The sequence below is a fragment of the Novosphingobium sp. genome (genome assembly GCF_036820275.1).
GTDB lineage: Bacteria > Pseudomonadota > Alphaproteobacteria > Sphingomonadales > Sphingomonadaceae > Novosphingobium.
Window position 1 is genome coordinate 64,681 of sequence record NZ_DAISLT010000008.1, and the last position, 57,143, is coordinate 121,823.

General features: G+C 65.5%; 52 protein-coding genes and 1 tRNA gene (1 of these 53 running past the window's edge). 20 read left to right on the plus strand and 33 right to left on the minus strand.

Features of this window, described 5'->3' with window-relative positions; translation table 11 throughout:
• Positions 1-111 precede the first annotated feature (111 nt).
• A tRNA-Arg gene (locus tag V7066_RS08635) sits at positions 112-188 on the minus strand.
• A gap of 44 nt (positions 189-232) precedes the next feature.
• Positions 233-769, minus strand: coding sequence for a (deoxy)nucleoside triphosphate pyrophosphohydrolase (locus V7066_RS08640; RefSeq protein ID WP_334182651.1), 537 nt, complete (start codon positions 767-769; stop codon positions 233-235).
• Positions 770-1,099: 330 nt separating this feature from the next.
• Here V7066_RS08640 and V7066_RS08650 point away from each other — a divergent pair, with 330 nt between their 5' ends.
• Positions 1,100-1,288 carry a Flp family type IVb pilin gene (locus tag V7066_RS08650; protein ID WP_334182653.1) on the plus strand — a complete coding sequence of 63 codons (189 nt, stop codon included), beginning with the start codon at positions 1,100-1,102 and terminating at the stop codon, positions 1,286-1,288.
• 274 nt (positions 1,289-1,562) lie between these two features.
• Here V7066_RS08650 and V7066_RS08655 read toward each other — a convergent pair whose 3' ends face one another.
• The 4 genes from V7066_RS08655 to V7066_RS08670 all read right to left on the minus strand — a co-directional run bounded on the left by V7066_RS08655 (position 1,563) and on the right by V7066_RS08670 (position 6,042).
• Positions 1,563-3,038: a M48 family metalloprotease gene (locus V7066_RS08655; RefSeq protein WP_442947317.1), complete on the minus strand. Its 1,476-nt coding sequence runs from the start codon at positions 3,036-3,038 to the stop codon at positions 1,563-1,565.
• Positions 3,039-3,122: 84 nt separating this feature from the next.
• Positions 3,123-3,995 (minus strand): tyrosine recombinase, encoded by an 873-nt coding sequence (locus tag V7066_RS08660; protein ID WP_334182654.1) that lies wholly within the window; start codon positions 3,993-3,995, stop codon positions 3,123-3,125.
• A 5-nt stretch (positions 3,996-4,000) separates the two neighbouring features.
• Entirely contained in the window at positions 4,001-5,887 is a 1,887-nt protein-coding gene (locus tag V7066_RS08665) for a hypothetical protein (protein WP_334182655.1), read from the minus strand.
• Positions 5,884-6,042, minus strand: a complete 159-nt coding sequence (locus V7066_RS08670; protein WP_334182656.1) for a hypothetical protein — start codon at positions 6,040-6,042, stop codon at positions 5,884-5,886. Before V7066_RS08670 ends, V7066_RS08665 begins: the two co-directional genes overlap by 4 nt.
• Before the next feature lie 58 nt (positions 6,043-6,100).
• Between V7066_RS08670 and V7066_RS08675 the strand changes: the two genes are divergently transcribed.
• The 3 genes from V7066_RS08675 (at position 6,101) to V7066_RS08685 (ending at position 9,584) form a co-directional block, all read left to right on the plus strand.
• Complete coding sequence (locus tag V7066_RS08675; protein WP_334182657.1) at positions 6,101-6,688, plus strand: shikimate kinase; 588 nt, start codon at positions 6,101-6,103, stop codon at positions 6,686-6,688.
• Positions 6,679-7,788, plus strand: coding sequence for a 3-dehydroquinate synthase (gene aroB / locus V7066_RS08680; RefSeq protein WP_334182658.1), 1,110 nt, complete (start codon positions 6,679-6,681; stop codon positions 7,786-7,788). Before V7066_RS08675 ends, aroB begins: the two co-directional genes overlap by 10 nt.
• 401 nt (positions 7,789-8,189) lie before the next feature.
• Positions 8,190-9,584: a peptide MFS transporter gene (locus tag V7066_RS08685; protein ID WP_334182659.1), complete on the plus strand. Its 1,395-nt coding sequence runs from the start codon at positions 8,190-8,192 to the stop codon at positions 9,582-9,584.
• Positions 9,585-9,692: 108 nt separating this feature from the next.
• Here V7066_RS08685 and V7066_RS08690 read toward each other — a convergent pair whose 3' ends face one another.
• The 8 genes from V7066_RS08690 to gor form a co-directional block, all read right to left on the minus strand.
• The gene (locus V7066_RS08690; RefSeq protein ID WP_334182660.1) at positions 9,693-10,475 is read right to left on the minus strand and encodes a thioesterase family protein; all 783 of its coding nucleotides are present in this window, start codon (positions 10,473-10,475) and stop codon (positions 9,693-9,695) included.
• 59 nt (positions 10,476-10,534) lie between these two features.
• Entirely contained in the window at positions 10,535-12,559 is a 2,025-nt protein-coding gene (locus tag V7066_RS08695; protein WP_334182661.1) for an acetyl/propionyl/methylcrotonyl-CoA carboxylase subunit alpha, read from the minus strand.
• 189 nt (positions 12,560-12,748) lie between these two features.
• Entirely contained in the window at positions 12,749-13,813 is a 1,065-nt protein-coding gene (gene bioB, locus V7066_RS08700) for a biotin synthase BioB (protein WP_334182662.1), read from the minus strand.
• An 89-nt stretch (positions 13,814-13,902) separates the two neighbouring features.
• Positions 13,903-16,053 carry a methylmalonyl-CoA mutase gene (scpA, locus tag V7066_RS08705; protein ID WP_334182663.1) on the minus strand — a complete coding sequence of 717 codons (2,151 nt, stop codon included), beginning with the start codon at positions 16,051-16,053 and terminating at the stop codon, positions 13,903-13,905.
• Between the two features lie 50 nt (positions 16,054-16,103).
• Positions 16,104-16,541 (minus strand): methylmalonyl-CoA epimerase, encoded by a 438-nt coding sequence (gene mce / locus V7066_RS08710; protein WP_334182664.1) that lies wholly within the window; start codon positions 16,539-16,541, stop codon positions 16,104-16,106.
• A complete protein-coding gene (bktB, locus tag V7066_RS08715; protein ID WP_334182665.1) occupies positions 16,538-17,719 on the minus strand; it encodes a beta-ketothiolase BktB in 1,182 nt (393 codons plus the stop codon). The genes mce and bktB overlap by 4 nt, the downstream gene beginning before the upstream one ends.
• A gap of 102 nt (positions 17,720-17,821) precedes the next feature.
• Positions 17,822-19,348, minus strand: coding sequence for an acyl-CoA carboxylase subunit beta (locus V7066_RS08720; RefSeq protein WP_334182666.1), 1,527 nt, complete (start codon positions 19,346-19,348; stop codon positions 17,822-17,824).
• 246 nt (positions 19,349-19,594) lie between these two features.
• Positions 19,595-20,941 (minus strand): glutathione-disulfide reductase, encoded by a 1,347-nt coding sequence (gor, locus tag V7066_RS08725; protein WP_334182667.1) that lies wholly within the window; start codon positions 20,939-20,941, stop codon positions 19,595-19,597.
• A gap of 308 nt (positions 20,942-21,249) precedes the next feature.
• On the opposite strand from gor, the gene V7066_RS08730 reads away from it, so the two are divergent.
• Complete coding sequence (locus V7066_RS08730) at positions 21,250-21,897, plus strand: RBBP9/YdeN family alpha/beta hydrolase (RefSeq protein WP_334182668.1); 648 nt, start codon at positions 21,250-21,252, stop codon at positions 21,895-21,897.
• A gap of 72 nt (positions 21,898-21,969) precedes the next feature.
• Here V7066_RS08730 and pgi read toward each other — a convergent pair whose 3' ends face one another.
• On the minus strand, positions 21,970-23,490 hold the full coding sequence (gene pgi, locus V7066_RS08735; RefSeq protein ID WP_334182669.1) for a glucose-6-phosphate isomerase: 1,521 nt from the start codon (positions 23,488-23,490) through the stop codon (positions 21,970-21,972).
• Between the two features lie 189 nt (positions 23,491-23,679).
• Here pgi and lepB point away from each other — a divergent pair, with 189 nt between their 5' ends.
• Genes lepB through V7066_RS08755 form a run of 4 tightly spaced genes read left to right on the plus strand, consistent with a single transcriptional unit; the run spans position 23,680 to position 27,190 of the window.
• On the plus strand, positions 23,680-24,552 hold the full coding sequence (gene lepB / locus V7066_RS08740) for a signal peptidase I (protein WP_334182670.1): 873 nt from the start codon (positions 23,680-23,682) through the stop codon (positions 24,550-24,552).
• On the plus strand, positions 24,553-25,221 hold the full coding sequence (rnc, locus tag V7066_RS08745; RefSeq protein WP_334182671.1) for a ribonuclease III: 669 nt from the start codon (positions 24,553-24,555) through the stop codon (positions 25,219-25,221).
• The gene (era, locus tag V7066_RS08750; RefSeq protein WP_334182672.1) at positions 25,218-26,111 is read left to right on the plus strand and encodes a GTPase Era; all 894 of its coding nucleotides are present in this window, start codon (positions 25,218-25,220) and stop codon (positions 26,109-26,111) included. Before rnc ends, era begins: the two co-directional genes overlap by 4 nt.
• On the plus strand, positions 26,111-27,190 hold the full coding sequence (locus V7066_RS08755) for an SGNH/GDSL hydrolase family protein (protein ID WP_334182673.1): 1,080 nt from the start codon (positions 26,111-26,113) through the stop codon (positions 27,188-27,190). The genes era and V7066_RS08755 overlap by 1 nt, the downstream gene beginning before the upstream one ends.
• Here V7066_RS08755 and V7066_RS08760 read toward each other — a convergent pair.
• Positions 27,187-28,590, minus strand: a complete 1,404-nt coding sequence (locus tag V7066_RS08760; protein WP_334182674.1) for an MFS transporter — start codon at positions 28,588-28,590, stop codon at positions 27,187-27,189. The two genes, V7066_RS08755 and V7066_RS08760, sit on opposite strands and share 4 nt — an antisense overlap.
• Positions 28,591-28,772: 182 nt before the next feature.
• Between V7066_RS08760 and V7066_RS08765 the strand changes: the two genes are divergently transcribed.
• Positions 28,773-30,254, plus strand: coding sequence for a hypothetical protein (locus tag V7066_RS08765; RefSeq protein ID WP_334182675.1), 1,482 nt, complete (start codon positions 28,773-28,775; stop codon positions 30,252-30,254).
• A 3-nt stretch (positions 30,255-30,257) separates the two neighbouring features.
• Here the strand turns inward: V7066_RS08765 and V7066_RS08770 are convergent, their stop codons facing one another.
• The 4 genes from V7066_RS08770 to plsY all read right to left on the minus strand — a co-directional run bounded on the left by V7066_RS08770 (position 30,258) and on the right by plsY (position 34,943).
• Positions 30,258-30,437 (minus strand): hypothetical protein, encoded by a 180-nt coding sequence (locus V7066_RS08770; RefSeq protein WP_313440627.1) that lies wholly within the window; start codon positions 30,435-30,437, stop codon positions 30,258-30,260.
• Positions 30,434-33,064: a type I DNA topoisomerase gene (gene topA, locus V7066_RS08775; RefSeq protein ID WP_334182676.1), complete on the minus strand. Its 2,631-nt coding sequence runs from the start codon at positions 33,062-33,064 to the stop codon at positions 30,434-30,436. The genes V7066_RS08770 and topA overlap by 4 nt, the downstream gene beginning before the upstream one ends.
• A gap of 161 nt (positions 33,065-33,225) precedes the next feature.
• The gene (gene dprA, locus V7066_RS08780; protein WP_334182677.1) at positions 33,226-34,356 is read right to left on the minus strand and encodes a DNA-processing protein DprA; all 1,131 of its coding nucleotides are present in this window, start codon (positions 34,354-34,356) and stop codon (positions 33,226-33,228) included.
• Positions 34,356-34,943: a glycerol-3-phosphate 1-O-acyltransferase PlsY gene (plsY, locus tag V7066_RS08785; RefSeq protein WP_334182678.1), complete on the minus strand. Its 588-nt coding sequence runs from the start codon at positions 34,941-34,943 to the stop codon at positions 34,356-34,358. The genes dprA and plsY overlap by 1 nt, the downstream gene beginning before the upstream one ends.
• A 109-nt stretch (positions 34,944-35,052) precedes the next feature.
• Here plsY and murI point away from each other — a divergent pair, with 109 nt between their 5' ends.
• The 4 genes from murI (at position 35,053) to V7066_RS08805 (ending at position 39,328) form a co-directional block, all read left to right on the plus strand.
• Positions 35,053-35,910, plus strand: coding sequence for a glutamate racemase (gene murI, locus V7066_RS08790; RefSeq protein ID WP_334182679.1), 858 nt, complete (start codon positions 35,053-35,055; stop codon positions 35,908-35,910).
• Positions 35,907-36,821, plus strand: coding sequence for a hypothetical protein (locus tag V7066_RS08795; protein WP_334182680.1), 915 nt, complete (start codon positions 35,907-35,909; stop codon positions 36,819-36,821). The genes murI and V7066_RS08795 overlap by 4 nt, the downstream gene beginning before the upstream one ends.
• 33 nt (positions 36,822-36,854) lie before the next feature.
• Positions 36,855-38,069, plus strand: coding sequence for a 5-aminolevulinate synthase (gene hemA, locus V7066_RS08800; RefSeq protein WP_334182681.1), 1,215 nt, complete (start codon positions 36,855-36,857; stop codon positions 38,067-38,069).
• A 158-nt stretch (positions 38,070-38,227) separates the two neighbouring features.
• Positions 38,228-39,328 (plus strand): NADH:flavin oxidoreductase/NADH oxidase, encoded by a 1,101-nt coding sequence (locus tag V7066_RS08805; RefSeq protein WP_334182682.1) that lies wholly within the window; start codon positions 38,228-38,230, stop codon positions 39,326-39,328.
• Positions 39,329-39,404: 76 nt separating this feature from the next.
• Here V7066_RS08805 and V7066_RS08810 read toward each other — a convergent pair whose 3' ends face one another.
• From V7066_RS08810 to V7066_RS08830, 5 genes are all read right to left on the minus strand, one after another.
• On the minus strand, positions 39,405-40,628 hold the full coding sequence (locus V7066_RS08810) for a type III PLP-dependent enzyme (protein WP_334182683.1): 1,224 nt from the start codon (positions 40,626-40,628) through the stop codon (positions 39,405-39,407).
• A 372-nt stretch (positions 40,629-41,000) separates the two neighbouring features.
• A complete protein-coding gene (locus V7066_RS08815) occupies positions 41,001-42,179 on the minus strand; it encodes a carboxynorspermidine decarboxylase (protein ID WP_334182684.1) in 1,179 nt (392 codons plus the stop codon).
• Between the two features lie 113 nt (positions 42,180-42,292).
• Positions 42,293-42,643, minus strand: a complete 351-nt coding sequence (locus tag V7066_RS08820) for a DMT family protein (protein WP_334182685.1) — start codon at positions 42,641-42,643, stop codon at positions 42,293-42,295.
• A 7-nt stretch (positions 42,644-42,650) separates the two neighbouring features.
• Positions 42,651-43,061 (minus strand): hypothetical protein, encoded by a 411-nt coding sequence (locus tag V7066_RS08825; RefSeq protein WP_334182686.1) that lies wholly within the window; start codon positions 43,059-43,061, stop codon positions 42,651-42,653.
• Positions 43,061-44,272: a saccharopine dehydrogenase family protein gene (locus V7066_RS08830; RefSeq protein ID WP_334182687.1), complete on the minus strand. Its 1,212-nt coding sequence runs from the start codon at positions 44,270-44,272 to the stop codon at positions 43,061-43,063. The genes V7066_RS08825 and V7066_RS08830 overlap by 1 nt, the downstream gene beginning before the upstream one ends.
• A gap of 267 nt (positions 44,273-44,539) precedes the next feature.
• Between V7066_RS08830 and V7066_RS08835 the strand changes: the two genes are divergently transcribed.
• The 5 genes from V7066_RS08835 to V7066_RS08855 all read left to right on the plus strand — a co-directional run bounded on the left by V7066_RS08835 (position 44,540) and on the right by V7066_RS08855 (position 48,078).
• On the plus strand, positions 44,540-45,760 hold the full coding sequence (locus V7066_RS08835) for a DUF3419 family protein (protein WP_334182688.1): 1,221 nt from the start codon (positions 44,540-44,542) through the stop codon (positions 45,758-45,760).
• 10 nt (positions 45,761-45,770) lie between these two features.
• Complete coding sequence (locus V7066_RS08840) at positions 45,771-46,415, plus strand: class I SAM-dependent methyltransferase (protein WP_334182689.1); 645 nt, start codon at positions 45,771-45,773, stop codon at positions 46,413-46,415.
• A 16-nt stretch (positions 46,416-46,431) separates the two neighbouring features.
• A complete protein-coding gene (locus V7066_RS08845) occupies positions 46,432-47,409 on the plus strand; it encodes a threonine ammonia-lyase (protein ID WP_334182690.1) in 978 nt (325 codons plus the stop codon).
• A gap of 134 nt (positions 47,410-47,543) precedes the next feature.
• Positions 47,544-47,774, plus strand: coding sequence for a hypothetical protein (locus tag V7066_RS08850; RefSeq protein WP_334182691.1), 231 nt, complete (start codon positions 47,544-47,546; stop codon positions 47,772-47,774).
• Positions 47,775-47,814: 40 nt separating this feature from the next.
• Complete coding sequence (locus V7066_RS08855) at positions 47,815-48,078, plus strand: hypothetical protein (protein ID WP_334182692.1); 264 nt, start codon at positions 47,815-47,817, stop codon at positions 48,076-48,078.
• Positions 48,079-48,114: 36 nt separating this feature from the next.
• On the opposite strand, the gene V7066_RS08860 is transcribed toward V7066_RS08855, so the two are convergent.
• Genes V7066_RS08860 through V7066_RS08870 form a run of 3 tightly spaced genes read right to left on the minus strand, consistent with a single transcriptional unit; the run spans position 48,115 to position 51,144 of the window.
• On the minus strand, positions 48,115-49,386 hold the full coding sequence (locus tag V7066_RS08860) for a class I SAM-dependent RNA methyltransferase (RefSeq protein ID WP_334182693.1): 1,272 nt from the start codon (positions 49,384-49,386) through the stop codon (positions 48,115-48,117).
• On the minus strand, positions 49,383-50,795 hold the full coding sequence (locus tag V7066_RS08865; protein ID WP_334182694.1) for an NAD(P)H-hydrate epimerase: 1,413 nt from the start codon (positions 50,793-50,795) through the stop codon (positions 49,383-49,385). The genes V7066_RS08860 and V7066_RS08865 overlap by 4 nt, the downstream gene beginning before the upstream one ends.
• Positions 50,785-51,144, minus strand: a complete 360-nt coding sequence (locus V7066_RS08870; protein ID WP_334182695.1) for a hypothetical protein — start codon at positions 51,142-51,144, stop codon at positions 50,785-50,787. The genes V7066_RS08865 and V7066_RS08870 overlap by 11 nt, the downstream gene beginning before the upstream one ends.
• A 129-nt stretch (positions 51,145-51,273) precedes the next feature.
• On the opposite strand from V7066_RS08870, the gene V7066_RS08875 reads away from it, so the two are divergent.
• Positions 51,274-51,549 carry a hypothetical protein gene (locus tag V7066_RS08875; protein WP_147215545.1) on the plus strand — a complete coding sequence of 92 codons (276 nt, stop codon included), beginning with the start codon at positions 51,274-51,276 and terminating at the stop codon, positions 51,547-51,549.
• A 95-nt stretch (positions 51,550-51,644) separates the two neighbouring features.
• Here V7066_RS08875 and ilvD read toward each other — a convergent pair whose 3' ends face one another.
• From ilvD to V7066_RS08900, 5 genes are all read right to left on the minus strand, one after another.
• Positions 51,645-53,501 (minus strand): dihydroxy-acid dehydratase, encoded by a 1,857-nt coding sequence (gene ilvD / locus V7066_RS08880; RefSeq protein ID WP_334182696.1) that lies wholly within the window; start codon positions 53,499-53,501, stop codon positions 51,645-51,647.
• Positions 53,502-53,649: 148 nt separating this feature from the next.
• Entirely contained in the window at positions 53,650-54,216 is a 567-nt protein-coding gene (locus V7066_RS08885) for a DUF805 domain-containing protein (RefSeq protein WP_334182697.1), read from the minus strand.
• A gap of 65 nt (positions 54,217-54,281) precedes the next feature.
• Complete coding sequence (locus V7066_RS08890; RefSeq protein ID WP_334182698.1) at positions 54,282-55,004, minus strand: N-formylglutamate amidohydrolase; 723 nt, start codon at positions 55,002-55,004, stop codon at positions 54,282-54,284.
• Complete coding sequence (locus V7066_RS08895) at positions 55,001-55,813, minus strand: 4-(cytidine 5'-diphospho)-2-C-methyl-D-erythritol kinase (RefSeq protein ID WP_334182699.1); 813 nt, start codon at positions 55,811-55,813, stop codon at positions 55,001-55,003. Before V7066_RS08895 ends, V7066_RS08890 begins: the two co-directional genes overlap by 4 nt.
• Before the next feature lie 278 nt (positions 55,814-56,091).
• Positions 56,092-57,143 carry the 3' portion of an electron transfer flavoprotein-ubiquinone oxidoreductase gene (locus V7066_RS08900; protein WP_334182744.1) on the minus strand. The gene runs 598 nt beyond the window's last position, so the window shows 1,052 of its 1,650 coding nt (coding positions 599-1,650); its start codon lies off the right edge, out of view; its stop codon occupies positions 56,092-56,094.

Below are 57,143 nucleotides of genomic sequence, written 5' to 3' on the forward strand. Positions count from 1 at the left end.
CGTCCGACCCTCAGATTCGTAGTCTGATGCTCTATCCAGCTGAGCTACGGGCGCACAATTTGCCCTATGTGGTGCCATTCCCTCCAGAGGCCGAAGCCCGTGAGGAAGAAATGGTGCGCCCGGAACGATTCGAACGTCCGACCCTCAGATTCGTAGTCTGATGCTCTATCCAGCTGAGCTACGGGCGCGTTGGAGAGGCGCCAATAGGAGTCGTTCGCTCTGCCGTCAACGCCTATATCGCATTCCCGAGCAAGAATGTGGATAAGTTGGCAGCGAGCGGATAATCGAGCGGCGGCATCGCCAGATCCGGGATCGCCTCCAGACTGCACCAGTTCAGTGCCTGCGCCTCGTGCGCCTGCGGTTCGCCGCACCATTCGCGACATATATAAAGAAGAATGACGACCGCCCGCCCTGGCTGCCCTTCCGAGGGCGCCAGGCTGCCGCTGCTGGCGAAGCCGACTGGCAGGAGGGCATCCGGCGCAAGATCGACGCCCAGTTCTTCGTGCAATTCACGCGCGGCGGCGTGCTCCGGCGTCTCGCCCGGCTCGACCTTGCCGCCCGGAAATTCCCAGAGGTCTCCGTGGATCGATGCGGAAGGCCGCTGCTGCATCAGGATTCGCTCATCGGGACGCACCAGCGCCACGGCCACGACCAACAGCGGGGGCAACAGGGGTGTAAGAGAATTTTCCAGCTTCGCGCCCTCCTTTAGGAACTCTTTAACGATGAAATGGTATTTCAGGAATATATCGGGGGTATTGCAAGCAATCATGACTATAAAGTCGATTCTCCAGCACGTATCTCAAGATAAACGTGGCGCTACCGCAGTAGAGTACGCCCTTATCCTTGCCATGATCGTACTTGTCATGCTCGTCGCCCTGAACGGCGTCGCGTCGGAGACGATCCGGCTATGGACCGGCGTATCCCAGAAGTCGGCGGATGCGATCTCGGGGAAGTAACAAGGTTTCGCGCTTAAGTTTTCTTCAACACTTGTGGCGTAGTTCCAAGCCTGTCCAAAGCGCCGAAGCGAGTGCCTCATAGGGTAAGCCGGGGGGCGGGGCGGACCGGGTACACCAGATTGCTTTCATTCAGGAGACATCAGATGAAGTTTCTCGCCAAGCTGCGCCGCAACGAACAGGGCGCCACCGCTATCGAATACGGCCTGATCGCCGCCCTCATCGCCGTTGCAGCGATCGCTGCCATGCAGGGTCTGGGCACCGATCTCAAGGCGACGTTTGAGAAGACCAGCACCAACCTTCAGACGGCGAACAAGGCTACTGACGCTAAGTAATCTTATCGCACTTAGAATAAAGGGCGGCGGGGAAACCTGCTGCCCTTTTCATTTGTGCAGACGATGGCTGCATCAACAAACCTATCGCAAATACTCCACGTCATCCTGAACTTGTTTCAGGATCCATCTCGCCGAACAACCCGCCGTCGATGGTCAGAAATGGATCCTGAGCCGAACGCCAGCGAAGCTAAACAAGTTCAGGATGACGAGTGCGAGGTTGATAGGAACGCGCAAGATTTCAGAACTGCGCGTCAGCAACCGCCCGGCCATCCTCTCAATAGATAACCAGCTTCACCTTCTGTCCCGGCACTAGCCGCGCATCGCTCTCCAACCCGTTGAGCACCAGAAACCGCTCCAGAGCCGCATCCGTATAGGCCATGCGCCCGGCCAGCGACTGCACGGTGTCGCCAGCCTTTACAGTCACGACCGCCAAGCGGCGCGGCCGCACCTGCCCGGCATCGGCAGCGGAGATGCGGCGCAGGCTCTTGAACATCGGGTTGAACACCCCTGCCCCGCCGACGCGCGTGATCGTCAGGAAGTGATAGGCCTTGCCGCCCCCGAAATCGTAAGCGAACACCGCCACGTCCACCGGTCCGCTCGAAGCCTGTACCCGCGCCACGCCGTAAGCGGCGGGAAGCCCGTTCACCGTGGTCCGCTCGATGCTGGACGGTTCGATTTGCGCCTGCCCCGATTCGGTCAAGCTGGAGAACACCGTCTGGATATAGGCATCCAGCCCGGTTCCCATTGCACCGCCGGAAAACTGCGCCTTGCCCGAATCCCCGTTGATCGAGACCGCCTGCGTCCCGTTCACCAGATAAAAGCCCTCCGGCGCCTGGAATGCCAGACGCAGTTCCGGATGGGTGAACTTGCCGCCGTCTATGATCCCCTGCTTAGGATCGTCGCCATAGACGAGGCCGTCGATGCGGGTGAGAAACACGTCGCGATTCGTCGTCCCGGTCGCAGCACTGCCCGCCAGCGAAAGAGCATCGCGCACGCGAGAGGCGGGATCGGGGTGAGTCGAAGCCCATTGCGGCACCTGGCTCGAACTTCCGCGTAGTTGCGCCTCCAGCGCGTTCTGCCGCGCAAGGCTGTTCAGCACCGTCGCCATCGCCCGCGGATCGTAACCGGCGCGTTTCAGATAAGTGATCCCCAGCCGGTCCGCTTCCAGTTCCTGCGTGCGCGAATATTTCAGCGTCAGCATCTGCGACCCCTGCGAGGCCAGTTGCTGCCCAAGCCGCCCGAAAGCGCTGTCCCCCAGCAGCACGCCTGAGAGAATCGAGCCCAGCGCGCCGAGCAACTGGTTACGCGAGGCCGCCTGCTGCCGCTTGGCCGAGTGGCGCGCCGCAACATGCCCCACCTCGTGCCCGAGCACGCCTGCGAGTTCCGCCTCGTTGTTCATCAAGGCCGTCAACTGGCGCGTCACATAGATATAGCCGCCGGGAATCGCGAAAGCGTTGTTCACCGGCGAGTTCAACAGGGTGACGGTGAAATCGCCCTTCGCGTTGGAAAGGCCGGACTGCACGGCGATGTTCTTGCCCACCTGCTCGACATAGGCGGCCTGAGGTCCTGTCACGGAACCGCCGAACTCCGACAGCAGATCGGGATGCGCTTTGGCGCCCTGCTCCTTGTCGGCGCGGCTGATGGAACTGACCGTTGCCGGATAGGCCGCCGCCGCCACCGCAACTCCCGTCGCACTCGGCGCAAATGCGAGCGAGGTTGCCACCGCGATCCCACTGTACTTGCGCCCCATCATTCCATTTACGAACACCGCTTTCCCCTCCGCCAAGGACGTTCCCGTTCTGCAACGGGATCTGCTACCGCTTGTTCCCGCCGCTCACCCCCGCGCGAGCGGGTGGCGGGCATTCACCAACGCGACCAGACGCGCGGAATCGACATGGGTATAGATCTGCGTCGTGGCGATGTCCGCATGGCCGAGCAGCATCTGCAAGACCCTGAGGTCCGCGCCGCCTTCCAGCAAGTGGGTCGCAAAAGCGTGGCGCAGCACATGAGGCGAAACCCGCGTGGGATCGATTTCCGCCCGCACTGCCAATGCCCGCAACAACTGGAACAGCCGCACCCGCGTCAGATGGCCGCTCTCGCCGCTCGACGGGAACAGGAACTTCGAACTGCCGCGCCGCACCGCCAGCCAGCGCGAAAGCACCGCGCGGGCGCGTCCGCTCACTGGCACCATGCGCTGCTGCCCGCCCTTGCCGGTGACATGCAGGAACGGCGCGTCGCGCGGCACCGCCGCCAGCGGCAGGGAGACCATCTCCGTCGCGCGCAGGCCCGATCCGTAGAGCAGTTCCAACAGCGTCAGCAGCCGCACCGCATCGGAGCGCTCGCTCGCCGCTTCGGCCTCGGCAGTGGCGAGGAAGCGCTCGACTTCCTCGTGCGACAGCAGACGCGGCAAGGGACGGCGCGTGCGCGGCTTGGGCAGCGAGCCGGAAGGGTCGTCGGCCCGCAGTCCCTCGTCCACCAGAAAGCCGTAGAATTGCCGAAGCGCCGAGCAGCGACGGGCGAGACTGGACGCGGCAAGCATGTCCCAAGCCTCTCCCAGCGCCGCGAGTGCATCGCCGTCGGCTGCGGCGAGATCACCGAGTTCCTCCTCCGCCGCCGCGAGATCGCGCCGATAAGCCGCCAGCGTGTTCGCCGCCGCGCCGCGCTCGGCCGCCAGCATCGCCAGAAACCGCTCGGCGTGGTCCGCCATGGAACTCAGGCCCGCGCCACCGCTTCCGCTGCGATCATCCGCGCTTCCGCATCAAGACCGACCGTGCGCAGCGCCGAAACGATGTGGTAGAGATAGCGCGGCGTCATGCGTTGCCAGCTGCTACCCTGCATGCCGAGTCCCGCCAGCATCGCCACGCTGGCGGCATCGCCGTCCCGCGCGGCCCGCTCGATCGCGGTGGTGAAGCGGGTGGCGCTGTCCAGCTGCATGCCCCACTCGTTCGAATAGCGCGTGGCCGCGCCCTCATCGATGCGGCCTAGCCCGGCGAGGCCTGCGACAAGGAAGGCACTCTTGCGCTTGTTCTGGCTTTCGTCGTCGCCGTAATAGCTATCGACCGCGCCGGTATCCACGCTGCGAATGCGTCCCGGCGCCGCCAGGGTCAGCAGCCCCCAGCCCTGGCTGCCCGAAGGCACGATCGGCGACCAGGCCAGCGCATTGGTGTCGTAGCCCGCCGCAAGCATCGAGGCGATCAGCGCACCGGCGTCGCCCGCCAGATCCTTGCTCGGCGCGATGCGCGCGGCAGCAGCGGCGGTCAGCACCTGCCGGGCATAACTAGCCTGCGCGCCGCCTGCGCCCGTCCACAGGCTCTGCATCGCCGAAATGCGGCCTGCGGGCGATTCGAGACCATAGGCATCGCGCAGGGTTTCCGCCCGCTTCTGCCAGTCGCCGGTCACGTCGGGATCGGCATAGAGCTGCGCGTAGAGATCGACCATGGCCGCATTGGACAGCACGCCCGTCGCCCCCGCCCGGTCGGCGGCGGCAGCGCGGCGGGACAGCCCAACCATCGGCGCCAGCGCGGTGATGCTGTCGTAGGCGGGGCCGGCGCCGACCATGGCGCTCTCCGGCGGGTTCAGGCCGACGCCGATGGCAAGGCCGTAGCGCCAGGGCGTCATCGTATCGACGCCGTCCCACTCGATCGTCACGGCCTTGCGCGAACGTCCGGCAGCGCCCGCATATTTCTGCGCGAGCAGGGAATCGATGCGCGGCATCTTCCCGCTGACACGCGCCTTCTCCAGCCGCGAGAGCGCCGCAGCGCCGCTACCGCGGAAGGCATCGCAGATCGACTGGGCCGCACTCCACTCTATGCCCGAACCTTGCACACCCTGAATCGAGAGCACCGGGCACATGCCGGTGAAATCCGCCGTGCGCTGATAGATGTCGAACGCCTCGCGGGTAATGTCCGGCGTGAAGTTCGAGATATCGAGGCCCTGCATCACCGCGCGCGCGGCGTCGTTCTCGCCCATGCGAATCAGCAGGCCGACGCGCAGCGCCAGGAACTGCTGCGGGCTCATCCCCGCCGGAGCCTGAAGGCGTGAGGCGAGCGCGCGGCGCAGCAGGATATGGCCCCAGCGCGAAACCAGCGTGCCGCGATTGGCGGCCAGCGCGGTCTGCACCAGATAGGGGTTCTGCGTGGCGAGCGAGCCTGCCGCCATGCCGCCCTCGCTCTCGTCGACGAGGCCGATATCCTCCATCGAGCGGCGAGCGCCGGCGGGCATGTCGAGGTTGAGCTTGTCGGTGAGCAGCTGCTCGAAGTCCTCGGGCGACATGCCCTGAAGCTCTTCGAGCGTCGGCATGCGCTTCAGCGTGCTCTTGCCGGCGGCATCGACGGTCACGAAGGAATCCGGCGTGAAGCTCGGCACCGCCGTCGGCAGAGGCTGGATCACCGGCGTGGAAACGCTGGTGGTTGCCGGACGGGAAGCTGCCGAACCGCCGGTCGCCGCCGGACGGCTGGGCGCAGGCGTTGGGGTCGGCGTCGGCTCGTCGAACATCTTCGGCAGCAGCGATTCCGGCGCGTCCTGCGCCACCGCCCATGCCGAAGTCAGCGCCAGCGAGGCGCCCACCAGCAGATGCCATGTCCTGATACGCACGGTCATTGCGGCAACTCCGGCACCGGAACCGGCTGGACGATATCGCGCACCGGCGAACGGCCGCCGTTCGTCCAAGCCCAAATCAACACCGCAATCGCCAGCAGGACGATGGAAACGGCAGCCACGCCTGAGAACTTGCGCCTGCGTTTTGGTATCGTCACTCGCCTTCCTTCACCGATGCTTGCGCTGCGACCTAGCGCAACTATAGGCGATGGAGCAATGGACGTTCAACAGACCCGGTTTTCCGCGCAGGAAATTGCCGCGCTCGCGCGGCGCATCGACCGCCCCATCGTTCTGGTCGGAATGATGGGCGTGGGCAAATCGAGCGTGGGCAAGCGCCTCGCCACCCTGCTGGACTGTCCTTTCGTCGACGCCGACGAGGAAATCGAGCGCTCCGCGCAGATGTCGATCCCCGAGATTTTCGAGACTTACGGCGAGTCCTATTTCCGCGACGGGGAACGCCGGGTCATCTCCCGCCTGATCGATTCCGGAGGCGAACCGAAAGTAGGACCCTGCGTGATCGCGACCGGCGGCGGCGCCTTCTGCAACGAAGTGACGCGGCAACTGATTCTCGAAAAGGCGATCACCGTCTGGCTCGACAGCGAAGTCGAAACCCTGGTCGAACGCACGGCGCGCAAGGACAACCGCCCGCTGCTGCAAGGCGGAGACCCTAGGGAAATTCTCACACGGCTGCGCGAGGACCGGAGGCAGCACTATTCGCTGGCCCCGATTCATGTGATGAGTCACAGCGGCCCGCACGTCCAGACGATCAACAAGGTGCTTCAGGGAATTTCGCAATGGCTGTAATCCCCGTCGATATCGCAGGCCGCCCCTACGAAGTGCGCGTCGGCGCCGGACTGCTCGCGGAACTGGTGCCGCAGTGCCGGGGCCGCCTGCGCAAGCGCGGCGTGCCGATCATCACCGACACCAACGTCCATGCCGCCTGGGGCGAAGTGGTCGAGGCCAGCCTGCGCGACAACGGTCACGAGCCGCACTGGCGCATTCTCCCCCCCGGCGAGGCCACCAAGTCGTGGGACGAACTGGCGGCCACGGTGAACTGGCTGCTTTCGCTCGAAGTGGAGCGCGGCGACCATATCATCGCGCTGGGCGGCGGCGTCATCGGCGATCTCACCGGCTTCTGCGCCTCGGTGCTCAAGCGCGGCTGCAAGTTCATCCAGGTGCCGACCACCCTGCTCGCCCAGGTCGATTCGAGCGTCGGCGGCAAGACCGCGATCAACACGCCCGCCGGCAAGAACCTTGTCGGCGCGTTTCACCAGCCCTCGCTGGTGCTGGCCGACCTTTCGGCGCTGGAAACCCTGCCCGAGCGCGACCTTCTGGCGGGCTATGCCGAAGTGGTGAAGTACGGCCTCATCGACGATGCCGACTTCTTCGCCTGGTGCGATACCAATGCCGCCGCGATGCTCGCGGGCGACAGCCAACTGCGCGAATATGCCGTCGCCCATTCGGTGGCGAGCAAGGCGCGGATCGTCGCGGAAGACGAGTTCGAGACCACCGGCAAGCGCGCCCTGCTCAACCTCGGCCATACTTTCGGCCATGCGCTGGAGGCCGAAACCGGCTTCTCCACGCGCCTGCTCCACGGCGAGGCGGTGGCGCTCGGCATGGTGCTGGCCGCGCGCTACTCCGCCCACCGCGAACTGATGCCGCGCGCCAGCGCCGAGCACATCGCCCGCCACATCGGCGAGATCGGCCTGCCCGCCAGCCTCAAGGCCCTCGATCTGGACTGCGACGGCGCCCGCCTCGTCGAGCATATGCTGCACGACAAGAAGATGGACGCCGGCACCCTGCCCTTCCTGCTGCTCAAGGGAATCGGCCAGACCTACCTCGACAAGCAGGTCTCGCTCGACGACGTCGCCGCGTTCCTCAACGAGGAACTGGCGCGAGACTGACGCCCCCTATCGCCTGTCATTCTGAACGCTTTTCAGGATGACAGGCCGTCAGCGATAAAGCTGCCGAAATACCGGTATCTCCTTATCGCACAGGGTAAAATTCCGACGCGCCGTGCCCTGCATGCGGCATATTCGGCAACGAGTCGCCCTTGCTCCGCGTTTTCCCACCATTCCTTCCATGAAATTTGGGCATGGAATTTGGCGCCGATCGCAGAACCTTTCACGAGGTCCGGGGGCGTACGGGAAGGCGACAGGTCGATCGGGTCTGTCGCCTTTTCCGTTTGAATATTTGCGCTTAGCTGCAATCCTTAGGCGCAAACCTTTGCCCAACGTGACATTTCCGTGACCCGTCACTATGCTGCGCGCTTGGATAACAAAAGTACCGGGTCGCACCTGACGCCATGACACTTTCCGAAGCTACTCCCGAACTCGATTTTCCCGAAGAAATCGAGCGGAACGACCGCGCATTCCTGGGCCATCCCAAGGGTCTGGGCTACCTCTCCTTCGTGGAAGGCTGCGAGCGCTTTTCGTACTATTCGATGCAGACGCTGCTCGTGCTCTACATGGTCAAGTATCTGCTTCTGCCGGAGAATATCGGCAAGGTCGTAGGTCTGTCGTGGCTGCGCGGCTGGCACTATGCCGGTCTCGACGGGCAACCGCTCGCCTCGGCGATCTTCGGCGACTACACATCGCTCGTCTATCTGACCCCGATCCTCGGCGGCATCGTGGCGGACCGCTGGCTCGGCCGCAAGGCAACGCTGATCGCGGGCGCGGTGGTCATGTCGCTCGGCCACTTCCTCATGGCTTTCGAGGGCATGTTCCTGCTGGCGCTGGTGTCGCTGGTCGTCGGCGTCGGCCTGTTCAAGGGCAACATCGCCAGCCAGGTCGGCGAACTCTACAAGCCCGGCGACCTGCGCCGCGCCATGGCGTTCCAGATCTTCTACATCGCCATCAACGTCTCGGTGATCGCCGCACCGCTGATCGCCGGTACGCTGGGCGAGAAAGTCGGCTGGCACTACGGCTTCGGCACCGCCGGGATCGTCATGGTGCTCGGCCTGATCATCTACCTCAAGGCCGGACACTGGCTCCCCGCCGACAACCGCGCACCCAAGGGTGAAAAGGCCCCGAAGATCCGCCTGACCCGCTCCGACTGGCCCCGCCTCGGCGCCCTTGCGGTGTTGGTGCCGGTGCTCGCCGTCGCGATGATGAGCAACCAGGAGATCTTCAACGCCTACCTCGTCTGGGCGGACGACAAGTTCCAGCTGACCTTCTTCGGCGACACCCTGCCGACAAGCTGGATGATCACCGTCGATGCCACCCTCAGCTTCTCGATGCTGGTGGTCGTGGCAGCCTTCTGGAAGTGGTATTCCGCCCGCACCGGCCGCGAGCCCGACGAACTCGGCAAGATGATCATCGGCTCGGTCTTCAGCATGATGGGCGGCATGTGCCTGGTGATCGCCGCCGCGACCGCCGGAAACGCGAAGATCGGCCTGTTCTGGCCGGTGATGTTCCACTTCTTCAACTCGATCGGCTTCGCGCACATCATGCCGGTCAGCCTGGCGCTGTTCACCAAGGTCGCCCCACGCCCGCTCAATGCGACGGTCGTGGGCATCTACTATCTGGCATTCTTCGGCGCGAACAAGATCGTTGGCGAAGTGGGCGGCTGGTATTCCTCGATGGATACCGTGTCGTTCTGGCTGCTCCACGTTGCATCCGCCGCCGTGGGCCTGATCGCCTTCGCGGCGTTCAAGATCGCGCTGGGCAAGACCCTCGCGGGTGAGACGGCTCCGGCCTAAAAGGCACCCACCTGCTTCGTCATTGCGGGCGTAGCGAAGTAATTCAGAGGCTTCCGGATTGCTTCGCTCGCTTCACTTCCTCGCAATGACGAGGTGAAGCCGGCTTTCTCAGCCAAACACCGCAACCGACTGCATGCCCGCGAGTACCGGCCTGCCCGCAGCATTCCACTGCAGGATATGCTCGCTCGCTCCGCCATCCCGCGCGAATTCGCTGGTGGAGCGCAGCAGCCACCAGCCGTCTGCGGTCGTCGGCGCAGGTTCCAGCATGTTGACGTGCCAGTGCATAGAACTGATCGGCACGCGGAAATCGAGCAGCGGCAACACCGCCGTCGGCAAGGCATCGCCGATCAGCACGGCCTCCAGCGCGGGATCGAGACCCTCACGCTGCTTGAGCCGAACCCACCAGCACAAGTCCGCCTCACCCAGCGCCGATTTGGGCAGCGCAAAACGCGCATCGAAGTTCTCGCGGAGAAATGCGGGCGCATGATCCATGGGCACCGGCTTGGCATCGGCCACCGGGTTCACGCCTTCCGGCATCGGATAGCCCGCAATATCCGCCGCGCTCTCGATCTGGCGCATGAACACGAAGCTTGCGGTGAAGCCCACACCCTTCTCGTTAGACAGTTCCGCGGCGACCCAGGTCGCATTGCGCCCCTTGCGCACGATCCTCGCCCGCGCCTCCACCCGCCCGGCCAGCGGCGCGATCATCGCGAACTGACCGGAGCGTAGCGGCGGCAAATCCGGATCGAGACGCTGTGCCGCCGCCAGCGCAAGTGCCGAGGTCAGGCCGCCATAAGCGGTGCGGCCCTGAAGCCAGTCGTCGGTGATATCGAAAGCGAACCCGCCATCGATCGCCTCCGCAGCGGCAAGACGCGCGGCAAAACCTGTCATCGGCAAGACCTCAATTCATCGGGAACGCGGCTCTCCGGCTGAAGGAGAGCCGCGAAGCATCACTCCATTTCGAGGATGATTGCGTCCACCGCGAGGCTTTCGCCCGCCTTGGCATTGACCGCCTTCACCGCGCCGGACTTCTCGGCGCGCAGGATGTTCTCCATCTTCATCGCCTCGACGACGGCCAGCGGCTGCCCCGCCTCGACCTTGTCCCCCTCGCCCACATGAAGCGCGACGAGCAGGCCCGGCATTGGGCAGATCAGGTACTTCGAGAGATCCGGCGGGATCTTTTCGATCATGTGCTGGTTCAGCGAGGCGATGTGGCTGGGCAGGATCAGGACATCGTGGATGCAGCCGCGCGTGGTCATCTTCAGACCCGTGCGCGTGGGCGCCACGCGGATGCCGATGGCCTCGCCGTCGATCTCGGCGTCGATCAGGCGGTCACCCGGCGTGTATTCCATCGCCAGCTCCACATAGGTGCCGTTCACCGTGACGTCCTCATCGTCGATCACGACTTCGTAAGGCACCTTGTCGATGGTGACGGTCCATTCGGACGGCGGCGAGAGGCGATGCGGCGCCAGTTGCCCATCGACGCGGCGCGCACGGTCTGCCCGCGCGGTAGCGACGAAAGCGGCCACGGCGGCCAGCTTGCCCTTCAGTTCTTCCGACGCAGGCGCGCCGGTGAAACCTTCGGGATATTCCTCGGCTATGAAGCCCGTAGTCAGCTCTCCCGAGCGGAAGCGCGGGTGCTGCATGATGGCCGAGACGAAATCGATGTTGTGGCCAAGGCCCTCGATCTCGAACAGGTCGAGCGCGGCCACCTGCTTGTCGGCGGCCTCGTCGCGGGTCTCGCCCCAGGTGATCAGCTTGGCGATCATCGGGTCGTAGAACATCGAGACTTCGCCGCCTTCGTAAACGCCGTCGTCGACACGAATGCCATCGACGCCGCGGCGGCCGTTCTCGGCACCGTCGTCATCCCAGCCGTCCACCGGCGGCTGATAGCGCACCAGACGACCGGTCGAAGGCAGGAAGCCGCGATAGGGGTCTTCGGCATAGACGCGGTTTTCGATGGCCCAGCCGTCGATCTTCACGTCGGCCTGCGTCATCTCCAGCTTCTCTCCCGCAGCGACGCGGATCATCTGCTCGACCAGATCGACGCCGGTGATCGCTTCGGTAACCGGGTGTTCCACCTGAAGGCGGGTGTTCATTTCGAGGAAGTAGAAGCTCTCGCCCGTCGGGTCGGCGCCCGAGACGATGAGTTCCACCGTGCCCGCCGAATAGTAGCCCACCGCGCGCGACAGGGCGACGCACTGTTCGCCCATGGCCTTGCGCATCTTCTCGGTGACGAAGGGCGACGGCGCTTCCTCGACCACCTTCTGGTGGCGGCGCTGGATCGAGCATTCGCGCTCGTTCAGATAGAGGATATTGCCGTGCTTGTCGCCGAGGATCTGGATCTCGATGTGGCGCGGATTGAGGATGAACTTCTCGATGAAGACGCGGTCGTCACCGAAGGAGTTAAGGCCTTCGCGCTTCACGCTCTCGAAGCCCTCGCGCACGTCCTTTTCGTCGTAGGCGAGGCGCATGCCCTTGCCGCCGCCGCCCGCGCTGGCCTTCATCATCACCGGATAGCCGATCTCGTTCGAGATGCGCACGGCGTGCTCGGTATCCTCGATCTCGCCGACGAAGCCGGGGACGACGTTGACACCCGCCTGCTTGGCCAGCTTCTTGGACTCGATCTTGTCCCCCATCGCGGCGATCGCGCCGACAGGGGGACCGATGAACTCGATCCCCTCTGCGGCCAGCGCCTCGGCGAAGGAGGTACGCTCGGAGAGGAAGCCGTAGCCCGGATGGACGGCTTCGGCGCCGGTCTGCTTGCAGGCCTGGATGATCTTGTCGGCAATCAGGTACGACTGCGCGGCGGGCGCGGGGCCGATGTGGACAGCCTCATCGGCCATCTGCACGAACGGCGCGCGGGCATCGGCATCGGAATAGACGGCGACGGTCTGGATGCCCATGCGCCGCGCGGTCTTGATCACGCGGCAGGCGATCTCGCCCCGGTTTGCGATGAGGATTTTCTTGAACAACCCCGTAAACTCCCAAGTCAGTCGCCGTGCATGAAGAAGCCGACGTCGATCATTAAAACCATCGCAGCGAACAAGACGATGAGCCGCCCCTCATCCTCTCGATACTCGGCGCGCCCCCTCCCCTGCATCGTCACCCTGAACCCGGTTCAACATGACGGTTTGGGTGGAGGGGCGCGCGGTGCCCATTCGTTACTCCGCCGCTTCCAGCTTCGCGCAACCCTTGGGCATGCGCTGGGCTTCCACTTGCGCTTCGGTCAGTTCGATCGCCATCGGCTTGATGCCAAGACGCGCGAACATCGCAGCGTCGCTGTCATCGCCCGCGTTCGGCGCAGTCAGCAACTGGTCGCCGGTGAAGATCGAGTTGGCGCCGGCCATGAAGCACATCGCCTGCGTCATTTCCGACATCGACTCGCGGCCCGCCGAGAGGCGCACCATCGACAGCGGCATGGTGATGCGCGCGACCGCGACAGTGCGCACGAATTCCACGTCGTCGATCTTGGCGAGCGGCGTATCGGCCAGCATGTCGCCCAGCACGGTGCCCTTCACCGGAACCAGTGCGTTGACCGGAACCGACTGCGGGTGATCCGGCAGGGTCGCCAGCGTATGGACGAAGCCCACGCGGTCGGCGCGTGTCTCGCCCATGCCAACGATGCCGCCGGAGCAGACGTTGATGCCCGCCATGCGCACGTTCGACAGCGTATCGAGACGATCATCCATCGTGCGCGTGGTGATCACCTGGTCATAACGTTCGGGCGAGGTGTCGATGTTGTGGTTGTAGTAGTCGAGGCCAGCTTCGGAGAGCATGTCCGCCTGCTGCGGCGTCAGCATGCCCAGCGTCATGCAGGTTTCCATGCCCATGGCGCGCACGCCCTGCACCATCTCGATGATGGCGGGCATGTCGCGGTCCTTCGGGTTGCGCCAGGCGGCGCCCATGCAGAAGCGGGTGGAGCCCTGATCGGCCGCCTGCGCCGCACGCTGGAGCACCTGCTGCACTTCCATCAGCTTGGTCGCCTTGACCCCGCTGTTCGCCGAAACCGACTGCGAGCAATAGCCGCAGTCTTCCACGCAGCCGCCGGTCTTGATCGAAAGCAGCGTGGAAAGCTGCACTTCGTTGTGCGGATGGCTGGCGCGATGGACTTCGGCTGCGCGGAATACCAGTTCGGTGAACGGCAGGTCGAACAGCGCCGCGATTTCCTCGCGGGTCCAGTCAGTGCGAGCCAAGGGTTGGGGGCTGACGGCGGGGGTCTCAGTCATAGTCATTCCTCAGGCGGTGCGCGCGGGATGACGCGCGGCCAAACCCCGGTCATAGGGGCAAGCGCGGCGTCGATCCAGCGTGGCCATCCTTATTCCGCCGCTTCCAGCGAAGAACCGAGCGGCGGCATGTTATGGCCGAGCAGGCGCAGCACGTCGGCGGCGCATTCCACCACGTTGGAGCCGGGACCGTAGATGCCCTGAACGCCCGCACTCCGCAGGTATTCATAGTCCTGCGGCGGGATGACGCCGCCAGCGATCACCTTGATGTCGCTGCGACCAGCTTCGCGCAGTTTCTGGATCAGTTCGGGGATCAGCGTCTTGTGACCGGCCGCAAGGCTGGACGCGCCGACGACATCGACCGCACTGTCCAGCGCCAGCACCACGGTTTCCTCCGGCGTCTGGAACAGCGGACCCGACACGACGTCGAAGCCCATGTCCCCGAAGGCCGACGCGATCACGTTCGCGCCGCGATCATGGCCATCCTGCCCCATCTTGGCGACCAGCAGCTTGGGCTTGCGGCCAAGGCGACGCTCCACCGCAGCCACGCCATCCAGCACCTGCTGCCAGCGGCTGTCGCCCTCGTAAGGCGCGGCATAGACGCCCTTCACCGGGGTCGGCTGGGTGCCATAGCGCTGGAAGCTGTCTTCCATGGCCGAGCTGATCTCGCCCAGCGTGGCCCGGGCGCGGGCGCACTCGACGGCGAGCGCGAGCAGGTTGTTTTCGATGCTGGCGGGCGCGGCGGCACCATCGCGCAGAGCCTTGAGCGCGGCCTGACACTTGGCCTCGTCGCGATCCGCCTTCATCTTGTTGATGCGGGCGATCTGGCCTTCGCGGACCTTGGCGTTGTCGACTTCCAGCGTCTCCAGCAGGTCTTCGCTGGCAAGACGGTACTTGTTGACGCCGACGATCACGTCGTCACCCCGGTCCACGCGGGCCTGACGGGCGGCGGCGGCGGTCTCGATCATTGCCTTGGGCCAGCCGGCGGCGACGGCCTTGGCCATGCCGCCCTCTGCCTGAACGCGCTCGATGATTTCCCAGGCCTGATCGACCAGCTGTTGCGTCAGCGATTCGATGTAGTAGGACCCACCCAGCGGATCGACGACATTGCACATGCCGGTCTCCTCCTGGATGATGATCTGGGTATTACGGGCGATGCGGGCCGAGAAGTCGGTCGGCAGCGCGATCGCTTCGTCCAGCGCGTTGGTGTGCAGCGACTGGGTGCCGCCCAGCATCGATGCCATCGCCTCGATCGTGGTGCGGATGACGTTGTTGTAGGGGTCCTGCTCCTGCAAGCTCACGCCCGAAGTCTGGCAGTGCGTGCGCAGCATCTTCGAGCGCTCGTCCTTGGCGCCAAGCTCCGTCATCACCCGGTGCCACAGCACGCGCGCGGCGCGCAGCTTGGCCACTTCCATGAAGAAGTTCATGCCGATGGCGAAGAAGAACGAGAGGCGGCCCGCGAACTTGTCGATATCGAGGCCCGAGGCCACGCCGTACTTCACGTATTCCGCGCCGTCGGCGATGGTGAAGGCCAGTTCCTGCACCTGCGTCGCCCCGGCTTCCTGCATGTGATAGCCGGAAATCGAGATCGAGTTGAACTTCGGCATCTCGCGGCTGGTGTAGCCGAAGATGTCCGAGATGATCCGCATCGAAGGCTCGGGCGGGTAGATGTAGGTGTTGCGGACCATGAACTCCTTGAGGATGTCGTTCTGGATGGTCCCGTCGAGCAGCTTGCGGTCGACGCCCTGCTCCTCGCCCGCCACGATGAAGAAGGCGAGGATCGGGATCACCGCGCCGTTCATGGTCATGGAGACCGACATCTTGTCGAGCGGAATGCCGTCGAACAGGATCTTCATGTCCTCGACGGAATCGATGGCGACGCCCGCCTTGCCCACGTCACCCACCACGCGCGGATGGTCGCTGTCGTAGCCGCGATGGGTGGCAAGGTCGAAGGCGACCGAAAGGCCCTTCTGCCCCGCCGCGAGGTTGCGGCGATAGAAGGCGTTCGATTCCTCAGCAGTCGAGAAGCCCGCGTACTGGCGAATGGTCCACGGACGGCCGGCATACATCGAGGCGCGCACGCCGCGCGTGAACGGCGCGAAGCCGGGAAGGCCGGGATCGACGGTCACGTCCTCTGCGGTGTAAAGCGGCTTTACCGCAATACCCTCGGGCGTGTCCCAGGTCAGGTCCTTGCCCTTGACCTCCTTGTCGGCGGCCGCCTTCCAGTCGTTGATGTCTGCCATGTTCCGCATCCCTTCCGGCCGCTCCCATTATGGCGGGCCGCAATCTATTCTCAGTGAGCGCCCTTGGGCGTTTCCATGATCTCGGTGAGCTGACCGCCCATGTCCTTGGGGTGGACGAAGAAGATCAGCGTCCCATGCGCACCCACGCGCGGCTCACCCAGCACGCGCTTGCCGAGGCCTTCGAACCAGGCCTTGGCCGCGTGAATGTCCGGCACTTCGTAACAGATATGGTGCTGGCCCCCGAGCGGGTTCTTCTCCAGCCACTTGCCCACGGCCGAGTCTGCCGCAGTCGGCTGGAGCAGCTCGATCTGCGTGCCTGCCGTACCATCTTCACCCGGCGTGTTGACGAAGCAGACGCGCACTTGCTGGCTTTCCAGCACGAACGGCTCGGTAATGTCGGTGGCACCCATCACGTCGCGGTAGTGTGCAATCGAGGCGTCGAGATCGGGCGTGGCAACGCCGATGTGGTTGAGGCGGCCCAGCTTCACGCCACGTTCTCCAGTACCAGAGCGATGCCCTGCCCGCCGCCGATGCACATGGTGACGAGGCCGTACTTCCCGCCGGTGCGCTTCAGCTCGTACATGCACTTGATCGCGAGCATCGTGCCGGTGGCGCCCACCGGATGGCCGATAGAGACGCCTGAACCGTTCGGGTTTACCTTCTCCGGATCGAAGCCGAGCACCTTGGAAACGGCAGCGGCCTGCGCGGCGAACGCCTCGTTGCTCTCGATCACGTCGATCTGGTCGAGCGAAAGGCCCGCGCGCTTCAGGGCCACCGGAACCGCCTTGATCGGGCCTTCGCCCATATAGGCAGGCTCGACACCGGCATGGCCCCAGGCGACGATCTTCGCCATCGGCTTGAGGCCGCGCTTCTCGACCTCCGAAGCGGTGGCCAGCACCACGGCGGCAGCACCGTCGTTGATGCCCGATGCATTGCCTGCCGTGACCGCGCCGTCCTTCTTGAAGGCAGGCTTCATGCTCGCCAGCGTCTCCGCGGTGGTGTCGGCCCGGACATGCTCGTCGGTATCGAAGACGGTTACGCCCTTGCGGGTCTTCACTTCGATGGGAAGGATCTGGTCCTTGAAGCGGCCTTCCGCGATGGCCTTGGCAGCACGCTGGTGGCTGGTCGCGGAAAGCGCGTCCATATCCTCACGGGTCACGCAGTGGCGCTCGGCCACGTTCTCGGCGGTGATGCCCATGTGGTAGCCGCCGATGGCGTCCGACAGGCCGACGGTCAGCGCGTCTTCCTGCGTATTCGCGCCCATCTTCTTGCCCCAGCGCACGCCGTGGTCGTGATAGGGCACATTCGACATCGATTCCGCGCCGCCGGCGACAGTGATCCCCGCCTCGCCCAGCTTCATCATCTGCGCGGCCGAGACGATCGCCTGCACGCCCGATCCGCAGAGGCGGTTGAGCGTCATCGAAGGCACTTCGAAGGGCACCCCGGCACTGATGCCGATCACGCGGCTAAGCATCTCGTCCTTGCCGCTGGTGGGCATGACCTGGCCGATGACGATATGGCCGACGTCTTCGGGAGCAACGCCCGCGCGGGCCAGTGCCTCGGTCACGACCTTGCCGCCAAGGTCGGACGGCATGAACGACTTCAGCGAACCGCCGAAGTCACCGACTGCCGTGCGCACGCCGCTGACGATGTAGATGTCTTCCATTGCCTGTTCCCAATCTGGTTGTTCGATGCGTGCCGTCTTTCGCGGCATGGAGGGGATCGCGGAACTCTCAAAAAGGAGGTGTTCCGCAATCCCGGGACGCCATCACAGCGGAATGTTGTCGTGCTTCTTCCAGGGGTTTTCGAGGCTCTTGGTCCGCAGCTTGCGAAGCCCCAGCGCAATGCGCTTGCGGGTCGAGTGCGGGTAGATCACCTCGTCGATGTAGCCCCGGCTCGCCGCCACAAAGGGATTGGCGAAGCGGTCTTCGTATTCCTTGGTCTTTTCGGCGATGCCCTCGGGCGAAAGGCCGCGGAAGATGATCTCCACTGCGCCCTTGGCACCCATCACCGCGATCTCGGCGGTGGGCCAGGCGTAGTTGAGGTCGCCGCGCAGGTGCTTGGACGCCATGACGTCGTAAGCGCCGCCATAGGCCTTGCGGGTGATCACGGTGATCTTCGGCACAGTCGCCTCGGCATAAGCGAACAGGAGCTTGGCCCCGTGCTTGATGATGCCGTTGTGCTCCTGATCGGTGCCCGGCAGGAAACCCGGAACGTCCACGAAAGTGATGATCGGGATGTTGAAGGCATCGCAGAAGCGCACGAAACGCGCGGCCTTCTTGGACGAGTTGATGTCCAGCACGCCCGCCAGCACCATCGGCTGGTTGGCGACGACGCCCACGGTCTTGCCCTCGATCCGGCCGAAGCCGACGATGATGTTCCCGGCATGCAGCGGCTGAACCTCGAAGAAGTCGCCCTCGTCGAGCGTCTTCTTGATCACCTCATGCATGTCGTAAGGCTGGTTGGCCGACGGCGGGATCACGGTGTCGAGGCTTTCCTCGGCACGGTCCCAGGGATCGGCGCAAGGACGCTCGGGCACTTCCTCACGGTTGTTGAGCGGCAGGAAGTCGAAGAAATCGCGCGCCGCCAGCAGCGCCTCGATATCGTTTTCCAGCGCCAGGTCGGACACCGAAGTCTTGCTGGAATGGGTGATCGCGCCGCCCAGTTCTTCCTGCGTGACAACCTCGTTGGTGACGGTCTTCACCACGTCCGGCCCGGTGACGAACATGTAGGAGCTGTCCTTCACCATGAAGATGAAGTCCGTCATGGCGGGAGAGTAGACCGCGCCGCCCGCACAGGGCCCCATGATCAGCGAAAGCTGCGGCACCACGCCCGAGGCGAGCACGTTGCGCTGGAACACTTCGGCATAGCCGCCAAGCGAAGCCACGCCTTCCTGAATGCGAGCGCCGCCAGAGTCGTTGAGGCCGATCACCGGCGCGCCGACCTTCATCGCGTTGTCCATCAGCTTGCAGATCTTCTGCGCGTGACGGTGCGACAGCGAGCCGCCGAACACGGTGAAGTCCTGGCTGAACACGAAGACGAGGCGCCCGTTGATGGTGCCGGATCCCGTGACGACGCCGTCGCCGGGGATGCGCTGGCTCTCCATGCCGAAGTCGGTGCAGTCATGTTCGACGTAGAGGTCGAATTCCTCGAAGCTGCCTTCGTCCAGCAGGATGTCGAGGCGCTCCCGCGCGGTCAGCTTGCCCTTGGCATGCTGCGCGGCGATGCGCTTCTCACCGCCACCCAGCTTTGCTGCGGCGCGGCGCTTCTCCATTTCGGCGATATTGGCGGACATCCGGGTTCCCTTGGAAAGTGACCTTGACGGCACGAATTATTGCCTCTGCTAGGCAGTTCCAGGGGGCAAGGTCAATAGATTTAATTGATCGGTTAAATGACAAAAGTGGCAGGTTCGTACCGATTTCGCCCCGCCGATGTGTTTGAGCAGCGTTAGATCGCCTCCGCGCAATCATCGGCTCACGCAAAAAGGCGCCGCGACCGAATGAACGGTCACGGCGCCGGACGATTGCCAAGGCGCGCAGCCTTATTTCATGAGCACGAGCTCTTCCGACATCGTCGGGTGCACCGCAACGGTGGCGTCGAAATCGGCCTTGGTCAGACCCGCCTTCACCGCAATGGCAGCGGCCTGGATGATCTCCGGGGCTTCCGGGCCGATCATGTGCAGGCCCAGCAAACGGCCGGTATGGGCTTCGCAGACCATCTTGTAGAGCGAGCGCTCATTGCGATGGGCGACGACGTTCTTCATCGGCCGGAAGTCGCTCGTGTAGATCTGCACCTCGCCATACTGCTGGCGCGCCTGCGCTTCGGTCAGGCCCACCGCACCGATCGGCGGATGGCTGAACACGGCCGAGGGGATGCAGGAGTAGTCCACCGTCGTCGGCTTGTCGCCGAACACGGTATCCGCAAACGCATGGCCCTCGCGGATCGCCACCGGGGTCAGTTGCACGCGATTCGTCACGTCGCCCACGGCGTAGATGTGATCGATATTGGTCTTCGAATAGTCGTCGACCAGAATCGCGTTCTTGTCGTCCAGTTCGACGCCGACGTTCTCCAGCCCCAGCCCTTCGACATTGGGCACGCGGCCGGTAGCGAACATCACGCAGTCGACTTCGAGCGGCTCATGATTGGTCATAGAGACCGTCAGCGAACCGTCGGCATTCTTCTCGATGCCCCGGAAGTCGGCATTGAAGCGGAAGTCGATGCCCTTGGCGATCGAGATCTGGAGCAGGCGGTCGCGCAGCTGCTCGTCATAACCGCGCAGCAGCTGGTCCGAACGGTTGATCAACGTCACCTTGGCGCCGAATTCGTTGAAGATGCCCGCGAACTCGTTGGCGATGTAGCCGGCGCCGGCGATCAGGATGCGCTTGGGGATCGCGTCAAGGTGGAACGCCTCGTTCGAGGTGATGCCCAGTTCGTGGCCCGGGCAGGACGGGATCAGCGGGCGGGCGCCGGTGGCGATCAGGATCACCTTCGCCGTTTTCTTCTCCCCGCCAGACAGGGTGATCTCGTGCGGGCCGGTGATGGTGGCGCGCTCGTGGAAGATCTCGACCTTGTTGTTCGAGAGCGTCTGTGTGTAGAGGCCGTTCAGCCGATCGACGTCGCCCAGCACGTTGTCGCGCAGCTTGACCCAGTCGAACTTCGCCTCGGGAATGTCCCAGCCGAACTGCTTCGCGTCCTCCAGGTCCTCTGCGAAATGCGCGCCGTAGACGAGCATCTTCTTGGGCACGCAGCCGCGGATCACGCACGTGCCGCCGACCCGGTACTCCTCGGCCACCGCCACGCGCGCGCCGTGCGCCGCCGCGATCCGGCTGGCGCGCACGCCGCCCGATCCTGCGCCGATGGTGAAGAGGTCGTAGTCGAATTCTGACATGCACTTGCTCCTGCTGCGCCGGCCTGCATCCCGGGCACCGCGCATATGGGGCAGGTCGACGCCGATTGCCAACGGCTGTTTTGCCTTACTCCTATCCGCTTTTCCTGAAGCCCGGGCGCGCGGAAAGTTCTCCTTTACCGGTTCCAAGAAACGGACCGCCCGAACGGACGCCCCGCTGGCCGCAAAATAATTGTCAACCAAAACAGTTGAGTTTATAGGAGTCGCATCATCTGCCGCTCCCTACAGGACAGCCTGCGCCCGGCAGCCCCCAAAACTCCCCGGAAACCCTTCAGTCGGGAGAAGAGAGAATGGCAAAATCCAACCTTGAGCCCGCAGCACCGGCACAAGAACCGCTCGTGCTGCTCATTCCCGGACTCGACGGCAGCGGCCCAGGCCACTGGCAGCGCCGCTGGGCCGAAGAGCTCGACAATGCCCAGATGGTCGACCTCGGCCTATGGGAAAAACCGCATCGCAACACCTGGATCAACCGCCTGAACCATTCGGTCCAGCGCGCCGGACGTCCGGTCATATTGGTGGCGCATAGCCTGGGCTGCCTGCTGACGGCCTGGTGGGCGAAGTTCGAGCAGCCGGGCGCCGCGTCTCCGGTGGTCGGCGCGCTTCTCGTCGCACCGCCGGAAGTGGACTTCTTCCCGCGTGACGACCGGCTCAACGGCTTCGCCCCCACGCCGAGCGACGCGCTGCCCTTCCCCTCGATCCTGGTGGCCAGCCGCAACGATCCGTGGATCGGCTTCCCGACCGCGCGCCTGCTGGCCCGCCAGTGGGGCAGCCAGTTCGTGGATGCGGGCGAGGCCGGCCATATCAATGCGGATTCGAAGATCGGCAGCTGGGAAGACGGCAAGCGACTGCTGCGTCAGCTCACCGGAGCCGCGCCTGCCGAAAGCGCGCGTCGTCCGTTCCCGGCGGACTGGTCGGACAGTCTCGAATACCGATCCTGACGGGGATCGACCTCCAGCGAAACCCCGCAAGGAGCCGGGGCAGGTCCAAACGGCCTGCCCCGGCTTTTATCGTCAGGCGATGCCGGAAAGCTTCAGCAGCGCTTCGGTCGAAGGGTCGAACGTGGTGCCGCCCTTCTCGATCTGCTTGGCGATTTCCTTGCCCAGTTCGACGCCGAACTGGTCGAAGGGGTTGATCTCCATCAGCACGGCATTGGCAAACGTGCGGTGCTCGTGGAAGGCGATCAGCGCGCCGAAGGTCGCGGGCGAGACTTCGTCGAGCAGGATCGTCGCCGAAGGACGGTCGCCCGAATAAGCGCGCGCGGGATCTTCGCTGGCCTTGCCCGCCATTAGCGCGGCGCCCTGCGCGAAGCAGTTCGACAGCAGGATGCGGTGATGCGCGGGGTTGAGATCGTCGCCCGGCGCGATCGCGGCGATGAAGTCCACCGGCACGAGGTTGGTGCCCTGGTGCAGCAGCTGGAATACCGCATGCTGGGCATCGGTGCCGACGCCGCCCCAGGTGATCGGCGCCGTCGGGCCGTCCACCGGCGAACCATCGTACTTCACGCTCTTGCCGTTCGATTCCATCTCGAGCTGCTGGAGATAGTCCGGCAGCAGCGCGAGGCGTTCGTCATAGGCGAAGACCGCGCGGGTCTGGCAGCCGCGCAGGCGAGTGTAATACTGGTCGGCAAAGGCCGCGCGCAGCGGCAGGTTGGCAAGGCCGTCGGTATCGCGGAAGTGGATGTCCATCGCCGCCGCACCGTCGAGGAACTCGGCGAAGTCCGGCCAGCCGAGCGCCATGGCGACCGGGAAACCGATCGACGACCACAGCGAGTAACGACCGCCCACGCTTTCCGAGAACGGCAGGATGCGCGTCTCGTCCACGCCCCATTCGACGGCATTGTCCGGAGCAGCGGTCAGCGCGACCACGCGGCCGTAAGGGTCCTCGACGCCATGCTCGCGCATCCACGCAAGGACGCTTTCGGCATTGGTCATCGTCTCGATGGTGGTGAACGTCTTGGAAGCGACCGCGAGCATCGTCGTCGCCGGATCGCACTTGGCGAAGGCCGCTTCCAGAGCGCAACCGTCGATGTTGGAGACGACATGGACGTCCACCATCGCACCTTCGCGCGCCAGGGCATCGATCGCCAGCGCCGGGCCGAGCGCCGAACCGCCGATGCCGACATGGATCAGGTGCTTCACTTCGCCCATCGCGCCGCGATGGATGGCCTCGACGATGGCGGCCATGCGGGCGTGGAACTCGTGGGCGAGCACCACGCTATCCTCGTTGCCGACACCGCGCTGGGCGGTGTGCTCGGCGGCGCGGCCCTCGGTCGGATTGACGACCTCGCCCGCGAAGAGCGCGGCGCGGCGCCCTGCGAAGTCGGTGGCCACGGCAAGTTCCTCGAAGGCGGCGATATGCGCGGCATCGAGGTGAGTCTTCGACCAGTCGAACCGGATCGCGCCGGGGCTCGTCTCGTCACCCAGCTCCAGCCGTGTGGCGAGCAGGTCGAGACGGGCCGGGTCGGCGTCGAAAAGTTCGGCAAGCGTCGGTTTGGGCAATCCTTTCAGCTTGTTCCACACCGCTTCGCTCATGCCATGGTTCCTTTGTTCAGGTTGGGGGCAGCCTTATGCATAGCAGGCGGCCCAAGGCCAAGTGCCATTCTCGCGCAAATGTCTACACACGTTGCTCGACGAAAACATGACGTTTTTGGTCGATAGCGGTACATCTTGCCCCCGTATCTCCCTTGACGGATGGCCCCGCGCACAACAAGGGTTCGAGCCATGAGCGACATCGAAACCGCGACTTCCGGCCCCACTCCCGAAACATCCGCAGCGCCGCCTTCGGGCGCAGGCGGCGAGCCTGCAAGGAAGGACGCCAAGAAGGATGAGGGCTTCTTCTCCTTCCTGCTCTGGCTGGTGCTGGGCGTGGTGGTGCTGCGCAGCTTCATCATCTCGCCTTTCAACATCCCCAGCGAGTCGATGCTGCCGCGCCTGCTGAACGGAGACTACCTGTTCGCCTCGAAATGGTCCTACGGCTATTCGAAGTACTCGCTGCCCTTCAGCCTGCCGCTGATTCCGGGGCGCGTGTTCGCCAGCCAGCCCGCGCGCGGCGACGTGGTGATCTTCAAGGCCCCTCCGGGCAACGACGTGGACTACATCAAGCGCGTCATCGGCCTTCCCGGCGATGAAGTGCAGGTGAAGGCCGGCCAGGTGTTCCTGAACGGCAAGGCCGTGCCGCGCGTCAAGCAGCCCGATTTCGTGCTGCCGGTGACGGCCAACACCCATTGCTACGCGCCCGAATTCGAAGGCAAGGATGCCGAAGGCGGCCCGGTCTGCAACTACCCGCAGTTCCGCGAGACCCTGCCGAACGGCAAGAGCTACAACGTGCTCGACCTCGGCCAGACCCCGCAGGACGACACCGGCGTCTACATCGTCCCCGAAGGCCACATGTTCCTGATGGGCGACAACCGCGACAACTCGCTCGACAGCCGCTTCCCGGCGATCGAGGGCCAGGGCATCGGCATCGTCCCGCAGGACAACCTGGTGGGCAAGGCCGCCATCATGATGTTCTCCACCGACGGCGATGCCGAATGGCTCAAGCCGTGGACCTGGTTCACCGCCGCCCGCTGGAGCCGGATCGGGAGCGTGATCTGAGTGCTTGAAGCAAACGACCGCACCTTCCTCGCCGAAATCTCGGGCACCGTGCCCGCCGACGAAGCACTCTGGCTGTCCGCCCTCACCCACGGCAGCACCGGCGAGAAACGCAATTACGAACGACTGGAATTCCTCGGCGATCGGGTCCTCGGGCTCTCGGTCGCCGAATGGCTTTTCGAAAACAGCGAGGAAGCGGAAGGCCGCCTTTCGCAGCGTCTCAACGCGCTCGTCAGCCGCCAGACCTGTGCTGAAGTCGCGCGCCGGATCGGCCTCGGTCCGCACATGCGCCTCGGCAAGCAGGCCCGCGACGACGGCGGGCTGGACAGCGACAATATCCTGGGCGACGTGATGGAAGCGCTGATCGGCGCCTGCTTCACCGAACGCGGCTTCGAAGCCGCGCGCCAGATGGTCCGCAAGCTCTGGGCGGAACCGATGCAGGGCAAGGCGGGCAAGCGCAAGCACCCCAAGTCGGCGCTGCAGGAATGGGCCGCCGGCAACCGTCGCCGCATGCCGGAATACAAGCTGGTCGAGCGTTCCGGCCCCGATCATGCCTCGCAGTTCACTGTCGAGGTCGCTATCTATAATGTCGGCGCCGCGCGTGCCACGGCCCATTCCAAGCAGGATGCCGAAACCCGCGCCGCCGAGGAATTCATGAGGAAATTCGGATGACCGAACATTGCGGTCTAGTAGCTGTCATCGGTGCCCCCAACGCGGGCAAGTCCACGCTCGTCAACGCCCTGGTCGGCCAGAAAGTGGCGATCACCTCGGCCAAGGCCCAGACCACGCGTGCGCGCCTGATGGGCATCGCCCTGCTCGATGAGACACAGATCATCCTGGCCGACACCCCCGGCATCTTCGAGCCGAAGCGCCGTCTCGACCGCGCGATGGTCGCCGCCGCCTGGGAAGGCGCGCAGGAAGCCGACGCCGTGCTGCTGGTGGTCGACCCGATCAAGAAGCGCCGCCACGAGCTTGAGCCCTTGCTCGAAGCGCTGGCCTCGCGCCCGGAACGCAAGATCCTGGTCATCAACAAGGTCGATGCCGGCGCGAAGGAACCGCTGCTGGTGCTGGCGCAGGAATTGACCGGCAAGGTCCAGTTCGACGAGGTGTTCTTCGTCTCGGCCCTCACCGCCGACGGCGTGCCCGAACTCAAGGCCCACCTCGCCGGGCTGATGCCGGAAGGTCCGTGGCACTATCCCGAGGACCAGGTTTCCGACGCCAGCGAGCGCCTGCTCGCCTGCGAGATCACTCGCGAGCAGCTCTACCGCCAGCTCCACGAGGAGCTGCCCTACGACGCCGCCGTGCGCCCCGAGGCTTACGAGCAGCGCAAGGACGGCTCGGTGGAGATCCGCCAGCAGATCGTCGTCACCCGCGACAACCAGCGCGCCATCGTGCTGGGCAAGGGCGGCTCCAAGATCAAGGCGATCGGCGAAGCCGCGCGCAAGGAACTGGCCGAAGTGCTCGGCCAGAAGGTCCATCTGTTCCTCCACGTGAAGGTCGAGGAAAACTGGGCCGACGCGCGCGACATCTACGAAGAGATCGGGCTGGACTGGGTCAAGTAATGACGCGCCTACCGTCGATGACGGCCGCGCGAGCGGCCATGCTTCTTGGCGCCCTTCTCGGTGGCTCCGCCGCGTCCTCGATCGCGCGGGCCGCGGAGAGCGAACAGGTCGCCGCCGTCGAGGAAAGCCTTGCCGGGCAGCGCTATGTCGCGATCGGCTCGTCCTTCGCGGCCGGTCCGATGCTGCCGCCCGCCAAGGGCGGCGCCCCCGCCCGCTGCGGCCAAAGCATGAACAATTACCCGACGCTGCTTGCCGAGCGCTTCGGGATGATCCTCACCGACCGTTCCTGCTCGGGCGCGACGACGAACAACGTGCTTGGCCCCTGGGGCGACATCCCGCCGCAGATCAACGCTGTCACCCCGCAGACGCGGCTGGTGACGGTGACGATCGGCGGCAACGACCTTAACTACATCGGCAATCTCTTCACCGCGACCTGCATCCAGCGCGCCAAGCAATTGCCGCATGGCGCCAAGCGGCCGTCCTGCGGCACGGTGAAAGTCCCCACCGAAGTCGAGTATGCGCGCGACGAGATGCAGATGATGGAGATCGCCCGGCGCATCCGCACCGTGGCACCGCGCGCGCGGCTGGTCTTCGTGCAATACCTGACCCCGCTGCCGCAGCCCGGCGGCCTCTGCCCGGCCACGCCGGTCAGCGAGGAACACGCGGCCATCACCCGCCGCATCGGCCAGCGCCTTTCCGAGATCACCGGCCGCGTGGCCCAGACCTACGGCGCCATCGTCGTCGAGATGAACCAGTCCTCGGCCGCCCATACGCCCTGCGACACGCTGCCCTGGATGATCGGCTCGCCCGAAGGCTATGACGGCAGCCAGGGGCTTCAGTGGCACCTCAACTTCGCCGGGATGCAGGCGACCGCCAACGACATCGGCTGGTGGCTGACCCGCGCGGGCGTGAAGCAGGCCAAGCCGGTCCTTCCCGTCCAGCCGCAGTCGATTCCTTCCGGCACGCCGACGATCGTGGTGCCGCCCGCGGTTCCCGGCACGACGCCCAAGGCCGTACCCTCGCCCACCCCTACGTCAACGGCGACACCCGCTTCCGGCGCCGGTCGGCCCAGACGCTAGTTGCCCGCCCGTCGCCAGCGCGCAAAGCTGGCGACGGCGGCAATCCCAGCCAGTCCGGCAGCCACCAGCATCGGGACCGGGCCTTGTCCGGTTCCGAGCGACAACATCGTCCCGATCATCGCCGCGCCGAGCGTCTGGCCGAACAGGCGCCCGGTCGCGAGTAGGCCGCCCGCTGCTGCCGCCCGCTCACGCGGCGCATTGCTGACGATCATCCGGGCATTGGGCGAGAAGAACAGCGCAAACCCGAAAGCGGCAACGACAAGCCGCCAGGCGATCGCCAACGCTCCGGCATGATCGGGCAGGAAAGCCAGCAACACCAGTCCGGCAACCGCGACACCCATGCCGACAAGCCCCATGATCGAAGGCGAGGCATGGTCGGAGAGCCAACCTGCCGCCGGAGCGACGACCAGCATCGTCAGCGGGAACGGCAGGACCAGCAGGCCGACGTTCTCGACGCTGTAGCCCATGCCCTGCTCCAGCCGGAACGGCAGCGCGACGATCAGCGCCGCCGAGGCGATGAACCCTGCTATCGCCGCAACCGTCGAGAGGCCAATGGCCGGCTGAGCCAGCAAGTCGACGGGGAAGACCGGGTTCGCCTTGCGCCGCTCGCGCCGGGCCAGCAGCAGCGCGGAGCCGATACCGGCCAATGCCGCCATCAGCCCCGGTTCCACCATGCCGCCATGCGCGGCCAGTTCCACACCGCCGATCAACAGGACGAAACTGATCGCGCTCCACAGGCCCGAAACCCAGTCGAACGGAGTATCGCCGCGCTCGGGATCCGGCAGGAACCGGCCGATCAGCAGGGAAACCAGCGCGAAGGGAACAGCGGCCACGAAGATCCAGTGCCAGTCGGCGTGGGCCACGATGAAGCCCCCGAGAACCGGTGCCAGTGCGTTGGAGGAAGCGACGATGACCGAATTGATGCCCAGTCCGCTGCCCAGCTTCGCCTTGGGATAGATCTGCCGGATCAGAGCCGTACCGACGCTCATCGCCATACCCGCGCCGAGTGCCTGACCCGCTCGGATCAGCAGCAACAAGGGCAGCGAACTCGCAAGGAACGAAAGTCCCGAGGCGACCATGAAGATCACCTGCCCGGCCTGATAGACCCGTCGCAGGCCCAGTCGCTCGCCGAGGTTGGCGAAAGGCAGCAGCGCCATGACCATGACGAGCTGATAGACCGTCACCACGTTGACGACCACGCCCTCCTCCACGGAGAGATCGCGCGCTATCGTCGGCAGCGCGACATTGGCGATCGTCCCATCCAGCACGAACAGCGCGGTGCCGAAGGAAATCGCCACGATCGCCCATAACCGTCGCGGCATCGGCAGCCCGGAATCCCCGAGGTCCGGACCATCCGCCGCGCGGCCGGAAACCGGCTCGCCATCGCTCATCCGCAGCATGTCACTCCAACGCTCGAGTTCGAAATCGGCCCGCAAGGTGCCCGGCGGCGGGACGGGCTGCAAGGCATACGGAAGATTGGGTGGCGGGCCTGTCGCCAAACGGCAACTTTCGCGGAGCAAGGACGGCTGACGGCATCGCCTGCCCCGGCGGCCGGGGGCGAGCGCGCAGGAAGGGTCGGACAATGATCGCAATCGCGGGGCTAACGGCAGGCCGAGTGCGGCTTTTGCCCCGCTCGCCGCTGCTGTACCTCGCCTTGGGCCTGGCGCTCCGACTGCCGATGTTCGGCAAGCCCGCATTCCAGTCCGACGAACAGTTCTATCTCCTCGTCGGCCAGCGCATGGCCGAAGGGGCGCTGCCCTTCGTCGACATCTGGGACCGCAAACCCTACGGCCTGTTCCTGCTCTATCGCGGCGCCTTCGCCCTGCCGTTCGATCCGGTCCTGACGTACCAGATCGCCGGACTGGTCTTTTCGGTCCTGACCGCCCTCGTCATCGAACGCATGGCCCGCCGAATCGCGTCGCCCGGCGCGGCGCAAGCGGCAGGCCTTGCCTATCTGCTCTATCAGCCGGTGTTCAACGTGGCGTTGGGACAATCGCCGGTGTTCTACAACCTGCCGGTCGCCGTTGCCGCCGGTCTCGTCCTCGATGCGCGGCTGCGCAGCGGCGATGGCGCCCTGTTCCGACGCGGAACGGCTGCCATGCTGCTCGTCGGCCTCGCCTTGCAGATCAAGTACAGCGTCGTATTCGAAGGCATGGGCTTCGGCCTCATGCTGCTGGCACGCGGACGTGCCGACGGCTGGCGCCTGCCGCGCCTCGCCGCTGCGGGGGCAGCATGGGTCTTTGCCGCCCTGACGCCGACGCTCCTGGTACTCACGGGCTATGCAGCGACAGGCCATGCCGAAGCCTTCCTTCAAGCCAACTTCCTCTCGATCTTCGGCCGCACCGTCGATCAGGCCGACGCCTTCGCTCAGCTTGGCAAGGAAGGCCTTGCACTGATCCCCTTTGCGCTGGCCATCGTTCGGGCACCCACCCGCCTGCCCGCCTTGCCGGAAACGAACCCCGCCATGCTCACCGGCATCCGGATCTGGGCCTTTGTCGCGCTGCTGGGGTTCCTCGCGTTCGGAACCTGGTACGACCACTACCTCGGTCCGGTTCTCGTCCCGCTCTGCCTGCTGGCGTCGCCCGCACTGGGGCGCACGGCTCCCGGCGAGCGCTGGTACGGTCGGCTGCTGCTCGGCTTCGGCCTGCTCGGCGCGCTGGTCGTCCCGGCGCTGCAAGTCCGCGAGCGCGGAACGGCGAAGGACTTCGCCGCCGCCAGCGCCGCCGTCGCACGCGAACTCCATGGCCGCTGCCTCTACGTCTACGAGAGCGACAGCGCGCTCTATCGGACGACGAGTGCCTGCATTCCGACGCGCTTCGCCTATCCCAGCCACCTTAACGCTATGAACGAGGCCGGGGCACTGGGCGTGGATCCCGTGACCGAAGTCAGTCGAATTCTGGCCACCCGTCCCGGCGTGATCGTCGTCGCGGAATCGAGCCGTCCCAACCTGCCGAACCTGCGGACGAGAGCGCTGATACGAAAAGCCCTCGCAGGCTCCTATGAGCGCTACGAGGGCCTGTCGATCGGTACGAGGAAATTCGGCCTCTACCGCCTGAAGCGGTAAACCTCAGCGTGCCTTGGCAATCGAAAAACCATGCTGCCGCGCGGCGTCCTTGGTCGATTCCTCAGTGCGGTTGAGCGCCTTGGCGATTTCCTTCAGACCCTTACCCTTTCCGGCCAGGGTCTGGAGCTTCTGCAGCTCCTCGGGCTTCCAGGGCTGCTTGTGCTTGGCGATCTTGTCGCTCATTCCGCGGCTTCCTTCTTGGCCTTTGCCGTAGTTTTTGGGGCAGCCTTCTTCGCAGCAGGCTTCTTCGCCGCCGGTTTCTTGGCGGCGGCCGGCTTGTCGCCGTCCTTGGCAGCCGCCTTCTTCGCCGGAGCTTTCTTGGCGGCGGCCTTCTTCGGCGCGGCCTTCTTCTTCGCGGGTCCCTTGGCGGCCTTTTCGTCGATCAGGGTGATCGCCTGTTCGGCGGTCAGGTCTTCCGGCTTCTGGTCGCGCGGAAGCGTCGCGTTGGTGGTGCCGTCGGTGACATAGGGACCATAGCGGCCCGCCAGCACCTTGATCTCGCCGCCCGAAGTCGGATGCGCGCCCAGCACCTTGATCGGCTCGGCCGCCGCGCGCGAACCGCGCGCGCCTGCTCCCGCCGCCGCTTCGGCGAGCTTGGTCACCGCCATGTTCATACCGGTCTCGAACACTTCGGCGGTGTTGCGCAGGCGCGCATACTTGCCGTTATGCGCCAGATAGGGGCCGTAGCGACCGATGCTGGCGGTGATGTTCTCGCCGGTTTCCGGGTGCGGACCGATAGTGCGCGGCAGGCTGAGCAGCTTGATCGCCCATTCCAGCGTCAGTTCGTCGATATCTTTGGGGATCGAGGCCCGCTTGGCCTCCTTGCCCTCGCCGAGCTGGATATAGGGACCGAAGCGGCCGGTGCGGCGCACGATCTCGAGGCCGGTCTCCGGATCCTGGCCCAGCCCTTCGTCCTCGCCGCCGTCGGCACTGCCGCCGGGCTGCGCGAACTTGCGGGTGAACTTGCACTCCGGATAGTTCGAGCAGGCCACGAAGGCACCGTAACGACCGCCGCGCAGCGACAGACGACCCTCGCCGCACTTGGGGCATAGGCGCGGATCGCTGCCGTCGGCCTTGGGCGGGAAGAGGTAGTCGGAGAGGAACTCGTCGAGCGCCTCGGTCACTTCCGAAGGCTTCTTCTCCATGACTTCGTCCGACTTCGGCTTGAAGTCGCGCCAGAAGGCTTCGAGCAGCGCTTTCCATTCCTGGCGACCGCCGGAAACGTCGTCCAGTTCGTCTTCCATGCCCGCGGTGAATTCGTAGGCGACGTAGCGCTGGAAGAAGCGTTCGAGGAACGACGTGAGAAGGCGGCCCGATTCCTCTGCGAAGAAACGGTTTTTCTCGGTGCGGACGTAGTTGCGGTCCTTGATGACCTGGATCGTCGCCGCATACGTCGAAGGGCGGCCGATGCCCAGTTCTTCCAGACGCTTGACGAGGCTGGCTTCCGAGAAGCGCGGCGGCGGCTGGGTGAAGTGCTGTTCGGCGGTGACGTCCTTCTTGGCGGGCATGTCGCCCGACTTCATGAAGGGCAGCAGGCCGCCGTCGTCGTCGTCGGACTTGTTGTCCTGGCCTTCCTCGTAGACGGCGAGGAAGCCGGGGAACTTCACGACCTGGCCCGAGGCGCGCAGTTCGTGTTGGCCGGTGCCGTCGCGCAGGGTGACGGTGGTGCGCTCCAGCGCGGCCGAGGCCATCTGGCTGGCCATCGCGCGCTTGAAGATCAGGTCGTAGAGGCGGCCCTCGTCACCCGAACCGTAGCGGTCCTTGGTGAAGTCGGTGGGGCGGATCGCCTCGTGCGCTTCCTGCGCGTTCTTCGCCTTGGTCTGATAGACACGCGGCTGCTCGGGCAGGTAGTGGCCCGAGAAGCGGTCGGTGATCGCGGCGCGGGCGGCCGAGATCGCGCTCGGGTCCATTTGCACGCCGTCGGTACGCATGTAGGTGATCGCGCCCGCCTCGTAGAGCGTCTGCGCCACGCGCATGGTCTGGCTGGCCGAGAAGCCCAGCTTGCGCGCGGCCTCCTGCTGGAGCGTCGAGGTGGTGAACGGCGGCTGAGGGTTGCGCCTGTGCGGCTTGGTCTCGACCGATTCGACCGTGAAGGCGCCGCTTTCGACGGCGGCCTTGGCGCGCATCGCGGTGCCTTCCTCGCCGATGCTCAGGCGGTCGAGCTTCTTGCCCTCGAAGGCGACCAGCTTGGCGGTGAAGTCGGTGCCGTCATGCGCCATCTGCGCCGCGACCGACCAGTATTCCTGCGGCTTGAAGGCTTCGATCTCACGCTCGCGGTCGACGATCAGGCGCAGCGCCACCGACTGCACGCGGCCCGCGGACTTGGCGCCGGGCAGCTTGCGCCAGAGCACCGGCGACAGCGTGAAGCCGAACAGATAGTCCAGCGCGCGGCGGGCGAGATAGGCGTCGATCAGGTCCTGGTCCAGCTCGCGCGGCTGGGTCATCGCCTTGGTGACGGTGTCCTTGGTGATGGCGTTGAAGGTCACGCGCTGCACGTCCTTCGGCAGCGCCTTGCGCTTGGCCAGCAGTTCGCGGACGTGCCAGGAAATCGCCTCGCCCTCGCGATCAGGGTCAGTCGCGAGAATCAGCCGGTCGGCCCCCTTCGCGGCGTCGGTGATCGCCTTCACCTGCTTCTGCTTGTCGCCGTAAAGCTCCCAGTCCATCTCGAAGCCCTCGTCCGGGCGGACGGAGCCGTCCTTGGGCGGAAGGTCGCGGACGTGGCCGTAGCTGGCGAGAACCTTGTAGTCCTTGCCCAGATACTTTTCGATGGTCTTCGCCTTTGCCGGCGATTCTACGATGACTAGCTGCATACTTTCAGACTCTGTGTGCCCCTGGGCGCCAATGCGCCCTTACGTGTGCGCATATACGTGTACGCATAGGGTGGGAAGCCATTGGGCGCTTCGTCAAGCCCAGAGATATGGCTCGGATGTGCCGCGATCGTTTCCGCGCCCCCCGCCCCGGAAACAAGGCCTCATGCGAGACTGACCCGGCCGCCCGCATGACGCACGAGCCTGCCGCCGATCTCCAGTTCCAGCAAGGCCATGTGGATTGCCGGTGCCCCCGCGCCCGATTGCCGAATCAGTTCGTCGACGGCGACGGGCGCCGTGGAGAGCAGATCGGCGATCCGGATCTCGGTGTCCTGCGCGGCTGCTTCCGCCACGGGATGCCACGAAGGGCGGCTCTCGCGAACACTCGCCCTCGGCAGGCCGTCGAAGCCAGAGAGCAGTTCCACCACGTCCTCTACCGATTGCACCAGCACGGCGCCGTCGCGGATCAGCTGGTTGCAGCCGTGGGAGCGCGGATCGAGCGGCGATCCGGGAACCGCCATCACTTCGCGGCCCATCTCCCCCGCCAGACGCGCGGTAATCAGCGACCCCGACTTGGGCGCCGCCTCGACGACGATCGTCCCGGCGGCAAGCCCGGCGATGATGCGGTTGCGGGTGGGGAAATGACGCGCCAGCGGCTCGGTCCCCGGCGGCTGCTCGGCCAGCAGCAGGCCTTCGGCCGCCACGCGCTCCTGCAAATCGGCGTGCTCGGGCGGATAGGCCACGTCGATCCCGCTGGCGATGACGCCGACGGTCGCTCCGCCCGCCAGCGCGCCCTGATGCGCCGCGCCGTCGATCCCGCGCGCCAGCCCGGAAACGACCGTGAAACCGACTTCCGCAAGCGCATGGGCGAAGTCCCGGGCCAGACGCACCGCCGCCGCCGAAGCATTGCGCGCGCCGACGATCGCCACGGTGGGGCGCCCAAGCAGGCCGGTATCGCCCCGAAACGTCAGGATCGGCGGCGCCCCTTCCGAATAGGCGAGCAGCGCCGGATAGTCGGGAGAATCGTGGAAGAGGTAGCGCGCGCCGGTCTTGCGGGTGGCGGCGATCTCCCCCTGGATACGGCGCTCAGGCGCCGCCTCGTAAGCCTTGCCGGCCCGTCCGGCGAGACCCGGAAGCGCATCGAGCGCGGCGCGGGCATCGCCGAAACGCGCCAGCAGCTGCATGTAGGTGACCGGGCCGATATGGGGAGAACGCAGGAGCCGGATGCGCGCGAAAGCTTCCTCCTGCGAGAGATTCGCTGCCGCCTTTCCGTCCTGCTTCCCCCCGTGCCCCATCACGGTTTCTTGCCGCTCCCGACTTTCGGCTCGGTCCCGGCGCGCAGGCGGGCGATGTTCTCGCGGTGCTGGAACAGCACGATCGCCGCGATCACCGCCAGCACAGCGGCGGCCTCACCCCGGCCAAGCAGCAGCGCCGCGATCGGTGCGGCAACGGCGGCGATCATCCCGGCCACCGAAGAAATCCGGACCGTCAGCAGCAGGCCGATCCAGGTCAGCGCATAGACCAGCCCCACCGGCCAGGCGAGGCCAAAGGCGATGCCCGCCGTGGTCGCAACGCCCTTGCCACCCTTGAAGCCCAGCCAGACCGGGAAGCAATGGCCCAGGAACGCGCCGAGCGCCGCCAGCCAGGTCCATTCCGGCAGGAAGTGCGCGGCGATCAGCACCGCGGCAAGGCCCTTGAGCAAGTCGAGCAGCAGCGTCGCGGCGGCCAGCCCCTTGCGGCCGGTGCGCAGGACGTTGGTGGCTCCGATGTTGCCCGAACCGATCGCGCGCAAGTCGCCCGCGCCCGCTATCCGGGTGATGAGAAGGCCGAAAGGCACCGAACCGAGGGCATAGCCCAGCACAAGGGCGAGAATCCATTCCATCCCCCGCTCTTAGCGACTTGTGCGGCATTGGCGAAGCGGCTTGCAGCAATGAACATTGCCCTTTCCCCTCCCGAGCGATTAACAGGGTGCAAGGTCCAGGAATAAAGCCATGCCCTCCCCCGTTCTCGCCCCCGTTCACTCCACGCTCCATCGGGTTCCGGACGCCGCTTCGGTCGATCCGGCCGCACCGATCCTGCTGTTCGATTCGGGCGTCGGCGGCCTCACCGTGCTGGGCGAGCTGCGCAAGGTGCTGCCCCAGGCCCCGGTGATCTACGCGGCGGACATGGCGGGGCTGCCCTACGGCACCAAGACCGAGGCCCAGGTGACGGCCCGCGTCGCCGGGCTGCTCGGCCGGATGACCGAGCGTTTCGCTCCTCGCCTCGTCTGCATCGCCTGCAACACCGCCTCGACGATCGCGCTCGGCATGGTGCGCGAAGTGTTGGAAGTGCCGGTGGTCGGCACCGTTCCCGCGATCAAGCCCGCTGCGGCGATGACCCGCAGCGGGGTCATCGGCCTGCTCGGCACCCAGGCGACGATCCGCCAGGCCTATGTAGACCGGCTGGAACAGGAATTCGCAGGCGGCAAGCGCCTGCTGCGCTACGGCGGCCCCGGCCTGGTCGAGGCGGCGGAAGCCAAGCTGCGCGGCGAGCCGGTCGATCCTGCCGCGATAATCCGGGCAGCCGAGGCGCTGCGGGCAATGCCCGGCGGCGAAGACATCGACACACTCGTGCTCGCCTGCACCCACTTCCCGCTGCTGGAAGAGGAACTGACGCAGGCTTTCGGCCCCCACGTGCGCTTCGTCCACGGCGCCGAAGGCATCGCCCGGCGAATCGCCCAGCTCACCGCCGGACAGGAATTCACGCGCCGCGTCCCCGACCGCGCCCTGTTCACCGGACCGGGCGAATTCCCCGGCGCCTACGGCGAGGCCCTTGCCCGCTACGGGCTGCCCGAAGGCGGAAGGTTTTGACGCCGCGCTTCAATCTGCTGCTGCTCATTCTCCTGCTGCTCGTCGGCGTACCGCTCTACTGGTTCCAGCTCGACGACAGCGCCCCCGGCGCCAAGGCCTATCCCCTCGACATCGCCCGCCTGCGGGACCTGGCGGCCAGCATACCGGGCCAGGCACCTCGCGAACTGCGGCAGGAAGTCGTCGGCTACCGCACCCTCCTCTCCAACCGGATTGCCGCAGGCAGCGGCTTCCGCCCGGTCCGGCTGGCGGTCCGCGCCTTCGAGGCGGTCGTTCCCGGCGAGCCGCCGATCCTGATCGACGCCGGAACGACGCCCCGCGACGCGAAGAAGCGCGATGTCGAGGACTTCGACGCCGCTGCGCAGCACCGGGTCGATCGCCGCGTCGAGATTGCCGCGATGAAGCTCGTGCTGCTGGACCGGCCGCTCCATCGCGGCAATCCGGCCCTGTCCTCTCCGGAAGCAATCCCGCTTCCCGACCTCGGCAATGGCGAGCCCCGCGCGGTGGCGCCCGGTGTCGTCGTCATTCCGCTGCCCGGCCTGCCCGACCGGGCCAGGATGGTCTATATCCGGCTGGAGGACGGCCGCGAGTTCCTCTTCACCGGCGATGTCGCCACGATCGACGCGAACTGGCTGCAGCTTCGCCCCCCGGCCCGTACTTTCAGGTCGATGACCGATGGCGACGAACGCCGCGAGACGGTATCCTGGCTGATGACGATCAAGGCGCTGAAACGCGCCGCTCCGGCGATGAGCATCGTCGCAGGTCACGAACCGCGCGATGTGGCGGGCATAACAAGCGGTTTTGCGCAAGCGGATTTGCAAAAGATCGATCATAGTGTGCGAGACAAGCGACTGGCCATGTCCCGAACGATCATGTATTTGCCCGCAGCAACGGGTAATAGCCCAAGGACGTGAAGTCCCCCAAAGGCGAACGCAGGAAGTGCCCAGGTGAACTACGAACACATTTTCGATCAGGCGATCGAGCGCCTCCACTCGGAAGGCCGCTACCGCGTCTTCATCGACATCCTGCGCAACAAGGGCGCCTACCCGAACGCCCGCTGCTTCGCCGGGCACAACGGCCCCAAGCCGATCACCGTGTGGTGCTCCAATGACTATCTTGCGATGGGCCAGCACCCCAAGGTGATCGAGGCCATGGAAGAGGCGCTGCACGACGTCGGCGCCGGTTCCGGCGGCACCCGCAACATCGGCGGCAACACGCACTATCACATCGAGCTTGAAAGCGAGCTGGCCGACCTGCACGGCAAGGAAGGCGCGCTGCTGTTCACCTCGGGCTACGTCTCGAACGACGCCACGCTCTCCACGCTGGCCAAGCTGCTGCCGGGCTGCGTGATCTTCTCGGACGAGCTGAACCACGCCTCGATGATCGCGGGCATCCGCAATTCGGGCTGCGACAAGAAAGTCTGGCGCCACAACGACCTCGAACACCTTGAGGAACTGCTGGCCCAGACCGATCCCGCCCTGCCCAAGCTGATCGCCTTCGAGTCGGTCTATTCGATGGACGGGGACGTCGCGCCGATCCACGCGATCTGCGACCTTGCCGAGAAGTACAACGCGCTCACCTATATCGACGAAGTCCACGCGGTCGGCATGTACGGCCCGCGCGGCGGCGGCATCACCGATCGTGACGAGGCGGCCCACCGCATCGACATCATCGAGGGCACGCTGGGCAAGGCCTTCGGCGTGATGGGCGGCTATATCGCCACCAACCAGAAGATCATCGACTGCATCCGCTCCTATGCGCCGGGCTTCATCTTCACGACGTCGCTGTCGCCGGTGCTGGTCGCGGGCGTGCTTGCCTCGGTGAAACACCTCAAGGGCTCCAGCGTGGAACGCGAAGGCCAGCAGCGCTCGGCCGCGATGATGAAGCAGATGTTCCGCGACGCCGGCCTGCCGGTCATGGATTCCACCACGCACATCGTGCCGCTGATGGTCGGCGATCCGGTCAAGGCCAAGAAGATCAGCGACATCCTGCTCGCCGAATATGGCGCCTATGTGCAGCCGATCAACTTCCCGACCGTGCCGCGCGGCACCGAGCGCCTGCGCTTCACCCCCGGTCCGGCCCATACCGAAGCGATGATGCACCACCTTACCGAGGCGCTGGTCGAGATCTGGGAACGCCTGGAAATGCGTCTGGCCGCCTGAGCCTTTCGCAAGCGCAACAAAATCTTTCGTATAGGGCTCCCCGTTCTCGCGGCGGAGCCCTTTTCATTTGCCCGGCCGTCCCCAAGTTCAGCCCGTCGCTCACTCCGCGCCCTCTCCCGGCGCCCTTCTCCCGCGACGACGTGACCAGAAGGACTTCCATGGCCAAGCTGTTCGAGCCGATCACCCTCGGCAACCTCACCCTCGCCAATCGCATCGTCATTGCCCCCATGTGCCAGTATTCCGCCGAGGACGGGCGCATGACCGACTGGCACGCCATGCACCTCGGCAATCTCGCGCAGTCCGGCGCGGGCATCCTCACGATCGAGGCAACCGCCGTCAGCGCAGAGGGCCGCATTTCCTACGCCGACGTCGGCCTCTGGAACGATGAGACCGAGCAAGCGATGGCCAAGGTCCTGGACAGCGTGCGGCGCTGGTCGGACATGCCGATCGCCATCCAGCTCGCCCATGCGGGCCGCAAGGCCAGTACCGCCAAGCCCTGGGACGGCGGCGGCCAGATCGCCCCCGATGCCGAAAACGGCTGGCAGACGGTCTCTGCCTCCAACTTGCCCTTCCTGCCTGACGAGAACGCCCCTGAAGCCCTCGACAAGGCCGGGCTGGATCGTATCCGCGAGGCCTTCGCCGATGCCGCACGCCGCGCCGCACGCCTCGGTATCGACGCCGTCCAGATCCACGGCGCCCACGGCTACCTGCTCCACCAGTTCCTCTCGCCGCTCTCCAACAAGCGCGAGGACGAATACGGCGGCAGCCTCGAAAACCGCATGCGCTTCCCGCTGGAAGTCTACGATGCCGTGCGCGCCGCCTTCCCCGCGGATCGGCCGGTGACGATGCGCGTATCCGGCACGGACTGGGCCGAAGGCGGCTGGGACATCGAACAGACCATCGCCTTCGCCAAGGCGCTCGAAGCGCGCGGTTGCGCCGCCTATCACGTCTCCAGCGGCGGGCTGGACGCCGGGCAGAAGATCCCGGTCGGCCCCAACTATCAGGTTCCGCTCGCCCGCAAGGTGAAGGAAGCGGTCTCGATGCCGGTGATCGCCGTCGGTCTCATCACCGAACCGGAACAGGCAGAGGCCATCGTCGCCACCGGCGAGGCCGACATGATCGGCCTGGCCCGCACCGTGCTCTACGATCCCCGCTGGCCCTGGCATGCCGCGGCCGCGCTCGGTGCGACGGTCAAGGCCGCGCCGCAGTTCCTGCGCTGCCAGCCGCGCGTCTACAAGGATCTGTTCGTACAGGCCTGATCCCGCACGACGGACAAGAAAAAAGCCCGCTGGAACCGAAGTTCCAGCGGGCTTTTTCATAACGGTTCCGACAGGATCAGCGCAGCGAGACCACGTTGTCCGAAACGCGCGGGTCCTTGCGCTCGCCCGTGTAGAGGCTGGCCATCGGCTCGTCCGAGACGTTCAGCACCTCGCCGGTGCCGAAGCCGTTGAACGCCGTGCGCATGGCCGCTCCGTAAGCGCCGAGCATGCCCACTTCGATCCAGTCGCCCGCCTTGATGTCGGCCGGGAGCATGAACGGGCCTTCCATGAAGTCGGCATCGTCGCAGGTCGGGCCGTAGAACGAGAATTCCTGAAGCTCTTCCGAACGCTCGCCGCCGACGGCGGTTTCGCGCGAGATGCACTTCACCGGGAAGCGCCAGGCGACATGGGCCGCATCGTATAGCGCGCCATAGGCACCCTCGTTGATGTAAAGCTCGTCACCGCGACGCTTCTCGACCTTGACGATCATCGAGCTGTACTCGGCCGAGAGCGCACGGCCCGGCTCGCACCACAGTTCGGCGTTGTACGCGATCGGCAGGGCTTCGAAGTGACGGTGGATCACCTGGAAATAGTCTTCCAGCGGCGGCGGCTCCATGCCCGGATAGACCGAGGGGAAGCCTCCACCGACATCGATCATGTCGATGACGACACCGGCATCGGCGATCGCCGCGCGGGCACGCTCCAGCGCCTGAACATAGGCGAAGGGCGTCATCGCCTGCGAACCGACATGGAAGCACACGCCCAGCCAGTCGGCGACCTGACGGGTCGCCTGCAGCAGCTCGCCCGCATCGGCCAGATCGACGCCGAACTTCGAGGCCAGGCTCAGTTCCGAATATTCGGAAGAGACGCGCAGGCGCACGCAGAGACGCAGATCGGTGGCGCGGTTGCCTTCGGCATCGGTCGTCGCGTCGAGAATCTTCTCGACTTCCTCGATGGTGTCGAGGCTGAAGGTGCGAACGCCGTGTTCGAAATAGGCTTCGCGGATCGCGCTGGCGGTCTTGACCGGGTGCATGAAGCACAGGGTCGCATCCGGCAGTGCCGTGCGGACCATGCGGACTTCGCCGATGGAAGCCACGTCGTAGTGGGTGATGCCGTTCGCCCAGAGGATCTTGATGAGATCCGGCGACGGGTTCGCCTTCACGGCATAGAGCGCCTTGCCCGGAAACTTCGTGGCGAAGAAACGGGCCGCGCGCGCAGCAGCATGCGGGCGGTTGAGGATAACGGGTTCGTCGGGCGCGATTGCGCGCGCTACAGCCGGTGCGTCAAGAAATTCGAGCAACTCAAGGGACCCCCAAACGGAATTGTTAACGACAAGAGCTGCCTTGCGGTTTGGAAGTCCCCATGGGGCAGCGAGGGGCGGGATATAGGCCCCCCAAGCTGAATCGCAAGTGAAAAAAATCCAGTTTCACAGAAACGTCACATAAGGGATTTGCGCAAGATTTCATGCCGCTCCTCCATTCAACTTTGTCGCCATTTTTCAGACGGTTGATCGAGAAAACTCCAATCCGCCACAGCTCGAAAGAGGATGGCCGGATCAAGCGGGTTTCATGCCTGAAATGCCCGGGGGACCGTTCCGGTTCTTTCGAGTCGGGAAAACGGGGGCCGGGAGAGGCAAGCGCGGGACGGATCGAGCCGTCCCGCGCCTGTTTCATCAGCTCAGACGGCCGCGGAAATCCTCGTAATCGAAGCGGCGGATGCAATCGAGCGCGTCGGTTTCCGAGTCCCACATCCAGATCGAAGGCAGCGGAACGCCGTTGAAGGTCGTGGTCTTGACCATCGAATAGTGGGCCTGGTCGAGGAAAGCGAAGCGCGCGCCCGGCTCGGCATCGACCGGCAGTACATAGTCGCCGATCACATCGCCCGCGAGGCAGGACGGACCGCCCAACCGCACCGGCTCGCCCTCGCCTTCCGCCTTTTCGCCCAGCATGGCCGGACGGTAGGGCGCCTCGATCACGTCGGGCATGTGGCAGGTCGCCGAGACATCGACGATGGCCACCGGCATGCCGTTATGGGCGACATCGAGAACCGAGCCGACAAGAATGCCGGCATCGAGGGCAACCGCCTCGCCCGGCTCGATGTAGACTTCGGCCCCGGTGTCTTCCTGGAGATCGATCAGGAATTCGACGAGTTCGTCACGCTGATAGTCGGCGCGGGTGATGTGGTGCCCGCCGCCCAGATTGATCCACCGGATTTGGCCGAAGAACGGTTCGAGATAGTCGAAAGCCTTGTCCCAGGTGCGACGCAGCGGCTCGAAGTCCTGCTCGCACAGGGTGTGCATGTGGATGCCGTCGATCATCTCGACATGCTCTTCGGTGAGCTGGTTGATCGGGAAGCCCAGCCGCGAATGCGGCGCGCAAGGGTCGTACTTGGGCACTTCGCCCTCGGCATGCATCGGATTGACGCGCAGGCCGATATCGAAGTCCTCACCGCGCGCACGGGCGGCCTCGATCTGCGGCCAGAAGCGCTCGATCTGCATCGGCGAATTGAAGATCACATGATCCGAAAGCCGCAGGATCTCATCGAGGTCCTGCTCCTTGTAGGCAGCGCAGTACGTGGCGATCTCGCCGTCGTAGAACTCGCTGGCAAGGCGCGCTTCCCACAGGCCCGAAGTGCAGACGCCGTCGAGGTACTCGCCCACGATCGGCGCCGTGGACCACATCGAGAAGGCCTTGAGCGCGGAAAGCACCTTGGCGCCGGAACGCTCGCCGATCTCGGCAAGAATGCGCAGGTTGTCGCGCAGCTTCGCCGCATCAACGACGAAGCTGGGGCTGTCGACGCGCGACAGGTCGAATTGGGCAAAGGCTCCCGGATCGCCGGCGCGGGTTTCCATGTTCGTTCAATCCTTTTCGGGTGACTCCATGAGGAGCCGAATTTTTCAACCAAGTGGCCTTGGCAGATGGTCCTGCCGAACCACAGCTTCAAGAATGCGTGTTAAACGACACTTCAGGCAAACGGCCCCTTGAAGATAAACCACGCCCCTGCCCCGACCAGCGCGAAGCCGACGATCTCGTTCAGCCCCGGTTTCTGCCCGAACAGTGCCCAGGCCACCAACACGAAAGCGGTGAGCGACATGGCCTCCTGAAGGACCTTGAGCTGCCCCAGCGAATAGACCTGGCTGCCGATCCGGTTGGCGGGCACGGCCAGGCAATATTCGAAGAAGGCGATGCCCCAGCTCATGGCGATCGCCACCCACAGCGCCTTGCCCGGCATCTTGAGGTGCAGATACCACGCCGTGTTCATGAAGAGATTGGAACCCGCGAGCATGGCCACGGGTGCAACGAAGGTCCAGTTCACGGCCGGCTCAGTCGACGCAGATGGCGTTTACGGCCTTGCCCTGCCTGACCTCGGCATAGCAGCCGTAGAGCCGGTCATCCGCCTGGCAGGTGCCGCTGGCGGGCTTGTCGGGCGAGACCGCACCGGCGCTGCCCACGCATTTGCCCTGGCACTCCGAAGAATCGGTGCACTGCTTGCCCGCATCCGCAAAGGCATGGACGCACTGCTCCATGCCCAGCATACCGCGGCGCTGCACGGAGCCGCCTTCGGCCTCGCAGGCCGCGCGATCCGCCGCGCCCATGTCGCGGCTGTAGCTCTGGTTCTGGCCCTTTTCGCCGCCCACCGGCGGCGTCGGCGGTTGCGGACCGTCCTGCGGCGCGCACCCCACCAGCGCGAGAGCGCCGAAGGCCGCGACGAGAACGGTCCGCAAGCCGCGCATCAGAACGCCAGAGGTCCGTCGAGTTCCTCGACCGTCCACGGCAGGCCATGCTGGTTCAGCATGTCCATGTAGGGATCGGGATCGAACTGCTCCATGTTGAACACGCCCGCACCAGTCCACTTGCCGGTCAGCAGCATGGCCGCGCCGATCATCGCCGGGACGCCGGTGGTGTAGCTGACGGCCTGGTTGCCGGTTTCGGCAAAGGCGTCTTCATGGTCGCAGATGTTCTTGATGTAGAACGTCTTCTCGCCCGAACCGTCCAGCGCTTCGCCGGTCGCGATATCGCCGATGTTGGTCTTGCCCTTGGTGGTCGAACCAAGCGAGCTGGGCTCGGGCAGCACGGCCTTGAGGAACTGGAGCGGGATGATCTCGACGCCGTTGTAGATCACCGGATCGATGCGGGTCATGCCGACGTTCTGCAGCACGGTGAGGTGCTTGATGTACTCGTCGCCGAAGGTCATCCAGAAGCGCGCGCGCTCCATTTCCGGGATGAACTTCGCGAGGCTTTCCAGTTCCTCGTGGTACATCATGTACATGTTCTTCGGGCCGACGGCCTCGAAGTCGAAGCTCTGCTTCACGCCCATGGCCGGGGTTTCGACGAATTCGCCGTTCTCCCAGTGGCGGGCCGGCGCGGTGACTTCGCGGATGTTGATTTCCGGGTTGAAGTTCGTCGCGAAGGCCTGACCGTGATCACCGCCGTTGCAGTCGAGAATGTCGAGCGTGCGGATGGTCTTGAGCTTGTGCTTCTTGAGCCACATGGCGAAGACCGAGGTGACGCCCGGATCGAAGCCCGAACCGAGCAGCGCGGTGAGGCCCGCTTCCTTGAAGCGCTCCTGATAGGCCCACTGCCAGTGGTATTCGAACTTGGCCACGTCCTTGGGCTCGTAGTTCGCGGTGTCCATGTAGTTCACGCCGGTCGCCAGGCACGCATCCATGATCGCGAGATCCTGGTAGGGCAGTGCGAGGTTGACGACGAGCTTCGGCCCGATCGAGCGGATCAGCTCGCTGGTTGCCGCCACGTCGTCGGCGTCGATCGCATAGGTGCTGATCGAGACGCCGGTGCGTTCCTTCACCGACTCGGCAATCGCCTCGCACTTGGAAACCGTGCGGCTGGCGAGGTGAATATCCGAGAAGATGTCGGGATTCATCGCCATCTTGTGGACCGCGACCGAACCGACGCCGCCTGCGCCGATCACCAGAACCTTGCTCACCAATCTGTCTCCTTAACGCGATACTCGCGAACAGCCGCATATAGAGGCCCTGTGTGACAACTCAACTGTGAGAGTTTTCGCCGGGCACACCATCCCCACCATCCGAAGAACGGAAGATCGCCTCCACGCAGGACGGACGGCCCCTCATGAAGGCGCCGACATTCGGCCAAGAGTGTCACAATCCGCCATCGTCCCGTCATCGGGCGGTCACCCGGCGGAGGCATTGGGGCCGCACAAGCTTCACACGGCCCGGGGGACCGCCGCACGATGTCCAATGCCCATCCCGCTTCCAAGCTCATCGAAGGCGCCGTCGTTCGCCAGGAAACGAAAGCAGGCGCCCGCCTGCTCGACAAGGCCTTCGCACTCGCCTTCAAGGGCCTCGTCTACGCGCAGATCTGGGAAGATCCGGTTGCCGACATGGAAGCGCTCCAGATCGGTCCCGACAGCCGGATCATCACGATCGCCAGCGGCAGCTGCAACGCCCTCTCCTACCTCACCGCCGATCCGGCCGCGATCACCTGCGTCGATCTCAACACCGCGCATATCGCCCTCGGCCGACTGAAGATCGCTGCGATCCGCAACCTCACGGACTACGCCGACTTGCGCCGCTTCATCGCCGAGGCCGACCAGCCGGGCAATCTGGCCACCTATCGCGACCGGCTCGCACCCCATCTCGACGAGACCACCCGCCGTTACTGGGAAGGCCGGGACCTCGTCGGCCGCCGCCGCATCCGCGGATTTGCCCGCGGCATCTACAAACAGGGTCTGCTGGGCCACTTCATCGGCGCCGCCCATGTGCTCGCCAAGCTCTACAAGATCGACCCCAGCGAAATCCTCGGCGCCGAGACGCTGGAAGAGCAGCGCCGCGTATTCGACGAGCGCTTCGCGCCGATCTTCGAGCGCAAGCTGGTGCGCTGGCTGACCGACCAGCCCGCCTCACTGTTCGGCCTCGGCATTCCGCCCGCGCAGTACGATGCGCTGGCCGGCGGCAACCGCATGGCCGACGTGCTGCGCGCGAGACTGGAAAAGCTGGCCTGCCACTTCCCGCTGGGCGACAACTACTTCGCCTGGCAGGCCTTCGGGCGCGGCTACGGACGCCAGCCCAAGGCGCCGCTGCCGCCCTATCTCCAGGAAGCCAACGTGCCGCTGGTCCGCGAGCGGCTGAACCGCCTCACCTTGCGCCACGCGAACTTCACCCAGGTTCTCAAGGATAGCGCCGAAGCCTCGCTCGACCGCTACATCCTGCTCGATGCGCAGGACTGGATGAGCGACGCCCAGCTCACCGAACTCTGGAGCGAGATCACCCGCACCGCCCGTCCCGGCTCGCGCGTGCTGTTCCGCACCGCCGCCGAGCCGACGCTGCTCCCCGGCCGCGTACCGGAAGCGATTCTCGCCCGCTGGGACTACCGCGAGACGGAATCGCTGGCAGCGACGCGCGCGGATCGCTCGTCGATCTACGGCGGCGTCCACCTCTACGTCCTGCGCTGAGGGAGCCGAAATGACCGGCACCGCCCTGTCGCAGGACCACGCCGCGCTGATGGACAAGGTCTATCGCGGCCAGCGCCACATCTACGACTTCACCCGCAAATACTACCTGTTCGGCCGCGACCGCCTGATCCGCGAACTGGATGCCGCCCCCGGCATGGGCGTGCTGGAAGTGGGCTGCGGCACCGGGCGCAATCTGGAACTGATCGCGCGGGCCTGGCCGGACGTGCAGTGCCACGGCTTCGACATCTCCAGCGAGATGCTCAAGAGCGCAGGCGCCCGGCTCGGCCCACAGGTCCGGCTGGCGCTGGGCGATGCAACCCGGTTCGATTCGACGGCCCTGTTCGGCCGGTCCGGTTTCGACCGGGTCGTGCTGTCCTACACCCTTTCGATGATCCCCGACTGGCAGGCGGCACTGGGGCAGGCGGCTTCTGCGCTGGCGCCGGGCGGCGTGCTTCATGCCGTCGACTTCGGTGATCTCGCCGGGCTGCCCGCCCCCTTGCGCAAAGCCTTGCGGGCATGGCTGGCGAAGTTCCATGTCTCCCCTCGCCTTGACCTGCCGATGGTGGCCGCGCGGCTGGCCGGGGAACAGGGTCTGCGGATCGCGGTGAGCCGTGGTCCGCTCGGCTATTACCAGATGGTGCGGCTCTCCCGATAGGGCTATGCCCGCGGCCATGACTCAGGCCCTCCTCCACCGTCCGACCGCGCAAGGCGTTGCGCTTGCTGCCCGTAAAGTCTCGGAAATCCTGCCGAGAACCCCGCTGCTGCCGCTGGAAGTCGACGGCCGCACGATCTGGTGCAAGGCGGAAAGCCTCCAGCCGGTCGGCGCCTTCAAGATCCGCGGCGCCTGGCACCGCATGACGGCCCTGACCGACGAGGAACGCGCGCGCGGCGTCGTCGGCGTATCGAGCGGCAACCATGCACAGGGCGTGGCCTGGGCCGCCCGCAAGCTGGGCATCAAGGCCGCGATCGTGATGCCGGTCGATGCCCCGGAAGTGAAGCTCGCCAATACCCGTGCCCTCGGCGCCGAAGTCGTGCTCTACGACCGCCCCGGCGGCGAGGACCGCGAGGAAGTCGCCAGCCGCCTTTGCGAGGCACGCGGCGCCACGCTCGTCCATGCCTATGGCGACCCCTGGATCATCGAGGGCCAGGGATCGGCTGGGCTCGAAATCGCGGAGCAGCTGGCCGAGCAGGGTATCGCCTCGCCGGACCTGATCCTTGCCCCCTGCGGCGGCGGCGGACTGACCGCCGGACTGGCCCTTGCCCTGCCGGACGCGCGGGTGATCCCGGTGGAACCCGAAGGCTGGGACGATGTCTGCCACAGCCTGGAAACCGGCGAAATCCAGCGCATCGGCCCCAACGCCCCGCCGACGCCCTGCGATGCGCTCCAGACTCCCGGCACCTGGCCGATCAACTTCGAGATCCTCAAAGCCCGCTGCCCCTTCGGGCTGGTCGTTACGCCCGCCGAAGTGCGCGCGGCCCAGCGCCTGGCCTTCGCAAAGCTGCGACTCGTCGTCGAACCCGGCGGCGCGGCGGCTCTGGCGGCGGTGCTCGCAGGCAAAGTCGAGCCGACCGAGCGGACGGCGGTTATCCTCTCCGGCGGCAACACCGATGCGCAGGCCTTCGCAAAAGTGCTGCAAGGGCTGGATTGACGCCGCGACGGTCCGGCGGGGTCCGTCGGACTGTCGCAATGCGGCACAGGGATCCGTAAAAACAGGTCTGGACGCGCCCGCCTTCCGTGCACTAATCTTGCCGTAACAAGACAGGATGCTTTCGGGAGATAATCGTGATCGTTCACCGCGAGTCACATTCCATCGCCATTACGCGTTGGGCCTTTGTCGCCCTGGAAACCCTGCTCGTACTTGTTACGCTCGCGGCACTGACCAATAATCTGCTCGATGCCGACTGGGGACTGAGCTGGTCAACCTTCTTCATCGGAGTGATCGGCAGCACCTGGGCTTTGGTGATCTACCAGCTGATCGCCGCGCACATGGCGCGAAACGAAAGCGATTCCTGACCCTCTTCGCGACAGGGCTTCACGCTGCTAGAGCGTGTCCATGGATTTGGACGATCAGCTTCGCCGCTATTTCGGCACCGACGACTTTGCAACCATCGCCCCTGCCGCGCTTGAGGCCGGTATCGAACGGATGCGCGTCGATTTCGGCATGCAGAAGGACCCCGCCCGGCGTTTCGCGCTGTGGTCCCTGCTCTACATGTTCGGCGCTTCACCCGATCTCGACATCGCCTTCGACAACGAGGACGACCGCAATGCCGCGCGGGACTTCATGGACATGATGGCCAAGGCGCAGGGGGTCGAATGACTTCAGGCGCCTGAGGTCAGTCGACTGGGGTTCCTCTCAGTCGCGCTCGAAATAGCTCGCCAGTTCGACGTGGGTGGACCAGCGGAATTGCCCCACCGGGCGCAGTTCGACCAACCGGAAGCCCGCCTCGACCAGCCGCGCCGCATCGCGCGACCAGCTCGACGGGTTGCACGAGATATAGACCACCCGGCCCACGCTGGAATCGGCGATGCAATCGACCTGCTCGCGCGCACCGGCGCGGGGCGGATCGAGCACGACCGCATCGAACTTGCTGAGTTCGTCGGGCTGGAGCGGGTTGCGGAACAAGTCGCGGTGAGCCGAGAAAACCGGCAATTGCGCGCGATCAGCAGCGGCCTTGCAGGACAAGTGCGCATCGCGCGCCGCTTCGGCGGCCAGCACCCTCGTCTGCGGCCCGGCCAGCGCCAGCGCAAACGTCCCGAGGCCGGAGAACAGGTCGGCCACGGTCGCCGCGCCTTCCAGCCAGGTCTTCGCCGCGTCGACGAGGGCTTCCTCGCCATCGACGGTTGCCTGAAGGAACGAACCCGGCGGCAGCGGCACTTGAACGCCGCCCAGCGTCACCGTAACCGGCACCGGCTCCCACACGGTTTCGAAACCGTAGCCGCCATCCATGGTCAGGCGGGCAAGCTTATGCTCGCGCGAGAAATCGAGCATCGCCTCGGTCGCGGCGAGCCCTTCTGCGGTAAGGCCCTTCACGCCCAGATCGACGCCCTGATCGGTCAGCGTCATCTCGATATCGGCAGCCATGCGGGTCTGCTGGTGCTTGCTCGGCTTGCCGTGGCGGCCCTTCTTGGCCGGGGCCGCCTTGCCCATGGTGATGAGCAGCTTGCGCAGCGGACCCAGCACCGCGAACAGCTCCGGCGCCATGACCGGGCATTCTTCCAGCTCGACCAGCCGGTGCGACTTCGCCTCGCGGAAGCCGATCGCCACGCGCCCGCCCGAGCTTTCCGCACGCAGCGAAACGCGGCGGCGTGCCCCCGGCGGCGAAAGGTACGGCGGCGCGATCTTTTCCGCGCCCAGTTCCTGCGAGGCCGAGGCATTGGCAACGCGGCCCTCGACGAAATCGGCGAGCATCTGATCGTTCAGCTGCTGAAGCTGGCAGCCGCCGCAACGGCCGAAATGGGTGCAGACCGGCTGGATATGGTTAGGCCCCCATTCCAGGGTGCCATCTGCATGCAGCAAGTCGCCCGGCGCAGCGCCCCAGGCGAAGCGGCCGGATTCGGTTACGCCATCGCCCTTGGCGGCGATGCGCAGAATCGTTTCGGGGATTTCTTCGGTTCCAATAGTCACAGGCAGGCCGCTAGCGCAGCCGGGACCATTTGTCCAAGCTGACCCGCAGTAAAGGCGGGCGGAGAGCGCCGCGCGGCCTCTCCGTGCAGCCATACGCCCTCGCAAGCCGCCGTGAAAGCATCGATACCGGCAGCAAGGCGACTGGCGATGCATCCGGCCAGCACATCCCCCGTCCCGGCAGTCGAAAGCCACGAAGTCGCACGCGGCGCGCAGGCAAGACGACCATCCGGCGCGGCGATCACCGTGTCCGGTCCCTTGGCCACCACGACCATACCGCTCGCCTCGGCCAAAGCCAGAGCGCGGGCCGGTTTGCTGCCGCTGCCGTCAAGATCGAAAGCGCGTTCCAGCGCCATCAACTCGCCCTCATGCGGGGTTGCCACGGTGGCCGCCGACCGTTCCGTCAGCGCGCGCGGCGCCAGCAGGATCAGCGCATCGGCATCGACCACCACCGGCACCGGATCGGCCAGCGCCACCGCCAATCGCTCGCGCGCGGCGGCATCTCGGCCAAGCCCCGGCCCGACCAGAACCGCCGTGTTGCGATCGTCGGTCAGCACATCGGTCAGCACGCCCTGATCGACCACCAGATCGGCAGGCACATTGCGCTTGCTGTCGGCAAAAAGCTTCACATAGCCGGCACCGGCGCCTTGCGCGGCAAGGCTCGCCAGTACCGCCGCGCCGGGCATCGCCCCACCGACCACCGCCAGCAGCCCGCGCCGATACTTGTGGGAATCCGCGTCCGGCGCGGCGATCCGGGGCTTGGCGACTGAAACGGCAGCTCCTTCCACTGGCGCGACGCCGATCGGCACCTGTCGCAGCGTGCCCATCATGGCGGCCGCGGGCATCAGGAAATGCGCGAATTTCCATGCCCCCAGCGCCAGTGTCGCATCGTAGCACGGCAGTCCCTGATTGAGCAGCATCCCGGTGTCCGACTGCACCCCGCTCGGCAGATCGAGCGCGATGCGTTGGTGATGCGCCTTCGCCAGCCGCACCAACAGCGCGAAATCCTTCGCCGACAAAGGGCGCGTCAGGCCGCTGCCATAGAGGCAATCGACGAAGACATCGCCATGCACCTCCGCATCCCCGCTCAGTACCGCGCCCTGATAGCCGGCACGCGCGTCACGGGCCGCGTCCGTCTTCGGATCGACCGGCGCGACGACCGTCACCTGCCCGCCGCGCTCGCGGATGGCCTCGGCGATCACATAGCCATCACCGCCGTTGTTGCCGGGGCCGCACAGGATCGTGACGGAGCGCCCTGCCGAAACCCGCCAGACCCACTCCGCCGCGCCCGATCCAGCTATCCGCATCAATGCTCCCACCGACGAGCCCGCAGCGATCAGCGCCTCTTCGGCGGCGCGCATCTGGGCGACGGTCAGGATCTGGTCATTTTGCGGCAGCAGCCTATGGGGCATGGGACTTCCTCGTGGCCGGGAACAGGTAGCGGTCGGCCCCGACCGAAACGTCGAGCCTGTCGCCTTCCAGCTTTGTTACCGCCACTTGCGCCCCATCGGCAACCTCAAGCCCGCGCCCGTCGCTCACCACGGCGAAGCGGCGGAAGCCGCCATCGGGATGGCGGACCAGGAGCATGAGGCCATCCGGCCCTTCGTGCCGCTCGACCGCACAGATCGGTTTGAGATCGCCGGAACCGGAAACCGCGCAGGAAATGTGCTCGTCCCCCTCCGCCACTTTCGGCGCTTCGTGCCTGGACGAGCAGGCCGTGAGGGCCAGAACAAGGGCTGTAGCGGGGAACAAGCGTACCATGTGCCCTGGCTACAAGGACTTTCCTGCCGACAGCAAGCGTCTGTCCGGCGCAGCCCGAGAATGGGACACTTACGCAAGCCTTCACGTGATGTTACGCTGCCCTACAATCTGTCGAGGGAGAGCATAACGATGCCGCTGATCGAACGCGCCGCCCGGGCTCTGGCGAAGGCCGAACACGGAACCGACGACTGGAATGCACTGACCCCACAAGATCGCGAACAGTTCAAGGAAACCGCGCGGGAAGTCGTAAAGGCACTGCGCGTGCCGACGCCCGGCATGTGCCTTGCCGGTGAGCACCTGCTCAAGAAGGATCGCGGCCTGTCCGTCAACATCAGCGACGTACACGACGCCTGGCAGAACATGGTGGACGAAGCCGTCCGTCTCGCCCCCGTCAGCGACGGCTAACCCGGCCCGCAAGTGTTGCGCCCACCGACAGGCCGGGCGCAACGAAGACGGTAATGGGGTGCAGGGGTAATAACCCCTGCTCTTCCCCTTGAACCTTACTTCCGCTTGAGCTGGGTCACATCCCGCACCGCGCCCTTTGCCGCGCTGGTGGTCATCGCGGCGTAAGCCTGAAGCGCCGCCGAAACCTTGCGCGGACGCGGGTGAACCGGCGACCATGCATCGGCACCGCGCGCTTCCTGCTGGGCCCGGCGGTGAGCAAGCACTTCGTCCGAAACCATCAGGTTGATGGTGCGGCCGGGGATGTCGATCTCGATGGTGTCGCCGTTCTCGACAAGGCCGATGGCGCCGCCTTCGGCCGCTTCCGGCGAGGCATGACCGATTGACAGGCCCGAAGTGCCGCCCGAGAAACGACCGTCGGTCAGCAGCGCGCAGGCCTTTCCGAGGCCCTTCGACTTCAGGTAGCTGGTCGGATAGAGCATTTCCTGCATGCCCGGTCCGCCGCGCGGCCCTTCGTAGCGGATGACCACGACGTCACCCGCGCCGACCTGCCCGCCGAGGATACCGGCAACGGCTGCATCCTGCGATTCGTAGACGCGCGCGGTGCCGGTGAACTTCAGGATCGAATCGTCCACGCCTGCCGTCTTCACGATGCAGCCGTCCTGCGCGATATTGCCGTAGAGCACCGCAAGGCCGCCGTCCTGGCTGAACGCGTGTTCCTTGCTGCGGATGACGCCGTTCTCGCGGTCGAGATCGAGTTCCTCCCAGCGGCGGCTCTGGCTGAACGCGGTCTGCGTCGGCACGCCGCCCGGCGCGGCCTTGAAGAATTCCTGCACCGAAGGCGCGTTGGTACGCGAGATGTCCCAGTGGTTCAGCGCGTCGCCCAGCGTCTTGGCATGGACGGTCGGCAGATCGGTGTGCAGCAGGCCCGCACGGTCGAGCTGGCCGAGGATCGCCATGATGCCACCGGCACGGTGAACGTCCTCCATATGGACGTCGTTCTTCGCGGGCGCGACCTTCGACAGGCACGGCACCTTGCGGCTGAGGCGGTCGATGTCCTCCATCGTGAAGTCCACGCCCGCCTCCACGGCGGCGGCCAGCAGGTGGAGCACGGTGTTGGTCGACCCGCCCATGGCGATATCGAGACTCATGGCATTCTCGAACGCGCCGAAGCTGGCGATATTGCGCGGCAGGACGCTTTCGTCCTCCTGCTCGTAGTAGCGGCGGCAGAGATCGACCGCGAGGCGGCCCGCTTCGAGGAACAGGCGCTGGCGGTCCGAGTGCGTCGCCAGAGTCGAGCCGTTGCCCGGCAGCGAGAGACCCAGCGCTTCGGTCAGGCAGTTCATCGAGTTGGCGGTGAACATGCCCGAGCACGAGCCGCAAGTCGGGCAGGCCGAACGCTCGATCGCCTGGACTTCCTCGTCGGTGTAGCTCTCGTCGGCGGCGGCGACCATGGCGTCGACCAGATCGAGCGCCTGCTCCTTGCCGCGCAGCACGACCTTGCCCGCTTCCATCGGCCCGCCGGAGACGAAGACGACCGGGATGTTGATGCGCAGCGCGGCCATCAGCATGCCCGGCGTGATCTTGTCGCAGTTGGAGATGCACACCATCGCGTCGGCACAGTGGGCGTTGACCATGTACTCCACGCTGTCCGCGATCAGATCGCGGCTGGGCAGCGAATAGAGCATGCCGTCGTGACCCATGGCGATGCCGTCATCGACCGCGATGGTGTTGAATTCCTTGGCGACGCCGCCCGCCGCCTCGATCTCGCGCGCGACCATCTGGCCCAGGTCCTTGAGGTGGACGTGGCCGGGTACGAACTGCGTGAACGAGTTCACCACCGCGATGATCGGCTTGCCGAAGTCCGAATCCTTCATGCCCGTCGCGCGCCAGAGGCCACGCGCGCCCGCCATGTTGCGGCCGTGGGTGGAAGTGCGGGAACGATAGGCGGGCATTGTGCGAACTCCGGGATTGGTCATGGGCACGGCGCTGGGTTCGCGCCATGTCGATCATGGATATGGGGCGCCCCTACGCCAAGTGCAGGGCTTTTGCGAGGTATAAAATTTCCTGAAATGCGCTTTTTGCTTTTATGATCGTGCGCGATCAGCTTTTCGAGACCGGGCCGTAGCGGTTTTCGTCCGCCTTTCCCGACAGGGAGAGCAGCAGCACCAGCACCCCGAGAGCGCCAAGGTAACAGAAGTTGTTGAGGAACAGCAGGCCGAACAGGCGCGTATCGAAAGCGGGATCGGCGAAGAGCACCGGCATGCGCGCGAAGCCGAAGAACAGGAACGGCAGCGGCAGAAGTCCCCAGGCGCCGGAACGCCCGGTGTCGTGAAGGCGCCTGACGACGGCGGCGGCGATCAGCACGATCAGCAGGGCCATGATGCCCTCCATCGCCGTGAGGAACGGCGCGATATCCGGCATCAGTTCGGGATGATAGCCCTCGATCTCGATCTCGTAATGGCCGGGTCCCGAGGAGATCGTGGCCTGCTCCGGGTGCTCCAGCGCGAACCGGCGCATCTTCGCCATCGAGGCGAGCACCATCGGCATCGCCGTCGCAAAGCCGCCGACCATCGCGATTCCCGCGACCACCGCTGCCCATGGCCAGAACTGGGCGCGGGTCTCTCGGCCGGAAAATTTCGCCAGCCGTACAAGGTGATAGCCGATCATGTTGCCCCCTGATCCATCGCCGCGAGACTATCGCCGCATCCGGGGGACCACAAGCCGGGAGGGGATCAACCTAGCCCGGCGACGACCGCGTTGCAGAGCCGCGTCATCCGCTCGGCCCAGAGCGCCTGCCCCGCCGCATCGGCGATCTGGTCCTGCCGGATCTCGATGCTGAGATAGGGCCGGCCATGCGCCTCGGCATGGCGGTTCATCGAGGCGTTGAGAATGCGGCCCGAGTAAGGCTCCTGATCGCCGACGGTCAGCCCTTCCGCTGCCAGCAGCGGGATGGCGAGGCGGGCGGCGCGGTCGTCCTCATTATAGAGAATGCCGATCTCCCAGGGGCGCGGCTTGTCGCAAGTTGCCAGACCCGGCGTGAAGCTGTGCAGCGAGACGATCAGTGCGGGCGGCGCCTCCCCCAGCAGCTTTTCAAGCGCGGCATGATAGGGATCGAAATAGGCGGCCACGCGCGCCGCGCGGCCCTCGTCGCCGATCCGGTTGCCGGGGATATCATAGCCGTCCGAAACCTCGGGAAACATGCCGGGCATGCCGATATCCCGGTTGAGATCGCAGACGAGGCGGCTGATTCCGGCGAGCCAGGCGGCAGTACCGGGCGCGATCATCCGTTCCGCCACGGCCGCCACGCCGATATCGACGGCGATGTGCTGGTTCATCAGTTCGGCCGGAATGCCGAGGTCAATGCCCTCGGGCACATGGTTCGAGGCGTGGTCGGCAATGACGAGGATGCCGCCCTCGGCCGGGGTGCCGAGCAGGGTATAGGGTTCGGTTTTCAACGCAGTTTCCCGGATAATTGCCACCAGTCGGGGTGCTCCGCGGCGATCCTTGCCGCGGCCCGGCTTAAAACTTCCTGACTTTCGTAGAGCGCAAAGCACGTCGCCCCGGAGCCGGACATGCGGGCGAGGAAAGGCGCGGTCTCGTTCAGCGCAGCGAGCACGTCCGCAATCACCGGGCAGATGGCGATGGCGGGGCTTTCCAGATCGTTGCGACCCGCCAGGGCGATCTCGCGCAAGCTGCCGCCCGGCATGGCGCCGCGATCGCGCCCGTCCCAGGCCTTGAACACCGGCCCGGTCGGCACCGGCGCGCGCGGATTGACCAGCAGGACCGGGCAACCTTCGAGATCGTTCTCGGAGACTTCGGCAAGCTCGGTGCCGGTGCCGGTGCCGATGCAGGGGCGCGAAAGGACGCAGGCGGGCACATCCGCACCCAGCTTCGCCGCGCGCTCATGCCAGTCATCGGGAAGGCCGTGGGCGCGCTCGACCATGCGGAACACCGCCCCGGCGTCGGCGGAACCGCCGCCCAGCCCAGCCGCGACCGGCAGCCGCTTTTCAAGGTCGACAGTCCAGCCCGTTCCGTGGGGAAGCGCCGTCAGGGCCTTGGCGACGATATTGCCGAAGGGATCGTCGATCTTTCCCGCGAATTCACCGTGGGTGGTCAGGCTGTCCATGGCGGCAGGCGCTGCCGTCAGCTCATCCCCGGCATCGACGAAAGCGAACAGGGTTTCCAGCTCGTGATAGCCGTCCTCGCGCCGTCTGCGGACGTGAAGCGCGAGGTTGATCTTGGCATAGGCAGTTTCGGAAAGCATCGCGCTTCCATGACGCGGCGCGGACGCAGAGGCAAGATGAGCCTTGGTCCGCCGCACCTCACATCTCACCATAAAGCCGCGTCATCCTGAACGCGTTTCAGGATCCATCGGGCCGTTCGCGCCGAAGCGTCGTTTCACCAACGGCACCCGCAGCAAGCTACCTAAAGCACCGCCCTTGCTGCGCGATGGACCCTGAAACGAGTTCAGGGTGACGCGGGAAATTGCGCGAGGGTCGGGGCTTTGAAAAAATGGGAAGCTCTCGCCTCCCCTTTTCCGGATCACATATTGGGATAATTCGGCCCGCCGCCGCCTTCGGGAGTGACCCATTCGATGTTCTGGGTCGGGTCCTTGATGTCGCAGGTCTTGCAGTGGACGCAGTTCTGCGCGTTGATCTGGAGCTTCATGCCCGAACCGTCCGGATCGACGAACTCATAGACCCCCGCCGGGCAATACCGCGCTTCCGGCCCGGCATAGAGCGGCAGGTTGATCGCGGTGGGAACCGAGGGATCCTTGAGCTTCAGGTGAACCGGCTGGTCTTCCTCGTGGTTGGTGAACGAGTAGGACACGCTGGTCAGGCGGTCGAAGCTGATCACGCCGTCCGGCTTGGGATAGGCGATCGGCTGGTAGAGATCAGCGCGCTGGAGCGTCGAGGCATCGGTGTGATGCTTCATCGGCTTGGCAAGCCCGAAGCCGAACAGCGTGCGCAGCCACATGTCGGCGCCCGCCAGCACCGTGCCGATCTCGCCGCCCCACTTGGCGACCATCGGCTCGGCGTTCTGCACGAGCTTCAGTTCCCTCGCGATCCAGCTTTCGCGCACGGCGGTATCGTATTCGCCGAGCGTGTCCTGCTCGCGGCCCGCCTTGATCGCGGCAGCGATCGCCTCGGCCGCCAGCATGCCGCTCTTCATCGCGGTATGGGTGCCCTTGATGCGCGGCACATTGACGAAGCCCGCCGAGCAGCCCGCCAGCACGCCGCCCGGGAAGGCAAGCATCGGCACCGACTGCCAGCCGCCCTCGTTGATCGCACGCGCCCCGTAAGCGACGCGCTTGCCGCCTTCGAGGATCGCGCGGATTTCCGGGTGCTGCTTCCAGCGCTGGAATTCCTCGAACGGATAAACGTAGGGGTTCTTGTAATCGAGCGCGGTCACGAAACCGAGCGCGACCTGGTTGTTTGCCTGGTGGTAAAGGAAGCCGCCGCCCCACGAATCGCTCTCGCTCATCGGCCAGCCCTGGGTGTGGATCACCCGGCCGGGGACGTGCTTTTCCGCCGGGATGTCCCAGAGTTCCTTGATGCCGATGCCGTAGATCTGCGGCTGGCAATCCGCCTCCA

Excerpts from the sequence above, each read along its gene's own strand:
- V7066_RS08640 (WP_334182651.1), bottom strand. The coding sequence starts at position 769 with ATGATTGCTTGCAATACCCCCGATATATTCCTGAAATACCATTTCATC.
- V7066_RS08650 (WP_334182653.1), top strand. The coding sequence starts at position 1,100 with ATGAAGTTTCTCGCCAAGCTGCGCCGCAACGAACAGGGCGCCACCGCT.
- V7066_RS08655 (WP_442947317.1), bottom strand. The coding sequence starts at position 3,038 with ATGGGGCGCAAGTACAGTGGGATCGCGGTGGCAACCTCGCTCGCATTT.
- V7066_RS08660 (WP_334182654.1), bottom strand. The coding sequence starts at position 3,995 with ATGGCGGACCACGCCGAGCGGTTTCTGGCGATGCTGGCGGCCGAGCGC.
- V7066_RS08665 (WP_334182655.1), bottom strand. The coding sequence starts at position 5,887 with ATGACCGTGCGTATCAGGACATGGCATCTGCTGGTGGGCGCCTCGCTG.
- V7066_RS08675 (WP_334182657.1), top strand. The coding sequence starts at position 6,101 with ATGGACGTTCAACAGACCCGGTTTTCCGCGCAGGAAATTGCCGCGCTC.
- aroB (WP_334182658.1), top strand. The coding sequence starts at position 6,679 with ATGGCTGTAATCCCCGTCGATATCGCAGGCCGCCCCTACGAAGTGCGC.
- V7066_RS08685 (WP_334182659.1), top strand. The coding sequence starts at position 8,190 with ATGACACTTTCCGAAGCTACTCCCGAACTCGATTTTCCCGAAGAAATC.
- V7066_RS08690 (WP_334182660.1), bottom strand. The coding sequence starts at position 10,475 with ATGACAGGTTTTGCCGCGCGTCTTGCCGCTGCGGAGGCGATCGATGGC.
- bioB (WP_334182662.1), bottom strand. The coding sequence starts at position 13,813 with ATGACTGAGACCCCCGCCGTCAGCCCCCAACCCTTGGCTCGCACTGAC.
- scpA (WP_334182663.1), bottom strand. The coding sequence starts at position 16,053 with ATGGCAGACATCAACGACTGGAAGGCGGCCGCCGACAAGGAGGTCAAG.
- bktB (WP_334182665.1), bottom strand. The coding sequence starts at position 17,719 with ATGGAAGACATCTACATCGTCAGCGGCGTGCGCACGGCAGTCGGTGAC.
- V7066_RS08720 (WP_334182666.1), bottom strand. The coding sequence starts at position 19,348 with ATGTCCGCCAATATCGCCGAAATGGAGAAGCGCCGCGCCGCAGCAAAG.
- gor (WP_334182667.1), bottom strand. The coding sequence starts at position 20,941 with ATGTCAGAATTCGACTACGACCTCTTCACCATCGGCGCAGGATCGGGC.
- V7066_RS08730 (WP_334182668.1), top strand. The coding sequence starts at position 21,250 with ATGGCAAAATCCAACCTTGAGCCCGCAGCACCGGCACAAGAACCGCTC.
- pgi (WP_334182669.1), bottom strand. The coding sequence starts at position 23,490 with ATGAGCGAAGCGGTGTGGAACAAGCTGAAAGGATTGCCCAAACCGACG.
- lepB (WP_334182670.1), top strand. The coding sequence starts at position 23,680 with ATGAGCGACATCGAAACCGCGACTTCCGGCCCCACTCCCGAAACATCC.
- era (WP_334182672.1), top strand. The coding sequence starts at position 25,218 with ATGACCGAACATTGCGGTCTAGTAGCTGTCATCGGTGCCCCCAACGCG.
- V7066_RS08755 (WP_334182673.1), top strand. The coding sequence starts at position 26,111 with ATGACGCGCCTACCGTCGATGACGGCCGCGCGAGCGGCCATGCTTCTT.
- V7066_RS08760 (WP_334182674.1), bottom strand. The coding sequence starts at position 28,590 with ATGCTGCGGATGAGCGATGGCGAGCCGGTTTCCGGCCGCGCGGCGGAT.
- V7066_RS08765 (WP_334182675.1), top strand. The coding sequence starts at position 28,773 with ATGATCGCAATCGCGGGGCTAACGGCAGGCCGAGTGCGGCTTTTGCCC.
- V7066_RS08770 (WP_313440627.1), bottom strand. The coding sequence starts at position 30,437 with ATGAGCGACAAGATCGCCAAGCACAAGCAGCCCTGGAAGCCCGAGGAG.
- topA (WP_334182676.1), bottom strand. The coding sequence starts at position 33,064 with ATGCAGCTAGTCATCGTAGAATCGCCGGCAAAGGCGAAGACCATCGAA.
- dprA (WP_334182677.1), bottom strand. The coding sequence starts at position 34,356 with ATGGGGCACGGGGGGAAGCAGGACGGAAAGGCGGCAGCGAATCTCTCG.
- plsY (WP_334182678.1), bottom strand. The coding sequence starts at position 34,943 with ATGGAATGGATTCTCGCCCTTGTGCTGGGCTATGCCCTCGGTTCGGTG.
- murI (WP_334182679.1), top strand. The coding sequence starts at position 35,053 with ATGCCCTCCCCCGTTCTCGCCCCCGTTCACTCCACGCTCCATCGGGTT.
- V7066_RS08805 (WP_334182682.1), top strand. The coding sequence starts at position 38,228 with ATGGCCAAGCTGTTCGAGCCGATCACCCTCGGCAACCTCACCCTCGCC.
- V7066_RS08815 (WP_334182684.1), bottom strand. The coding sequence starts at position 42,179 with ATGGAAACCCGCGCCGGCGATCCGGGAGCCTTTGCCCAATTCGACCTG.
- V7066_RS08825 (WP_334182686.1), bottom strand. The coding sequence starts at position 43,061 with ATGCGCGGCTTGCGGACCGTTCTCGTCGCGGCCTTCGGCGCTCTCGCG.
- V7066_RS08835 (WP_334182688.1), top strand. The coding sequence starts at position 44,540 with ATGTCCAATGCCCATCCCGCTTCCAAGCTCATCGAAGGCGCCGTCGTT.
- V7066_RS08840 (WP_334182689.1), top strand. The coding sequence starts at position 45,771 with ATGACCGGCACCGCCCTGTCGCAGGACCACGCCGCGCTGATGGACAAG.
- V7066_RS08845 (WP_334182690.1), top strand. The coding sequence starts at position 46,432 with ATGACTCAGGCCCTCCTCCACCGTCCGACCGCGCAAGGCGTTGCGCTT.
- V7066_RS08855 (WP_334182692.1), top strand. The coding sequence starts at position 47,815 with ATGGATTTGGACGATCAGCTTCGCCGCTATTTCGGCACCGACGACTTT.
- V7066_RS08865 (WP_334182694.1), bottom strand. The coding sequence starts at position 50,795 with ATGCCCCATAGGCTGCTGCCGCAAAATGACCAGATCCTGACCGTCGCC.
- V7066_RS08870 (WP_334182695.1), bottom strand. The coding sequence starts at position 51,144 with ATGGTACGCTTGTTCCCCGCTACAGCCCTTGTTCTGGCCCTCACGGCC.
- V7066_RS08875 (WP_147215545.1), top strand. The coding sequence starts at position 51,274 with ATGCCGCTGATCGAACGCGCCGCCCGGGCTCTGGCGAAGGCCGAACAC.
- ilvD (WP_334182696.1), bottom strand. The coding sequence starts at position 53,501 with ATGCCCGCCTATCGTTCCCGCACTTCCACCCACGGCCGCAACATGGCG.
- V7066_RS08885 (WP_334182697.1), bottom strand. The coding sequence starts at position 54,216 with ATGATCGGCTATCACCTTGTACGGCTGGCGAAATTTTCCGGCCGAGAG.
- V7066_RS08895 (WP_334182699.1), bottom strand. The coding sequence starts at position 55,813 with ATGCTTTCCGAAACTGCCTATGCCAAGATCAACCTCGCGCTTCACGTC.